Genomic DNA, 56,622 nt, shown 5'->3' on the forward strand with positions numbered 1-56,622 from the left:
TCATCGTCGGCCTGTTCGGGATGGCGATGGCCTATCTCTTCCTCTAGCCCAGCCACATGTTGGTAACCGTTTTTTGCCTTATTTCGGGGCATGAAAACCTTACGACTCCTCCTTGTACTGGTGGGCCTTGCGGCCGCACCTGCCTCCTTCGCGCAACTCAAGGGCTTCGGCATCGGGCCCTACGCAGAGGTAGCCTTCCCGACCAATGAGTTCGGAAAAGTATTTAACATGGGCTACGGTGGTGGCCTCGCCCTCGACGTCAAGCTGCCCCTGAGCCTCGGCGTTACCGGCTCCGTGGGCGTGCTCCACTTCCCCGGCGTGGTCGACGGCGTGGCGATAACGGCCTTCCCCGTGCGTGCCGGCATCAAGTACCGCGTTTCCATGATCTATGCCGGCCTCGAAACCGGCGTGGCCCCGATGACGAAGGACATGGGCTCGCCCGTGCTGCTGGCGCCCGCGATCGGCGTCCGCGTGTCGATGCTCGACGTCAAAGTGAAGTATGAGACCTGGTTCCGCAAGAAGGACGACGATAACAACACCATGAACAAGAGCAACTGGAGCTTCTTCGGTGTGATGGCCGCGCTCAAGTTCTAGCATTCGTTTCCGATGGATCGCTCCGTGTCGTGAAGCGTGAGGCGTGAGGGAAAGTGTCCGACAGCAGGACGTTTCCTCCCGCATCCAACATCACACGCTTTTCCCGGCGGCCCTTGGTTTAATGTCTGCTTCGATAAGAAAGTAATGGACCTCCGATGCCCGGTACGCAACCCGTACCGGGCATCGTGTTTTCCATCCGGTCAGCGCATCCCTTGCAACCGCATCGAGGTGCAGGCCGCGTGCGCCAGCCTAAATCTGAAATCACACATCACAGATCCAAGATCACCGATCTGAGATCCACCCCGCTATCTTTGCGCAAACCCTTCGTATGAACGAACGCTTTGTGCAACGCCTGCAGACCGAGATCGAGGAGATCAAGGCATCGGGCCTTTATAAAAACGAGCGCATCATCACCTCGCCGCAAGGACCGGAGATCACGGTCAACGGGAAGCAGGTGCTGAACTTCTGCGCCAACAATTACCTCGGACTTTCCTCGCATCCCAAGACCCTCGAGGCGGCCCACCGCTACCTCGACACCCACGGCTACGGCATGTCGTCGGTGCGCTTCATCTGCGGCACGCAGGACGTACACAAGGAGCTGGAGCAAAAGCTCGCGCAGTTCCTCGGCACCGAGGACACGATCCTCTATGCGGCCGCTTTCGACGCCAACGGCGGCGTGTTCGAGCCGCTCTTCAACGAGCAGGACGCCATCATCTCCGACTCGCTCAACCATGCCTCCATCATCGACGGGGTGCGCCTCTGCAAGGCCCAGCGCTACCGCTACGAGAACAACAACATGGACGACCTAGAGGCGAAGCTGAAAGAGGCGGCCGGCGCCCGCAGCCGCATCATCGTTACCGACGGCGTGTTCTCCATGGACGGCACCGTAGCCCAGCTCGACAGGATCTGTGACCTCGCCGACCGTTACGATGCCATCGTGATGGTAGACGAATGCCATGCTTCCGGGTTCATGGGTAAAACGGGCCGCGGCACCCACGAGCTCAAGGGCGTGATGGGCCGGATCGATATCATCACCGGTACCCTCGGAAAAGCCTTGGGTGGCGCCCTGGGCGGCTTTACGTCGGGCCGTAAGGAGATCATCGAGCTGCTTCGCCAGCGCAGCCGTCCCTATCTCTTCTCCAACACGCTGTCGCCTGCCATTGTCGGCGCCTCCATTGCCGTACTCGACCTGCTGAGCGAAACGACGGCCCTGCGCGATAAGCTCGAGGCCAACACAACCTATTTCCGCTCGAAAATGACCGAGGCGGGCTTCGACATAAAACCCGGGGAGCACCCGATCGTGCCAATAATGTTGTACGATTCGGTTCTGGCCGCTAAATTTGCAGATGCGCTGCTGGCCGAAGGGGTGTATGTCATCGGCTTCTTCTTCCCGGTAGTGCCCAAGGGCCTCGCCCGCATCCGCGTGCAGCTCTCGGCCGCCCACGACCCCGAGCACCTCGACCGGGCCATTGCCGCCTTCACCAAGGTGGGCCGCGACCTCGGCGTGCTGAAATAAAGGACGTATCGCTTGCTTGCTATCTGACAAGGCCCCGTATTTCTACGGGGCCTCTTTTTTGTTCGCTGCGCTCACGGCCGGTCGAACCACAGTGGCACGGAGCATTTTTTTCCCGGCGCGAGCGCCTGGCTTTTACTATAGCAACACGAGGGTTTCACGCGGAGATGTGGGGTGATTGCTTCGGGTGTAGCAGTCCTTTCGTTTTTCCCGGCGCAGGCGCCTGGCTCTTCCTAAAGCATAACGCGGGTTTCGCGCGGAGACGCAAAGCCGCGGAGCACGCAGAGACTCTAGTCCTGCCTACGGCAGGACGTTACTTTCACACGGCGGCACGGCGACACAGCGGCACGGCGTAGGAGACGTGGGGATCAGCGTACAAGGAAAGGACGCACCGGGTGCATCTCTCGCTGTGGCTCCGTGCCGTCGTGTGAACCCACTGGTAAGCCCCGCCCTGGCGGGATAAACTCTGCAAACACATAATAGCGCCTCCGCGTCTCCGCGCCTTTGCGTCTCTGCGAGAAACCCGCTTTCCTCTTTGACGCCTGCGAGGCGCTTGCGCCGGCAAAAAGTGTAGGAAAACAAGTGCAAAAAAAGGACGCCAACGGCGTCCTTTAAAAAATCTTCGTGTCACTCTGTATCTCTGTGTCTTTGTAGTTCAAAAACCCAGCGAGCAACGCGAGCCCTATTTCTTCTTGCGGGCCATGGCGCGCTCGGCGGCAGCGATGATGTCGGCTACGTCGAGGCCGTACTTCTTCATCAGCTGGTCGGGGGTGCCGCTTTCGCCGAAGGTATCCTGGGTGCCTACGTATTCGATGGGCACCGGGAAGTTGCGGGCGGCCACCTGGCCTACCGCGTCGCCGAGGCCGCCGATCACGTTGTGCTCCTCCGCCGTCACGGCGCAGCCGGTCTTGCGGATCGATGCCAGGATCGCTTCCTCGTCGAGGGGCTTGATGGTGTGGATGTTGATCACCTCTACGGAGATGCCTTTTTCTTCGAGCGCCACGCCAGCCTGGATGGCGTTCCAGACGAGGTGACCGCAGGCGAAGATGGAGACGTCGGTGCCTTCGGAGAATTGCTGGGCCTTGCCGATCACGAAGTCTTCTTCCTTGGTGAAGATGGGCCAGGCCGGGCGGCCGAAGCGGAGGTACACAGGACCTTCGTAGTCGGCGATGGCGATGGTGGCGGCCTTCGTCTGCGCGTAGTCGCAGGGCACGATCACGGTCATGCCGGGCAGCATCTTCATCATGCCGATGTCTTCGAGGATCTGGTGGGTGGCGCCGTCCTCACCGAGCGTGACGCCGGCGTGCGAGGCGCAGATCTTCACGTTCTTGCCGCTGTAGGCCACGCTCTGGCGGATCTGGTCGTACACGCGGCCGGTGGAGAAGTTGGCGAAGGTGGTGGTGTAGGGAATCTTGCCGCCGATGGTGAGGCCGGCCGCGATGCCGATCATGTTGGCTTCGGCGATGCCTACCTGCACGAAGCGCTCGGGGAACTCCTTCATGAACTGCTGGAGCTTCAGGGAGCCGGCGAGGTCAGCGGTAAGCGCTACCACGTTGGGGTTGGTGCGGGCCACTTCGGCAATACCGTCGCCGAAGCCGCTGCGCGTGTCTTTCTTTCCGGTGGCTTGTATGTCTTTAAGCATGGATGCGGGGGATTGTGATTTCGGGGCCGAAGGTAAGGAATCGTGAATCGTCAATCGTGAATCGGTAACCGGGAATCGGCAATCGCGTGGCGCGGCAACAGGGAGGACGCCTGCAACCGGGAAGCAGGGACCGGAAAGATTGACGTAGCGAGGCAAGTAACAGGAAAGGATGCCAACGGCATCCTTTCCTGGTTATCGGCGTCAGCATTGCCGATTGCCGATTCACGACCTCAATTCAGCTCCGCCGGTGCCGAACCGAACAGCTGCTTGTCGTCGCGGAGACGCACTTCCCAGGCCCAGGCGGTGCGCATCATGTCGTCGATGCCGTGCTGCGGGTCCCAGCCGAGTTGCGTGCGCGCTTTGTCGTTGTTGGCGTAGATGGCCACGACGTCGCCGGGGCGGCGCGGCCCGATGTCGTAATTCAGTTTCTGGCCCGATACGCGTTCAAAGGCATTGATGGCCTCGAAAACGGTGACGCCGTTGCCGGTGCCGAGGTTGAAGATCTCGGTGCCGGCCTCCTGGCGGCCTTCCTGAAGGAACTTGATCGCAAGGGTATGCGCGTGCGCGATGTCGGATACGTGGATGAAGTCGCGGATGCAGGAGCCGTCGCGCGTGGGGTAGTCGCCGCCGTGCACCGTCATCTTCGGGAGCTTGCCGATGGCGGTCTGGGTGATGGCCGGCACCAGGTTCTGCGGCTTGCCGATGGGCAGCTCGCCGATCTGGTTGGAGGGGTGCGCGCCTACGGGGTTGAAGTAGCGGAGCAGGATGCAGTGCGACTTGCTGCCCAGCTGGAAGTCGGTGAGGATGCGCTCCCCCATCTGCTTGGTGGCCCCGTAGGGCGACTCGGCCGGCTTCTGCGGGGTCAGCTCCGTCACCATCTGCTCGTCGGGGTTGCCATACACCGTGCAGGAAGAGGAGAATACGAACCAGGGAATGGAGAACTCCTGCACGCACTTCAGCAGGTTGGTGAGCGAGGTGAGGTTATTCTCGTAATACATCAGCGGCTTCTCCACCGATTCGCCGACCGCCTTATAGGCCGCGAAATGGATGATGCCCTGGATGTCGGTATTTTCCTGGAAGATGGCGAAGGTGTCATCGAAAGAGCAAAGGTCGACCTTGTAGTGCTTTACTTTCTTGCCGGTGATGCGCTCCACGCCTTCGAGGATGCCGCCGTTGGAGCGCACGTTGTTGTCGACGCACAGCACGTCGTAGCCATTCTCGATGAGGTCTACTACCGTGTGGGAGCCGATATAGCCGCAGCCGCCCGTAACAAGGATTTTTGCCATAGGGGGCAAAAATACGTGAATCGGGAATCGGCAATCGGCAATTCGCGATGCACTGCAAAAAGAACGGATGCCCGAGGCATCCGTTCTTTATTCCGGCGTAAGCATTGCCGATTGCCGGACTTACAAGAACAGCTTCACCACAAAGTACACCAGCGCGGCCAGCAGGGCGCTCACCGGGATCGTGAGGAGCCAGGCCCAGAGCAGGTTGATGGTTACCCCCCAGCGCACGGCGGAGAGGCGCTTGGTGGCCCCTACACCCATGATGGAGCCGGTAATGGTATGGGTGGTGCTCACGGGGATTTTCAGGTATTCGGTAACGAAGAGCGTGACGGCGCCGGCAGTTTCCGCGGCTACCCCCTCGAAGGGCGTCACCTTGGTGATGCGTGTGCCCATCGTCTTGATGATCTTCCAGCCACCGCTCATCGTGCCGAGGCCGATCGCCGTATAGCAGGCCAGGGGTACCCAATGGGGCATCTGGTCGAAGGTCTGGATGGTGCCGTTGGCGATGAGCGCAGCCGTGATGATGCCCATGACCTTCTGTGCGTCGTTGCCGCCATGGCCAATGGAGAAGGCCGCCGACGAAACAAGCTGCAGGCGCTTGAACCAGACGTTCGACTTGTGCGTGTTGAGGCGGTTGAGCCAGAGCGTGAACACGGCCAGGGTCATCAGGATAAGGCCGAGCAGGAACCACTTGAAGTTCTCGCCGAAGAACAGGACCTGGCTGAAGCGCGACTGATAATGCGTGATATAGGGAGTGGTCTGCGTCAGGGTTTCACCTTTCCGCAGCACTGTGTAGGTGAACGTGCCGGAGCCCGTCGCCTTCATTACATCGTCCAGCTCCTTTTTGCCGGTGATCGGGGTTCCGTTGGCCGCCAGCACGATGTCGCCCTTCTTGAAGCCCATCAGCTGGGCGGAGGATTTGTTGGAGACGTCTTTCAGGAAGGCCTGCCCCGATTCGTTGGTCTCCATCTTGATGCCCGCGATGTCTACGCGGTTGGTCTTGATCACCGCCATCAGCGTGACCACGATGCCTACGATGACGCCAATGGAAATGAGGCGTGGGATCAGGGCCTTGCGGAAGGAGGCCATGAACCAGACCGAAATGATGAAGGCGAACAGCATACCCACCAGGGGCGCCAGGAAAATGAAGGACGCCGTGCGGATCACCACCTCGGAGTTTACGACCCCGAAGCCACCGGCCGCAATACCTGCGCCGGCAAAGCCGCCGATAAGCGTGTGGGAAGAGGACGAAGGAATGCCGAACCACCAGGTCAGCAGGTTCCAGGTGATGGCGGCGATCAGGCCGGAGAAAACAACAGCCAGCATGGCCTTTTGCCCGAGCTCGCTGGAGTGCACGGTCTTCGATACCGTGTCGGCCACCCCATGATCCTTGAAGATGAAGTAGGCGGCAAAGTTGAAGACGGCGGCCCAGACCACCGCCTGGAACGGCGTCAGCACCTTGGTGGATACCACCGTGGCAATGGAGTTGGCGGCATCGTGAAAGCCGTTGATGTAATCGAAAATGAGCGCAAGCGCTATGATAACGACGATGAAGGTCATAGACGGATGGGGTAATGGGGTAATGTGCTAATGGGGTAATTGGTTTACTGGAAATGAAGCAGTGGATCGGTTGTTCTGCCCAAATGGAGCTTTTGCATTATCCCATCCTCCCATTATCCCATTACCCCATTCGGATTTACGCGTATTTGACGATGATGGACTCAATGACGTTCGCAGCGTCTTCGCACTTGTCGGTCACGTCTTCCATCACCTGGTATACTTCCCGCTTCTTGATGATCTCTTTCGCGTCGGCCTCCATGGAGAAGAGGCGCTCGATGAACATGTCGGCGATGTCGTCGGCCTGGTTCTCGAGGGAGTTGATGCGCACGAGGGCGTCGGTGATCTTGCGGATGTTCTTCATGTCGCGGAGCTCCATCACGGCCGTCTTCACCTCAGCGGTGGCCTGCACGATGATCTCGGAGAGGCGCTGAATGCCGTCGTCGGTGGGGTTGACGTGGTACAGCTTGATCTTCTTGGCAGAGGCGTAGATATAATCGGCGATATCATCGAGCGCGGAAGCGAGGAAGTGGATGTCTTCGCGGTCGAAGGGCGTGATGAAGTTGCGGCCGAGCTCCGTAAAAATGCGGTGCGTCAGCTCGTCGGAAGCATGCTCGAGGTCCTCGATCGGCTTCACCATGTTCTGGCGCTTGGAGATATCGGTCTCCGCTACGATGGCAGCCAGCTTCTGTGCCATGATGTGCCCGTTGTTCGCTACTTCTTCAAAAAGACCATAGAATACTTTGTCCTTCGGGCTGAACAGTTTCATGAATGATGTAAATGCCATACGTAGTTTTAATCGTGGGGGCAAAAATACTACCACATCCGCCACGCCCTTTTGGTAACGGAGAATTAACGTTAAGATAATATGCGGCCGGACCGGCTCCCCTTTACTTTCCGGGTACCCTTTCATTTTCTGGCGGTTCTGCCGTATGTTGACGGGCCAATGCACACCCCCACATGAGAACCCTGACCTTCTTTTTCCTGCTGCTGCTGAGCACCCGGGCAGCCTTCGCCCAATCGCTCCCGGCTCCCAAAGACCACTTCGGCTTCGCCATCGGCGACGATTACCACCTCGCCAACTATACCCAGACGGAGGCGTATTTTAAAAAGCTGGCCGCCGCCTCCGACCGTATCCGCCTCACCGACATCGGGCGTACGGAAGAGGGGCGCACCCAGTGGATGCTGATTATGTCGGCACCGGAGAACCTCGCGCGCCTCGAGCATTACCGCGGCATCTCGCAGCGCCTTGCCCGTGCCGAGGGCCTCGACGAGGCTGCTGCCCGCACCCTCTCCGCCGAAGGCAAGGCCATCGTATGGATCGACGGCGGCCTGCATGCCAACGAAACGGTCGGAGCACATCAACTGATCGAAACGGTATGGCAGCTCGCGTCGCGTAACGACGCCGAAACACAGCGCATCCTCCGCGACGCCATCATCCTGTTCGTGCACGCCAACCCCGACGGCCAGGAGCTGCAGTCCGACTGGTACATGCGCCGCGCCGATCCGAAGCAGCGCTCGCTCCGCTACCTGCCGCGGCAGTACCAGAAATACATCGGCCACGACAACAACCGCGACTTCTACATGATGAACATGAAGGAGACGCAGAACATGAGCCGCCAGCAGTACGTGGAGTGGATCCCGCAGATCCTCTACAACCACCACCAGAGCGGCCCCGCCGGCTCCGTGCTGGCCGGCCCGCCCTACCGCGACCCGTTCAACTATGTATACGACCCGCTCCTCGTGACGAGCCTCGACGCCGTGGGCGCCGCCATGAACAGCCGCCTCAACGCCGAAGGCAAGCCGGGCTACACACAGCGCTCGGGCTCCGTATTCTCGACCTGGTGGAACGGCGGCCTGCGCACCACGGCGTATTACCACAACATCATCGGCATCCTCACAGAGATCATCGGCGATCCCACGCCCTCCAAAGTGCCGCTCGTGCCTTCGCGACTCGTGCCCAACGGCGCCACGCCCAACCCCGTCACGCCCGGGCCCTGGCGCTTCCGCAACTCGATCGATTACTCCGTGTCGCTCAACTATGCCGTGCTCGATCATGCCGTGCGCAACCGGGAGCACCTGCTGTATAACATCTACCGCATGGGCCGCAATGCCATCGAGGCCGGCTCCCGCGACCACTGGACGCTGACGCCCCGACTGGTGGATTCCATCACGAATGCCTACCGCAAAGACCAGAAGCTGCGCCGCGACGAGGCGGTCCGTGCCGATACCCTTCCGGCCAGGTATTTCGACCTCGTATTCAAGGACCCGGCACTGCGCGATCCGCGCGGCTTCATCATCCCGGCCGACGGCCCCGACATGCCCACGGCGGTGAAGTTCATCAACGCGCTTCTCTACAGCGGCGTGCGCGTGCAGCGCGCCACCCGTAGTTTTACGGTAGAAGGCGTCACCTATCCCGAAGGCTCCTTCGTGGTCAAGACCGACCAGGCCTTCCGCCCCCATGTGCTCGACCTGTTCGGTCCGCAGGATCATCCCAACGACGTACAGTACCCGGGCGGTCCGCCCGTAGCACCCTACGACGCCGCCGGCTGGACGCCCGCCTATACGATGGGCCTTCGCTTTACCAGGGTGATGAATGCTTTCGAGGGACCTTTCGAAACGATCCCCTACGGCGCCATTCAGGAGCCGAAGGGCAGCATGGCATCGGGACGCAACGGCTTCGTGCTTTCGCCCGCGGTCAACCACTCGTTCACGGCGGTCAACGACCTGCTGGCGGCCGGCATAGAGGTGTACCGCCTCACGGCAGCCGATGGCGCGCACCCGGCCGGCACCTTTTATGTGCCCGCCGCTGGCAAAGCGCTGCTGGCGAAGGCAGTTACGCAATACGGTATCACCGTGGCGGCAGCCCCGCGGCGCCCATCCGCGCTGGCGCGCCTGCGCCCGCTGCGGGTCGGCATCTTCGAGCCCTATGGCGGCTCCGAGCCTTCGGGCTGGGCACGCTGGATCCTGGAGCAATACCATTTCCCGGCCGAGCGCGTGTACGTAAAGAGCGTCGACAGCGGCAACCTGCGCAGCCGATATGATGTGCTGCTGTTTATAAGCGGCACCGTACCGCCCGCGGGCGCGCGGCCGGAGACCATGCGCCCGCAGCCCCGGATCGACGACCTGCCCGCCGAGTACCGCAACACGGTGGGTCGCTTCAGCGCCGATACCACGGTGCCCGCGCTGCAGCGCTTCCTCGAAGCGGGCGGCTCCATCGTCAGCATCGGGAGCAGCACCGCGCTGGCCTACCACCTGAAGCTGCCGGTGCGCAACGCGCTTACCGAGACCGTGAACGGCGAGGAGCGCGCGTTGCCTAATGAGAAGTTCTACATCCCGGGCTCGGTGCTGCGCGTGCAGGTGGATCCAACCTTACCCGCTGCCTGGGGCATGCCCGACTCGGCCGATGTTGTATTTGCACGGAGCCCGGTGTTCCGCCTGCCGGCTTCGTCGGTGGCCACAGGCAGCGTTCGTCCCATTGCCTGGTTTGGCTCCGATGCCCCGCTGCGCAGCGGCTGGGCCCATGGCCAAGCCTACCTGAAAGACGGGGTAGCTGCTTTCTCGGCGCGCTCGGGGAAGGGCACCTTCTATGGCTTCGGGCCCGAGATCATCTTCCGCGGGCAGGCGCAGGGATCCTACAAACTGCTGTTCAATAACCTTTACCTCCTTCAGTAACCAAACTCCAAACTAACTGCTATGCGCCTCTTTTTTATTACGCTTTCGCTGCTGCTGACGACCGTTTCCCTCCATGCCCAGGACGAAGGAGTAGTAGCTGTCATGCGGTCGCTTGCCGACTCCGGCCAGTACGATAAGATCATCGCAGACTACGTTCCGAAAGAGCAGGATCTTCCCGCGGGCGGCCTCTTCTTCATCGGCCACGCCTATTTCATGAAGGAGGACAACGAGCGGGCACTCCGCTACTTCGAAGCGGCGATCGCCAAGGATGCCAAAGAGGCCCGGGCGTATTTCTACAAGGGCCTCACCTACCTGTATATGGACCGATATGCCGACGCGCTGCCGCCGCTACGCGAGGCGATCGCGCAGAAGCCGGAGAAAAGCGGCTACCACAGCGCGCTCGGCGATGCACACTACGGGCTGAAGCAGCACGACGAGGCCCTGGCCGCCTACCGGGCAGCGGCCGCGCTGAGCGATGCCGGGGAGCGTCCGTTCGCGATGATCGCGCAGATCCACTCCGACCGCAACGAGCCCGACAAGGCCTTGCAGGCACACTATGTGGTTCGGGAGAAAGGGCAGCGCGGCTCACCGTCCTACCACAACGCACTGTTCAACGTCGGGCTCCTGGAGCTGCTGAAGGGGGCTGCCGACAGGGCCGAGCCCGCCTTCCTGGAGCTGGCGGCGTCTGACAGCACCGACTACCGGACCTTTGCGAAGCTGGTGCAGGTCTACTACCAACGTAAGGAGTACGACAAGGCCCGGCCCTGGAAGGAAAAGCTGTATACTGCCCACCGCGCGGGCCTGCTGAAGAGCCCCATGAAGGATATGTTCTGCTTCGACCAGTTTGAGTGGAACGGCCAGCGCGTCATGGCCTTCGAGCGCTATGAAAATGGTACCGGCAAGCTGTATTACAAGCACATTTTCTACCTGCTCGACGCGCAGGGCGAGGTGACGCTGCAGGTGCAAACGGAGTATTCGCCCGTTTCGGTGGAGATGGGCGGTCCTACCTACCTGCTCGGGATGAACCGGGGCAACACGCATGCTACGTTTCCGGTCGGCTTTCAGTCAGACCCCGCCTACGACAAGCTCAAGACGGCCGTCATCGAGGTGTTCGAGAAGAAGATCAAGCCTACGTCGGCCTCCCGCCCGGGGAATTAGAAGCTTTCTCTGAATAATAGTAGCCCGGCGGTATCGTGAGGCATCAGGCGTGAGTAGGGACTGCCCGACGGTAGTGGATGACCTTCTGACCCCTGACGCTTTATGCTTCCCGATGGAATGCCGAAGAATCAATCGAGAAACGACTACCCGTCCGTTTCATTCGAATTTTTTTGCCGTGGCCCGCGCCACTTCCAGCACCCGCTTTACAGCCGGCTCGTGATCGTCTCTGCGCCAGGTGACGTAGAGGCTCGTGCGCTGCGGTAGTGGAATGAAGCGGACGTCGGGCGGTGCGCCGAAGGCATAGGAGCCAGGCAGCACCGACACGCCGAGCCCGCGCGCAATGAGCCCCATGATGACGCCGCCGAAGTCGGATTCGATGTGCACGTCAGGGACAAAGCCCTCGTCCTGGAAAAGCTGCCGGAGGCCCGACACGTAGTGTGTGCCGTGGTGAAGCCCCGATAAAATGAACTTCTCGTTGCGCAGGTCATGCAGCCCGGTGAACTGTTCCTTGGTGAGGCGGTGGCCTGCGGGCACGATGAGGGCGAAGGGCTCTTCGTACAGTAATTCCGACGACAGCGCGGGGTTGTGCGCCGGGTCGCGGCGGAAGGCGATGTCCATCTGGTAATTCAGCAGCAGCTGCTCGAAGCTCGTATCGGTGGGCTCCACGAGCTCGATCTTGAGCTCCGGCAGCTCGCCCGCAATGCCCGACACGAGCTCGGGCAAATAGCCATAGGACAGGGAGCCGGGGTAGCCGATGCGGATAAAGCCGAAGCTGCCCTCGTGCAGGCTGCGTGCCTGGCGGTGGATGCGGTCGATGTCTTCGGTAAGGCGGCGCCACTGCTCGTAGAGGAAGCTGCCCGCCCGGGTGAGCTTCACGCTGCGCTTGCTGCGCTCGAAGAGCTGCACGCCGAGCTCGTCCTCGAGTGCCTTGATCTGGCGGCTGAGGGCCGACTGTGTGATGAAGAGCTTCTCGGCGGTGCGCCAGAAGTGCAACTCCTCGGCGAGGGCGATGAAATACCTGATCTGCTGCAGCTCCATTTGATTGATCCGTTTTATGCATTAGTCAATGAAGGATCGGCATTGCTGCGGCCCCCGCATTGCGCGTGCTTTGCACTAAATTAAAGCGGATGCCACTAGCCAGGAAAATAGCGATCGAGGCGGCGGGATGGACCGGCGCCGTCTTCTCCCTTTCGGCCTACAGCCTCAACAGCCTCGACCTCATCGAAAGCCAATCCATCGCGTACCTCGTGATGAACATCATCGGCTGCGCCTTTCTCATCATCTACGCCGTGTGCAAGAAGGCCTATGCGAGCTGGGTGCTCAACGGCATCTGGCTGCTCATGACGGCCGTGGCGCTGGTGAAGATCTACGGCATGCCGTAGCGCCGCATCTTTGCGCGAGCATGTCTTCCCGCAACGAACGAATCAACGAACTCGCCCGCCTGTTCGGGCGGCTGGGCATCATTGCCTTTGGCGGGCCCGCGGCCCATATCGCCCTCATGCGCGCCGAGGTGGTGCGCCGCCGCGGCTGGATCGACGACACCCGCTTTCTTGACCTTGTAGGCGCCACCAACCTGATCCCCGGGCCCAACAGCACCGAGCTGGCCATGCACCTCGGGCAGGAGCGCGCGGGCTGGAGGGGACTCATCGTAGCCGGCTGCTGCTTCATCCTTCCTGCTGTAGTCCTTACTGCCGGCATTGCCTGGGCATATCGTCGTTATGGAGCGCTGCCCGCCGTGCAGCCCTTCCTGTACGGCATCAAGCCGGCCATCATCGCCATTATCCTGGCGGCCGTATTTCCACTGGCGAAGGCTTCGTTCAAAAGCGCGGGGCATGCGCTCCTCGGTGGGGTAGCGTTGCTGGCTGCGCTACTCGGTACACCGGAACTGGCCGTGCTTTTTGGCGCAGGCTTGCTGGGGCTCGCCGCCGCACTGGCGAGGCGGGCGGGGACGGTGCACCAGGGTATTGGCTTCTTTCTCCTGCAGGCCCTGCCTCCTTCCGCAGCCACGGTCGGCAGCACCAGCCTTTTTTTCACGTTTCTCAAGATCGGCGCCCTGCTCTATGGAAGCGGCTATGTACTGTTCGCCTTTCTCGACGAGGCGCTGGTAACTACCGGTATGCTCACGCGGACGCAGCTCGCCGACGCCATCGCCGTGGGCCAGTTCACACCGGGACCGGTGTTCTCCGCGGTCACCTTCGTGGGCTACCAGGTGGGTGGGTGGAGCGGCGCGGCAGCGGCCACGGCGGGCGTGTTCCTGCCGGCCTTTCTCTTTGTGGCGCTGCTCAACCCGCTGGTGAAAAGGCTGCGGACATCAAAGCCCTTCGCTGCTTTCCTGGATGCCGTCAACGTAGCGTCGGTGGCCCTTATCGCTGCCGTCTGCATCGATATGGGGCGTGCAGCGCTTACCGACTGGCGCACCTTTCTGATCGCCATTGCGGCTGCGATCGTGACGTTCGGGTTCCGGAAAATCAACAGCGCCTGGGTAGTGCTTGGCGGGACGCTTGCAGGCTGGCTGCTGGCGCAGGTGTGAGGGCGGTTGCTAAGTTTCTCTTAAAGCGATGATGCCCAACGGCGGCCTCCGTATCTTTTCGACGGGCGGAAGCACCAAAGCCGCACGCACACCTGAAGCCGATCTTCCCGCTGTTCTTTCTCTTGCAGCGACGGACGCAGCAATGGGTGTTGCCGGTGCCCCTTATGCGCCCCCAACTTTATCACCAGCAATCGCTACTTATGAACAGGATATTTTTATTTCCCCTCATGCTTCTGCTACTCGGCGCCTGCGGCGGTTCGGCGCGGCGGCAGGAAGGCCCGGTTGTGGGCGCATCCAAGGCCGACGACGCCTACTTCAGCAAGCGCGCTTCCACTGATCTGCTCTCCGAGTTGTGGGCCGATACACTGTCGCGGTCGGCACCGCTAAAAGCCCTCGACGGGCAGGTGCGGGCGATGGCAGCGCAAAAGGCGGATTCGCTTGCGGCCTACGATGCGTACACCCGGTACAGTACCCGGTACTATGCAGATGCGGAACGGTATGCCGCATCGATCGGCGACACGGTACTCCGCGGCCGGGTACTTGCCCTGGTGCGGAGCAGCCGCGACGCGCAGGCCCGCCGTACGGCCGGCCATACCGCACTCGACAGCAGCCTTCAAAAGCGCGAGGCCGCCATCGGCGATGTGCACGGCATGCTGAAGTTGCTGCTGACCCTGCCGCTGATGGAGCGGTACCAGCAGCAAAAACTGCCTTCGCGGACGCCGCTCGAACAGCTTAACCGGAGCTGGCAGCACCTGGAGCAGCGGCTGGATTCGCTGCGCCGCACCAGCGGCGGCTGAGCCCGCTTCCCGTAGTTATGCGGCAGCCCGGCGACCCGTTGTTCCTGCGAAGCCACGGATGTGCCCCTCGTAGCTTAACTTGCCGCTCACGAACCCATCCCGCATGAACCCTGAAGTCAGCCGCTATATCAGCGAAGCCAGCGAGGCCCAGCGTCCGATCCTTGAGGCGGTGCGCCGCATCGTGCACAACAGCGTGCCCGGCGTACAGGAAGATTACAAGTGGAGCCGGCCGGTGTTCCGGGCTGCGCAGGACTTTGCCTACCTCAAGACCGCGAAGGCGTACGTGACGCTCGGCTTCTACGACGCCCTCCGGCTCCGGGATCCCCAGAGCCGGCTCGAGGGAACGGGAAAGGGGATGCGTCATATCAAGCTCCGAACCCTTGCCGATGTAGACGAGCTGTTGCTTTCGGAGTGGCTCCGTACCGCGGCTTCCTGAAGCCCGGCCGCCGCCGCATCAAGCCCGGCCGTTTGTTGGCAACATTCTTGAATATTCCCTAGTGGAAAGGCCCTGCCGGGCAAAGCGATCAACAGTATAGGAAATGGCCGAATCACAAACGAAGGGAAGTATATGGATACCTGGTACGTCATATCAGCGCTGCTGCTCATTGTGACGTCGGTGCTGGCCTTCGTGCCGCATCCGCACTGGATGTTCCGCATCTGGGAGTTTGGCCGCATCCAGGCCTTCGTGCTGCAGCTGATCGTGCTGGGGCTCGGCTTCTGGCTGGTGGAGCGCGGTACGTCCTTCTGGGTGCTGCAGGGGGCGCTGCTGCTGCTGGCCGCCAACAATTTCCGCATCCTTTTTCCGTATACGCAGCTTTATCGCGGAGCAAATGCCAACAAGGCGCAGAAGCGCAGCGAGAGCTGCTCCATCCTCTCCGTCAACGTCTACCAGTTCAACACGGAGTACGACCGCCTTGTCGAAACGGTCCGGAAGCACAATCCCGACGTCATCCTCACCATGGAATCCAATGCCGCCTGGGAGCAGGCGCTGTCGGTGCTCGACCGCGATTACCCGCGGTACCAGAAGGTGGCGCTCGAGAACACCTACGGCATGCACTTCTGGACGCGCCTTGCCGTGCATCGCCTGCAGGTGCACTACTTCGTGGCCGACGACCTCCCCAGCATCGAGGCAGAGCTCTCCTCGCCCGACGGCACCCGCTTTACCCTGTTCGGGGTGCACCCCGCGCCACCGAGCCCCACCGAGGAGCCGAACTCGAAGGAGCGCGACGGCGAGCTGCTGTCGGTAGCCAAGAAGGTGAAGGACCTCAAGGGACCCGTGCTGGTGGTGGGCGATTTCAACAACGTTGCCTGGGCCCGCTCCTCGGTGTTGTTCCGCAAGACCTCGGGCCTCATCGACCCGCGCATCGGCCGTGGCTTTATCTCCACGTACCACGCGCGCTACCGGCTGCTCCGCTTCCCGATCGACCTGTTCTTTCACTCCACCGAGGTGTTCGTGGAGGAGTTCTGCACCCTCGATCCGGTAGGCTCCGATCACCTGCCGCTATATTGCCGCTTTTACTTCAACAACGACAGCCCCGTGCAGGAGGCCGCCGTAGAAGACCTCGAGCCCGGGCAGATGTCCGAGGTGAACGAGATGATCGAGGAAGGCAAGGAAGAGGAAAGCGACCGGCCGGCCGTAGCGAAGGAATGAGGACATAGTTGATGAAGGCGGCCGGTACTGGTCATGAGACATGAGATTCCGGCCATAGTGACCTTCCTGCTCACGCCAGGCGCTCCCTACTGTTTCCCGTTCAGCGCTGCTTCGATCCGGTGCTGCATCTCCACATAGGCTTCCTCGCTCAGCAGCACCTCCCGCTTCAGGTAATAGACCGTTGGCTTGTTGCTGTACCTGGCCTCGTGGAGGCCGGGGCTGGCGCCCACGAACTTCCAGCCGTAGAGCGTCAGCACATTCACCAGGTCGGGCCCGTAAATCAAAACGCCGCGTTTGGGTCGCACGAACAGCGAGTGCAGGCTATCGGGAAGGTAGTGCTCCGCGCGGCCGTAGTTCACCTGCGCGTCCGCCACCTCGCATACGATTTCGAGCCGGCGCTGCGCATGTCCGGCGGTGCCCGCGCCGAGGAGGCAGAGAAAAAGTAGTGCTGTCTTCATCTGTCGGTGTTTGCCGGTAAGGTAGGGTTGCCGGGTTTAAGGAATCCTTAAAGTGCCCGGGCAAGCAGCGCGTGGCGGGCTTCAGCCGGACCCGGCCTCAGGCCCCCGAAGGGCACCCAGCCTCGTTTTCCGGCAAAAAGCGTACTTTTGCGGCCGGGCCACCCGCGAAGGGGCGGCTCCTAAATCGAGCGACCATGGAGGTGAAAAAAGCAATGTGGATGGTGATCCTGATCGTTGCCGTAGCGGCAACCCTCATCCTCGCGAACGTCTACCTGAACAGCGACTACAGCGACCCCGCAGACTTCGTGGACCAGAAATACCAGGAAGAGTAAGTCCTGCCTGCGCATGCCGCGTATTGGCCAACCGGTTTCCTGGAACCCGTGGCCGGCTACACCGGCGTCTGCGCTACCGGAGGCGAGCGCGCAACACGCCCACTTCAAGATAGCCTGCACCGATAATGCCGTTCGCTGACGCCGCAGCACTTACTGCCGGCCCCGGAACCCGGAAGGCGCTGCTGTTTACCCGCAGGCACCCGCATCCCGACTGCATCGGCACTGCTCCCGAACTTTTCCTACATTCAGCACCCGGCCGGCGCATCAACGGCCACTTTTTTTTCGATATGACAACACCCGGTCCCTCACAGCGCCCGCTGCCCGAAGCCTACGAAGGCACCATCAGCGCAGCCGAATACAACGACATCATGAACCTCGCGCTGCGCTACCACGAGGAGCACGGCATCGCCGTTACCGGCGAAGCGGAAGGCACGCTCATCACCGAGATGAACGACCAGCAGCAGCACCGTTTTCTCGACAACCTCGTGCGCCTGCTGGCCATTAGCGAAAAGTCGGAATGGAAAGAACTCATCTGGGCCCACTTCGATAAGCTCAAAGACCACAGCGCCGCCTACGCGTTCCTCTACAAGGACTTCGAATATGCGGAGCCGCTGCTCCGTGTGCTCGTGAAGCCAGGCGACTTCGAGCCGGGCCTCGACGCCGACCTCGATGGCTTCGTGCACCGCGAAGACCTGCCCGGCACCTGGTCCTTCCTCATCATCGAGTACGAAGGGCAGCTCGACTACGTCTCGCGCGACGATATCGGCGAGTGGGAGAAGCCCGAGGAGGAGCTCTTCGCCTCCGCCATCGCCAACACGCCCGCCGAAGAGATCGAGATCGAGGAATACCTCTTTGCCGAGCGCTTCACCGTATACGGGATCTTCAGTGGCGACTATGCCGCGGCCCTCGTGCTTGACCTCGAGCGCCGACTGCCCGACGCCATCGGCCCCTACGGCGCCCTCGTGGCCGTGCCGTCGAAAGGCGCCGCCTTCGCGCATCCCATCGCCACGAGCGACGTCATGGAGCTGGTAGGCGCGCTCTATGCCAACGTGGACCAGATCTGGAGCGAAGGGCAGGGTCCCATCAGCCGCGACTTCTACTGGCTTTATGAAGGACAGTTCGAGTTGTTTCATGTAGCGGAAGACGAGGAGGAGGGTGATTACATCGAAATGCCCGCGCGCCTGCGCGAATTGCTGTCGGAGGCCGAGGAGGAGGACGAGGAATAAGCCGGGGCGGGGACGCTGCTCCTGTAAAGCAGCACGTAGCTTTAAGCATATCTGACCATACATGCCGCGCACCACGCACCGTCGTCATTCCACCTCCGCCCGCAAATCGCCCGGCGATGCTTTTTCCGATTTCGTCAAGCGGGATTTTTACCGCCGCCTCGGCTGGATCGCAGCGGGAACCGTGCCGCTCGTACTCCTCGCCAGCGAGCGCGGGCCGCTCCGCTTCGTCTGCCTGCTGGCCTTCCTCCTGGTGGCCTTCCAGGTGATCATGCTGATCGCTTCGGCACAAGAGACGCTGGATGCCTTTTTCCCGCCGAAGGGAGCGCACCGGCGGGGGGAGCGCGCTTCCCACCGCTATCTTACCTATTTCGCCAGCGGGTATTTCATCCTGTCGATCGTGCTGCTGATGACGCAGCTGCGTCGTATCGACGATACCCTCGGCGGAATGCGGCTCTTCTGGATCGCCGGTGCGGCAGGGCTCCCGCTGGCGCTGCTACTCACCTTCCTGGTACGCCGTCTTGCCCCCTCGGTATACGACGAAGGGGGCGAGCATCGCTTTACCATGCACTTTGGCTTGATCGTCGGCAGCTTCCTGCTAGGCCCGTCGGTGGCCAGCCACATCAATTACTCCGGGCCGGGAGCACCCCTGCACTGCATAGAGACCCGCTTCATAGAAAAGACCACGTCCTCGCGGAACAAGGTTTGCTACATACACATCGAAGCCGGTGAAGGATCCACGGAGCGGCTGGAGGTGTCGGGTGATCTGTTCGACGCCCTGCCTGGTGCCGGCGCAGTAATCCTGTGCACCCGCACCGGCGTCCTGGGCTTTCCGGTAGTGGAGACCGTACAGCCGGCAGGAGCCCGGTAGCCCGTTCCCGCTCATAACGTGTTTCCCGGCCCGCCCTATCTTTAGCCGATGACCGACGTATACGACTTCGGGCTGGCCCCCGACCCCGCTACGGAGAAGCACGCAACCTTAAGCCGCCTCAACAAAAAGACCGAGCCTTACCGGGCCCTGCTGTCGGAGCTGATCGACACGGCCTTCCGGGTAAAGACGCGCCGCGCCGTCGACGAGGCCGACCTGGCCGTATGGGAACGGGGTCTCAGCGCGCCGCACGTGGATGTATTCAGTCACTATACCGGCCGCTTCGTATCGGCACTGTCGCATGAATTACCGTCGGTACAGGAATGGCTGATCGGGTTCGTGGCGCATCCGTCGGCAAAGGTCCGCCTGAACCTGGTCACCATCATGCTGCACCATCCGAACGACCGCGTGCTCGACACCGTACTCGCTGCCGGCCTGGCCGACAAGAGCGCCACCGTGCGCGCGAAGGCCGCCGACGTGATCGAGCGGGTGGAGCGGACGCACTTTGCCGAACGGCTTCCGGCGCTCATTGCGGCCGAGACCAGCGATAAGGCGAAAGAAACCATGGAGCATTGCCTTTACTGGCTCACGCACGACTACCAGGTATACGACCGCACTGAGCGCGGCTACAGCATCTGGGTAAAGGTGGCCACGGGCATGACCGGCCGTACCATCAGCGAGGCGGAATACCAGGACCTGGAAAAAACGGTGGCCAGGATCCGGGCGGAACACGATGAATTGTATGGTTGAGGCGCATCAACCGCGTAGGGCCGGCAGCGCACCGATCTATAAAGCGAGGCAGGCCGTCGACGCGGAAGTGTGTCCTTGTAGATCTACGGGCGGGCGCGCTGATCTATTTGTCGAAGGGCTCCAGCCTCGGCTTCTTTCGGGGCGGCAACACCAGCTGCGGGCTCAGGTCCGGTAGCACCTCCTGCAGCCTGCGCGGGCCGTACACGCCGGTATCGAGGAACATCCAGTCTTTTCCTTCGTTGCGCGAAATGGCCACCAGCGTGCTTTCCACGGTCATAAGGCCGAGCGGGGTGCGTACCGTGGTGCTTTGCGGTACCAGCGTCTGCAGCTCCTTTCCATGCGTTACGATGGGCGCCGGGCTGCCGATGGAGTACCGTGTGAACCCCGCGCCCATCCGCTTCATCTTCTGGTGGGCCGAATCCATCTTGGTCCGCACCCGCTCCGCGCCGCCGCCGAAGGCGATCACGTTGGGATGCGCGCGGCGCGCGAAGGCGGCAAAGTCGTTTTGCATCACCGCCGTGGCGAGCTCCATCGCCTGCACCTTGATGCGGGTGGGTAGCGGCTGCGCACCGCCCCGGAGCGGCAGCAGCAGGAGTGCAAACGAGAGGATGGTAATAATACGGATCACAGGTCGCGCTTTTTGTTGATGCGGTAGCAGATCGCCCAGATGAGCGCGGTCAGCAGCACCGTGTACAGGATGTGGATGTTGGCCTGGCTGACGAGCGCGTCCCACTCGTCCTGCTTGCGCACGAACCAGCGCGGGTAGGGGATGAGGCGGTCGGAGATCTCCAGCGGCAGGTATTCGCCGATGCCGCCTGCGTGCTTCTTGGCCATCGCCACCAGGTAGGGCTCGAGCGGGAAATAATAGAACAGGAAGGCGCCCAGCGCCAGGAAGGCCTTGCGTACAATGAAAGCGATAAGGTGGGCGAAAGAAAGCTGCGAGAACGTCTGCAGGAAGAAGAGGCCGATGTAGCGGCTGCCCTCGTAGAAATACTTGCCCGAGCCATCGGTGTTGAGTGTGCCGATCATCAGCGCGGTGCCGGTGTACAGGAGGGTGACGACGAGGCTTACGATGGCCACGTCGATGACCTTGCTCGTCATGAACTGCGAGCGGCTCCAACCATCTATGATGTTCTGCCGGTGCGTTTTATACGTATACTCGTTGGTGATGAACATGATGACGAGCACCGACGGCAGAAACACGAACACCGACGAGATGAAGGCTACGGTCTGCCAGGCATCGGGGAACGCGAAGGGGTTGTTGAGCATCTTCAGCAGCGGTCCCATCTGCGGGTCTTCGAGCTGGTCTTTATAGCCGCTGGTGTACAGCACGTAATTCATGCCCGGGTAGGCGAGTGCCACGATGACCAGCATCCACCAGAAGGCGGGATACTTTTTTATTTTCAGCCACTCGGTTCTTATGAGGTTGCCCATGGTCGCTTGTTTGGAGCTTTTTTGATCGGATTAGGTATTGCGGTCGTTTCAGGAGGCGCTGCCTTCGGCATCGCCGGTGAGCTCGAAGAAGCGGGCCTCGAGGCGCTTCTTCTTCAGCAGCAGGTGCGAGAGTACGATGCCCTGGCTGAAGCAGTGGCTGTTGATGGCGTCGAGCTGCGCCGAGCGCTTGGGAAGCGTGAACTGCACGGTGCCCGCCGCGCGGTCGATGTGGTGGCCGCTGCCGAAGGAGCGCACGGCCGCTGCAAGCGCGTTGAGATCCGCGGCGCCGAGCTCCACCACGTCCTCATCCTGCATCACCTCGTTGACCTCGCCGGTGACCACGAGCGAGCCTTTCTTGAGGATGGCTACATGGGTACACACCTTTTCCACCTCGTCGAGCAGGTGGCTCGCCATGATGATGGTATGCCCCGCATTCTTCAGTTCGGTGATGAGTGCCCGTATTTCTGCGATACCCACCGGGTCGAGGCCGTTGGTGGGCTCGTCGAGCACCAGCACCCGGGGGCTGCCCAGCAGGGCGGCGGCGATGGCGAGGCGCTGCTTCATGCCGAGGCTGTAGGTCTTGAAAGCGCTCTTGCGGCGCTCATGGAGCTTTACCTGGTGGAGCACCGCTTCGATGTCGGTCCCGGTACCGCGCCCGCTGATGCTTTGGGTGATGCGCAGGTTGTCGACGGCGGAAAGGTAGTGGTAGAAGTTCGGCGTCTCTAGCAGCGAACCGATGCGGCGGCGGCCTTCGGGAGAGCCGGGCTGTCCGAACCAGAGGAAGGAGCCACCGTCGGCCTTCAGCACGTCGAGGATGATGCTCAGCAGGGTGGTCTTGCCCGAGCCGTTGGGCCCGAGGATGCCGAAGACGCTGCCTTCGGGCACGCTGAAGGAAACATCCTTCAGGGCCTGCACCGGGCCGTAGCTTTTCCGGACCTGCGATAGGGAGAGAACCGCACTCATAGGGGTCTGTTTGATGATGGGATAGAAGTATTAAAAAGCACTTTGCACTACAAAGTAAGTGCAATATTTCCGAACCGGCGGGACATTCGTCATAATTATTTTTTTCGGGGTTGCCGTCCTGCCTTGCCCACGTGGCGCGGCCTCTGGCCGATGGCTTACCTTTGGTGCGCCCCGGCACGCCCGCTCCCTGCCCGGCGCCCTGCCCGAAAACAACGACCCATGCAGCCCCACAACCGTCAGCAACAGGCCCGCCTTCTACGCATCTCCCGTAAGGTGCACCGCACCACGGGCGCGCTGCTCTTCGCCTTCTTTTTCGTTGTTTCGGTTACCGGCCTGCTGCTCGGGTGGAAGAAGAACAGCGGTGGCTACATCATGGCGAAGTCGCATTCCGGTACTTCTACGAACCTGGCCGACTGGCTGCCCATCGACAGCCTGCACCGCAATGCGCTTCGGATCTACCGCGACTCGATCAGGGCTGGCGGCTCGCCTGCGCTCGACCGGATCGACATCCGGCAAGACAAGGGCATGGTCAAATTCGTGTTCGTCGACGGCTTCTGGGGCATCCAGCTCGATGGGGCCACGGGCCGCCTCCTGCACATCGAGAAGCGGCGCTCCGACTTTATCGAGAAGGTCCACGACGGCTCCATCCTCGATCACTACTTCGGAACCGGCAGCGTCATCAAGCTGATCTATACCACCGTGATGGGGATCGCCCTGCTGGTTTTTACCGTTACCGGCTTCTGGCTGTGGTATGGCCCGGGACGCATGCGCCGGCAGGCCGCGCGCAGCCGGTCCGGCGCCGGCGCGTCCTAATACCGAATGCCGTATTTTAGTCCTGGCTGCCGTTCCTGGACGACCCGCCAGCCCGGCCCGAGGCCGGACGCCGGACGCACCCGGATGGTGTGGGCTTATCCCAATCAACGACACGTTTGCATATGGCCACTACAACAAAGAAATCGAAAGCGGCAACCGCTCCGGCGCACGAAGGGCTGCTCGGCATCCTGAAAGCCCGTTTTGAAAAGCATCTGCACCGCCACCCCGGCATTGACTGGAACAGCGTTGTTGCAAGGCTCAACGCTGCACCCGTAAAACTACAGGTGCTGGAGGAGATGGAGCGCACGGGTGGTGAGCCCGACGTGGTGGGCGCCGACCCGGCTACGGGCGCCCTTATCTTCTTCGACTGCGCTCCCGAAACACCGGCCGGCCGCCGCAGCGTTTGCTACGACGGCGACGCACTGGCCGCCCGCAGGGAGCACAAGCCGGCGCACAGCGCGGTGGGCATGGCCGAAGATATGGGCATCGCCCTGTTGAACGAGGAGCAGTACCGTTTTCTGCAGGCCCTCGGCCCGGTAGATCAGAAGACCTCGAGCTGGATCGCCACACCGCCTGCCATGCGCAAGCTCGGGGGTGCGCTCTTCGGCGATTACCGCTACGGGCAGGTGTTCTTTTACCATAATGGCGTACAGTCGTACTACGCGGGCCGCGGCTTCCGGGGCGTTCTGTACGTGTAAGCAAAAAGCACTGCCGTATGCAATCCTTCTTTGTGCTGCATCTCCGAGAGTATGCAACCGAACCTGTTTCCGAGCCGCCTGCTCCTTGTGCTGACGCCAGGTGTCGTACTGATCGTACTTTTCTTTCTGATCCGGTATCTGCACCCGGCAGCGGTGGCCGATCCATCGCCATGGGTGCAGCATAGCCATAAGCCGGCCGCTCCGAACAACCATTCAAGGCCAGGGCAGCCCGCAGCGCCGAACACACAGCCCCGACTGACTATGAATAATTTCCTTCTTCGTTGCTTCACTCCCGCAATATTACTGGCAGGCTGCGCCCAGATGCATTCCACTGCTCCCGCGGTGCCACCGCCCTTTCCGCACGGGCCGCTGGATTCGGCATACGTATCGCTGCGGCCCGCCGTACAAACCTTTTCCATCGACAACCGCAAGCCGGTGCGCATCCGCGCGGCCCGCGGAACCGAGGTGCTGGTGCCCGCGGAAGTGTTTACGAATGCTGCCGGTGAAGCGGTGGCCGGGGTGCAGGTGGAGGTGGTGGAGACACTGTCGCTGCCGGAGTTCGTGGCCGGTGGCCTGGCTACACATTCCGATGGCCGCCTGCTCTGCTCCAATGGGATGGTGTACCTCAACGCCCGCGCCGCCGGAGAGCCTTTGCAGCTGAAGCCGGGCAGCACGCTAACCGTATCGATGCCGACAATGGGCGCAGCGGGGCGCTTCGAAATGTTCCGCGGCGACGGCAAGAACTGGACTGTCGACAGCAGCATGACCCGGCTTGATTATGCGGTGCCGCTTCCGCTGCATCTCCTGTACCCGGAAGGCAACGAGACCTTCCTGAAATGCATCTCCAGCGTTGGTGGCGCCAACGAGCAAAATTTTTACCTGGATACCAACATCGTGAGCGTAACGCAACCGCAGTACGAAGGGACAGTCATCGCCACCGACGAGTTCCGGCAACGCATCGGGCATTTATGGGGGATGATGGAGCAAATGAGTTATTTCACCAACCGGTCGTATCACTACAGTCTGGAGACGGGCTGCGGGCATCAGTATAACTACGATATCTGGCGGGTCTATTACGATCACCCCGAGCGGTCCTTCCGTGCCTCCGACTCGATCGCGAAAGCGATGTACCTGGCCTACTTCCGCGCCAACAAGGAGCGGATCGCGGCTTTTTGCGAAGAGGTGAACCGGCACAAGCGCAAGCAGTTCTCCAACTGGACCGACACCAATTACTACTTTGATTTCCGGAAGCATTCGCTCGAGGAGCAGTTCATGCGGCCGCTGCGCGATTTTCCCGTGTCCGATAAGGAACTCCCACGCCTCGATCCGCGCGGGGTGGACCTCGCTGCCGCCGACGCCTTCGACCGGTTGCGCGCGAAAGGCGTTCCGGTAGCGGAGTGCAACGAACTCCTCAGCTATCACTTCCGGCGGGAGGCCATCCTCCGCGCCCTGCAGCAGGAGCGCGACGCCGCGGGCAACCGCGAACGGATGGAGCAGGTGTACGGGTCTACGGTTTTTGCCACCTCGCAGATGGGCTGGATCAACTGCGACCGGTTCTACGACGATCCTGCCGCCGGCAAGGCATCGATCTACGTCACCAGCAGTCCGGGCACAGCGCTCGACTACATTGACTATTCGCTCGTGATCCCGGCGCTGAACGTGCGGCTGTCTGCATTTATCGATAGCGCCGGGCGCTGGTCCTTTACCCGGAAGGAAGGGGCTTATACAAAGCTGCCGATCGGGCAGGAGGCCGTCATTACCGGTGTGGCGGTGCAGCGCGATTCGGTGTACTTTGCCAGCCGGAAGATCCGGATACAGGATGGCCTGACGGTGGCGCTACCGATGAAACAGCTGCACCGGAACGATCTGAACCGCGCGCTCACCGAGGCCCTTAAGCCCTGATGGAACGCGCAACCCACAACGCTCCCGAAGCATCTTGCCCGATAACCCGACACACCATGAACCGAAACCTGCTGATCCTGTTCTGCCTGCTCCTGACGCTCCGCTCGACCGGCCAGGACGACGATATCCAACGGCCGGATGACATCCGTGCGAACCGCGTGCGGACGCGCACGACCCTGCTGGGCGGGGGAAGTAGATCGACCATCGTATCGAGCTTTGACCGTGCCGGGCGGCTCACCCGGTGGGTGCTTACGGATAATGAGACGGGCAAGAATCCGCAGGTGACGATCGTATACCGGTATGACAGCAGCGGCAAAGCGGTGGCCGCCACCTCGATCAGTACTACCGATACGCTCCATTCCGCGTATGAATACGGGAGTGACCAACAGCTGCGCCGGAAGATCACCCGCTTTCCGAACGGCACCTTGCAGGAGCTGAGCGAGTTCACCTACAACCCGAAATTCGAACTCGTGTCGCGCTATTGGGACAATGGAGAGGTCTACCGCCAGGATAGCAGCTTCTACGATGCCCAGGGGCGTGTTGCACGCTACAGCGGTGTCGACGAGAGCGATACGTTAGTGCGTAACTGGAACTATTTGCTCGAGCACGAAACGGATGCGTCAGGCCGCCTGCTCCGCCAGGTCACCCGGTCGGAAGGAAAGATCATCCTGGTGGAAGATTTCGGCTACGACGCGCGCGGGCTGTTGCTGTTTAAGGAATCGACGCACAGCATGATGGGTGGTTTCAAGTCGAGGGAGCAATACACCTACACGTTTTATTGACCGGCTGCCCGGGCAAGGCTGATGCAGTATTCCCCACATTCCTGCCCCCTTGCACAGGATAGCCCGCTACCGGCAACTCCCTATCTTTCGCCTTCCAAACACATCGCTATGCGTTACCGGTTTTTCGTGCTAGCCCTTACCGTCTTTTTTGCGCAGTTCGCCGTTGCCCAGCCGCGCACCGTTACCGAGCTATCGGAGGGCTGGAAGTTCAGCCGCGGGGCCCACGAGGGCGCCGCCGCGCCGGGCTTCAACGACGGTGGCTGGGAAACGGTGTCGGTGCCGCACGACTGGGCCATCCGCGGGCCCTTCGACAAGGAGATCGACAAGCAGGTGGTGGCCATCACGCAGAACAACGAGAAGGTGGCCACCGAGAAGACGGGCCGCACCGGGGCGCTGCCTTATATCGGCGAAGGCTGGTATCGCCGCAGCCTGAGCGTTCCCGCGCTGCAGCCCGGCCAGCGGGCGCTGCTCTTCTTCGAGGGCGCCATGAGCGAGCCGCGCGTGTACCTCAACGGCAAGCTGGTGGGGCAGTGGAACTACGGGTACAACTACTTTCACATCGACATTACGGAGCACGTTGCCGCGGGCGGCAGCCATTTGCTTGCCGTGCACCTGCGCAACGTAGGCGAGTCGTCGCGCTGGTATCCCGGAGCAGGGCTCTACCGGAAGGTGCACCTCATTATCAAAAATGCGGAGAGCATCGCCGAGTGGGGCCAATACATCACGACGCCGGTCGTGAACGCAGATGGGGCTAAGATCAATATCCGGACGAAGGCGTCGGGCAAAAATCTCCGGCTTGAAACCGAGATCCTAGACCCGGCCGGCACGACCCTGGCCGAATACAAAAGCGATAATTTTTTCCAGGGTGAGGTCAGCCAGGATATCCATGTATACCGGCCGATGCGCTGGAGCCCTGAAACGCCCCACCTCTATACCGCCATTTCACGTCTCTACGCCGATGGCCAGCTGCGCGACTCGACCCGGACCCGCTTCGGCATCCGGTCGATCAGCTACACACCCGCCACCGGCTTCCAGCTTAACGGAGTCACACGCAAGTTCAAGGGCGTGTGCCTCCACCACGACCTCGGCCCGCTCGGCGCCGCTATCAACACGGCCGCCCTCCGCCGGCAGCTGCGCATCCTCAAGGACCTGGGCTGCGATGCCATCCGCTCCTCACACAACATGCCTTCGCGCGAGCAGCTCGAGCTTGCCGACGAGATGGGCTTTATGTTCCTCGCAGAAAGCTTCGACGAGTGGGCGATGCCGAAGGTGAAGAATGGCTATGCCCGCTTCTTCCATACCGATGCGGAAAAGGACATCGTGAACCTGGTGCGCGCCACGCGCAACCACCCTAGCATCGTGATGTGGAGCTCCGGCAACGAGGTGCCCGACCAATGGGGGGCCGAGGGCGCCAAGCGCGCCAAGTGGCTGCAGGACCTCTTCCACCGCGAAGACCCGACGCGCCCGGTAACCGTAGGCATGGACCAGGTAAAGGCCACCATGCAATCGGGCTTCGGCGCACTGCTCGACATCCCCGGTATGAACTATCGCGTGCATCTTTATGAGGAAGCCTACAAGGCCTTCCCGCAAGGGCTGCTCCTCGGGTCTGAAACGGCGTCCACGGTGAGCTCGCGCGGCATCTACAAGTTTCCCGTGGTGAAAGCGATCGAGAAGCAGTACCCCGACTACCAATGCTCGTCTTATGACCTTGAGTATTGCAGCTGGTCGAACCTCCCGGAGGACGATTTCATTTTGCAGGACGACAAGCCCTGGGTGATCGGTGAGTTTGTGTGGACCGGCTTCGACTACCTCGGCGAGCCAACGCCTTACGATGATAAATGGCCGTCGCGCAGCTCCTACTTCGGGCTTGCCGACCTGGCCGGGATCCCGAAAGACCGCTTCTACCTGTACCGCAGCCGCTGGAATACGACGAGCCCGACGCTGCACCTGCTGCCGCACTGGAACTGGGCCGGCCGCGAGGGGCAAACGACGCCGGTATTCGTGTATACGTCTTATGACTCCGCCGAGCTCTTTGTGAACGGCAGGAGCATGGGCGTGCAACGCAAGCGCACCGATTCGTCGGCGCAGCACCGCTACCGCCTTATGTGGATGGACGTAAAGTACGCCCCCGGCACCGTGAAGGTGGTGGCCTTTGGCACCGACGGGAAGCCCGCCGCCGAGAAGACGATGGTGACCGCCGGCAAGCCGTACCGGATCGTGCTGGAGCCCGACCGCGACACCCTGCAGGCCGACGGCAGCGACCTGTCGTATGTGACCGTATCGGTAGTGGACCGCCAGGGCAACTTCTGCCCGACGGCAACAGAACAACTACGGTTCGACGTCAGCGGCGCCGGCACCTACCGCGCGGCCTGCAACGGCGACGCCACTTCGCTGGAGCTCTTTCACCTGCCCACGATGAAGACCTTCAGCGGCAAGCTGGTGGTGCTGGTGCAGTCGAAGAAGGAAGCGGGGAGCATCGAGCTGCGCGTAACAGGCAAAGGCCTGAAAGAGGGTCGCGTAGCGCTTCGGTCGGTGAGGTAAGCCAGATGTTTACCGTAAGTATACAAGGAGAGCCGGTGCGTAAGCACCGGCCTTTCCTTTTATCCGCTGGTTCAAGTGGCAGCCGGATCTTTGCTCGTTCCGGTAAAGTAGAAAGTGATGGCTATCTTTCAGGTTAGATAAAAATGACCTTTATGCTGCTCGTACTTCATGAGATCGAATTGGGTTCCGGCAATCCCGATGCCAGCAAGGAGTTTTACCATAAATCGTTGGGGCTTCCCTTGGCCGTGGATCAAGACCAGCTTAAGGTGGTGCGGCCCAACGTCGATGGGTTGGATTTTAATCTATCTACCCATCTTTCCGCTCCCCGTGTCATCATCAGTTTTCTGACCCGGGACCTGGAAGGGGTGATGGACGAGCTGAAGCGGCAAGGACGGCCTTTTTCGGGCCCCCGGCCTTCCCATTTGGGGATGACCTCGGTGCAACTCGAGGATCCTGATGGATATACCGTGAAGATCAATATGCCCACAGAGGGCTCTCCGCAATGGCTGAAGGACAAGGCAGCCAGGATCGGCACAGCCGCACTGGTAGCGTCAGGCCATTAATAGGATACACCGCAAAGGCTGCACGCGCAACTTCAAACTACAGACTTTCTCTGCACCCCATCCACAGCCGCTGCATGTATTCCAGTCCCTTTTCGCGGGCAAAGGCAATGTTGCGCTCGGGGATCTTTTCGGTACCGGGATAGGCATCGACCGCGCGCGTCACGCTTTCTTCGCGCAGCACCTGCAGCATGGGATAGGGCGCGCGGTTCGTGTAGTTTGCGGGATCGTCGGGGCGACTGCCGGCGAAGACATAGCCGGGATGAAACGACGCGAGCTGGTAGGTGCCTTCATAGCCTCCTTTCTGCAGGCGAAGGTTCGCGGCGTCGAGCAGCTTCAGGTATTCGGGAAAGCGGGTGAATCCGTCGGGCACGAGGAGAAACAGCGTTTCAATTTCCGCATCTCCATCCAGGCGCGTGAAGGCGGCTGTGAGGGCGTCGAGCACGGCCGCGCGGGTGCCGCCGGCTATTTCAAAGCGGATGCTGTCGCGCTTCACCTCGCGGAGCGCAAAGGGACAGAAGTTGCAGCCGACCACCACGTCAGTGATCCACTTTTTGGTATGGGCAATGAGTTGGGCATGACGCGGGTGCTGCATGGGCCTAAAGGTAGGGCAGGAGTGCCGACCCGGTCGTTACTTGCGCTAGTAAAGCGACCATCGGGTTGATGCCGCAACCGCTCCGGCCCGGCCTGAGAATACCCGGCAGCACTTATCTTAGGCCCCCAAGCCGGATCAATATGAACACCACCGATAGTCACAACGAGCGCATCGCCAGCATGACCTTCGCCTCCGTATACCCGCACTATGTTACGAAGGTGGAGAAGAAGGGCCGCACGAAGGCCGAGCTCCACCAGGTGATCGAATGGCTCACGGGGTTCGACGAAGCGCGCGTGCAGCGCCTCATCGACGAGAAAGCCACCTTCGCGGCCTTCTTCGGGCAGGCTTCCCTGAACCCGGCTGCGCGCCTCATCACCGGGACCATCTGCGGCTACCGCATCGAGGAGATTGACCATCCGCTCACCCGGCAGGTACGCTACCTCGACAAGCTGGTAGACGAGCTGGCAAAGGGAAGGAAGATGGAGAAGATATTGCGAATGGGGTAATGGGGTAATGTGCTGATGGGGCAATATGCTGGTGAGGTGGGTTATGAGCAGGTAGGCGGGATTATGGGATATGGAAACAAGAAGCATGATCGACACGTTGAAGACGCTGTTTGCAAGGGACCTCGGCCGGCTGCGCAGCGAGATCGCCGCCTATACACAGGAGGCGAACCTCTGGAAGGTGGAGGGGGTGGTCACGAATTCGGCCGGCAACCTGTGCCTGCACCTGCTGGGAAATCTGAACACCTATATCGGCAGGGAGCTCGGTGGCACGGGCTATGTCCGCGACCGGGCGCTTGAGTTTGCGGCAAGGGAGGTGCCGCGCGCGGATCTGCTGAACCGGATCGATGCCACGCGGCAGGTCGTAACCAATACGCTCGATGGCCTGGACGAGGCGGCCCTCGAAAGGGAGTACCCGGAGCTCGTGTTCGACAAAAAGACCTCTGCCGGCTTCCTGCTGGTACACCTGGCCACCCACCTCGCCTATCACCTGGGCCAGGTCAATTACCACCGGAGGCTCATCGACCGCTAGGGGGCGGCCGGTGGGCGCCTGCTGGCAGGGAGCAAACCACCCGCGCCCGGCCGGCCCGCGTAGTTCTACGGATGATGCCCTGCCTGCCGCTTATGGAAAAGCCGGCGCCACGCGGTTTGGATTATTGAGGATTTTTATATATTTGAACCCTCAACTCAATCAACTAACTGCATCATGAAAATCACAAAGCTCCTCCCGCTCCTGGGTCTTGCCTTGCTCGTACTCGCCAGCTGTAAGAAAAAATCCGACGACACCGATAACAACACCCCCACGGTAGACGCCAATGGCAACCTCCGGGTGGCCAGCGACGCCGACGGCGCCGTGTATGCCATCAAGATGCACCTGCACGAGGGCCACAACGGCACGAGCGTCGACGAAATGTATACCGCCTATGCCTGGTTCGGCTCGCAAACGGCGTTCAAGCCTGCCGGTGAAGTGAAAGTGAACGGTTACGACCTCATGAACTTCGGCGGCATCAACTACTACGGCTACGCCGGGTTCGATCAGCTGTTCCCCAACAACACCGCCACCTGGACCGTGCAGGGCGATGCGGCCGCCGGCGTACCGGGCTTCACGCACACCGACAATACGGCCTTCGCCTCCGGCGGCCAGTTCACGCTGCCGGCCAGCATCAACATCAACAACAGCTTCACCCTGAACTTTACGCCGATCAACAACGTGGCCGGCGTCGTGTTCTCTATCATCGGCAATAACGGCGAGAAGCACAAGGCCGTGGCCAACGGCGCCAGCTCCGTTACCTTCACCTCGGCCGAGATGAAGGAGGTAGCCTATACGCAGGATCAGATCGGGTTCCAGATCACCTCGGTGGCCTACACGCAGCAGACCATCAACGGCAAGAAGATCTACTTCGTAAAGCAGAACCAGCACGCCCGCGAGACGGTTACGCAATAATCGATTTGTTACTTAAAAGAAATCCGCAGTTCGCTGCGGATTTTTTTTGCGCGTTCCGGCAGGGGCCCAGATCTGTAGTGAAGCATTGTACATTTACGGGGGCCGCGGGCACAAGGTGTTGCTACGCCCTACCGCTGTCCTTCAAAAATGGAACCCTTGGCAAGCCCGAACCCGGTTTTCAGTGCGCGGAACGACCGACTGCAGTACAGTCTGCCCGTAGTGATCAGCGCTATTCCTATCGTGGGACTCACATACGCCTTTCTGAAAGACCCGGCCGGCGAATCGGCTGGCTTCAGGGAAAACCCGGGACTGATTGTCTTCATCGGGTTCCTGCTCCTGGTTCTGGGTTATTTCTGTTACCAGATGCTCGATAAACGGGAGAAGCTGGTGGTTGAACCGACCGGGATCTGGACATCGAAGTACAAGCGGATCGACTGGGAGCAGGTGAGCTCCCTTGCCTTCCAAAGCGCAACGGGAAGATATGGAGGCACCCGGCTGATCATCGGGCTGCGCGCATCGGGCAGGGAGCTCCGGTTCGATGTCTCCGGGCTCGACAGGACGCCCGAAGAAATACGGTGCGCGCTGAAGGCGCATTCGGCCGGGTTCGATATCGCATTCCCCGATGAAGCAACAGAAGTGGCATCATGAGCCAGGGACGCCGAGCGGTGCCTGCCCGGTACACACGGACGGTTGGCTTATCTTTAAACGGTACGCAGTACGGCGTAGATAAAACCAAAACATGACGATAAGGGTAATTTTTCAGATCATCCTAAAGGTGCTCGGGGTTTTCTTCATCAAGGATATCCTGGCGACGCTTCCGCACCTGCTCTCGGTGGGCCTTTTTCTTTTCGGTGCGAATAGCGGGGCCGAAGGCTTATGGACCCTGGCAACCACCTTGCTGGTACTCTTTGTTTATTGCCTCGTTGCTTATTGCCTGATCTTCCGGACCGACCGCGTTATCGACAAGCTCAGACTGGACGAGGGGTTCACGGAACAAAGTATCACCTGGTCGATACACCGGTCGACGGTACTGAGCATTTGTGTGATCGTGATCGGCGGCCTCATCGTGGTGGACGGGATCCCGGAACTCTGCCGGCAGCTGTTTTCCTACTTCCAGGAACGGCGGATGACGTTTGGGCAAACGGATCCAAGTATCTCGTATTCGGTGCTGTCTGCAGCCAAAATCCTTATCGGGCTCCTGCTGATCGGGAGCCAGCGGCAGATCGTAAATTATATCGAGCACCGGCGGCGGAAATGACCGCGGCCGGCGAACGCCGCAAATTGATGCGCTAACCTGCGCCGGCGCAGGGCCGCTGCTTTCGGCTGGTCGTGGGAAAGTCAATACCGGCAAGCGTTTACATTCTTTTACAACCTTTTTACGGCGCATTTACCGGCATTGTGTTTCCGGGCGCGTACGTTTGGTGGAGCGAGGTTGCCGTGATCACGGCGCCCCAACCCGCCACCGGATAACCGTCACTAAGAAGTTGAACCATGAAACAATATAGCGCAGCAAGGCACCTGCTTACCATTCTCGCGATCCTGCTTTTGGGTACTGCCTGCCAGGAGCCCGCTAAGAACGGCTTGCCGGACAAACACCCGAAACTGATAAAAACCATCGGTAACCCGGGGTATGGCAATGTTCAATGCAGCCTGGAAGATAAAGCCGGCAATCTCTGGTTCGGCACCACCGGGAATGGCCTGTACCGGTACGACGGGAAATCGTTCCGGCAGTTTTTAATGGCCGACGGGCTGAACAGCAATAGCGTTTATGCACTGATGGAAGACAACGAGGGCAGGATCTGGGTCGGTACCGAAGCGGGGCTCTGTCTGTACAAGCCGGCAGCTTCCACCACGCCGGGCGGGAACGCATTCGACCCGGTCCGGATTCCCTTACCTAAAGACCTGCCGCCCAACACGAATCCCAACAAGCAGAATGCGCACTTGATCCACAGTATGCTGCAGGCAAAAAGCGGGAAGCTCTGGTTCGCTACGATTGACGGGGTTTTTGTATCCGACGGCCAATCCTTCACCCACTTCCCGATCCGGGAGGCCCCAAACGGCTATCTGGGTACTAACGATAAAGCCGAGCGACTGCTGGAAGACAAAGCGGGCAACATCTGGTTTGGCGGACGCACCAACGAAGGGGCGTACCGGTACGATGGAAAAACGGTAACCCAACTCCGGTTGGATACCTTGTTCCAGGACGGGCCAACGCCCAAACCGCACAATTGGGGCTGGCCCCAGGTGCAGGACAGGGCCGGGAATATCTGGTTCAGCAGTTGGGGCGGGGCCTACCGGTACGACGGTAAATCGGTGACCGGCTTTACGAGGGAGGCGGGCCTGCCGAACGAGGTGACCTGTATCCTCGAAGACAAAAAGGGAAACCTTTGGTTTGGCGGCGCCCAGGGACTTGCCCGCTACGATGGGAAAACGTTCACCCGTTTCGGCACAAAAGACGGGCTGGCCAATCCCTGGATCTGGTCACTTTTGGAAGATACCCGCGGACATATCTGGGTGGGCACGAGGGCAACCGGGCTCTACCTGTTTGATGGAACGAGATTCATCGCCTATTCGGAGTACCAGCAGCCCGTAGCGAAGTGACCATCGGGACCGCGGTTACGGTCGGACGCAGTTGCGCTTTCCTGCCGGCAGCGGCGCGGTCATTGTTTCCGGTAACAGGGATCACCAGGCAGCTTGCGGGTTTGGACAAGGGTACCCATCATCCGCTCCCGTGCTTCCGGCTTTGGTACAGGGAGTTGCTGCCGAAACGGACCGGGTTGCCGATTTTTTACACTGTTTACACGCTTATTTACGATCCATTTACGGCAGGCGGGCACAAAGCAGCCTACTTTTAGTGCAGCGACGCCGAATCGCGCACGCAGCTGCGCTTTCAAGGATCCCATCTTACGGCAGCCATCGAACGACGATCATCAAACCCCCAATAATATGAACAAAGCTATTTATGCGCTGATCGTGCCGCTGGTGGTGGCAGGAGGCCTCGTGTATGCCAATCGCGACGTCAGAAGGGAAGCCACCGAACAGCCGGCCCCCAAGCCGCCCACTGCTGCTGAAAGAGCCGCCGCGTTGAAGCAATGGGAGGCTACTCCCGATGGAATGAAGTTCACGGCATGGGAATCCTCGCCCGCAGGCAGGAAGGTGTATGCCGCCGAAGCCAGGATACGAAAGCAGCTGAGTGGCTATTCCGACATGGAGGCCGTGATCACGGACCTTGCGCTGCCGCTGGGCGCCCGATTAGGGTTTGGCGTGATGGTCCGTATCGACGGTGCCGATTATATACTGACGTTCCCGGCAGCGCCGGAGCAAATGAAGCAGTTACAAAGCCTGAGGGTGAACGACAGGATCATCGTCCGAAGCCGTAACGTATCACACGCGCCCAAGTATGCCTACCCGATCGTATCGGCCGACTATGTGGAACGGGAGGGAAAAATGTTGTTCAAACGCATTCCCCGGCCGGGCGGTTGCTGAGCGGCTGCGTGCGTGCTGAGGCCTCTTGCTACACCGGACCTGCAGCACAGGATGCAGGGGCGCCCCTGAAACGTAATGGCTGGTTGCGTTATTTGATCACCGCTCATCGGGCCGTGCAAGCACGGCAGGCGAGGCGACGGCACGACTGCATCCTGCTTTTAAAGGCGCACACGATCAGTTCCCGTTGAGCGCTGCCACTTCCCGGTACTTGTACGGGCAGCTTATGACCCGCCGGGCGGCAGCATTGCCGGGATCCACCTTCTTTTTGGCGCAATCTCACCTGCGTTGTTGTGTACGGTTGCCGTAGGTTTGGGGCACAAACATCAACGCATCCACTATGGCACTGATCAATCCGCACATCAATTTCAACGGGAACGCAGAAGAAGCATTCACTTTTTACCAGTCGGTATTCGGCGGCGCGTTCACAAAAGTGATCCGGTTCAAGGACCTGGCAAGCTCCGGGTTCCCGGTGGCCGAACACGAGGAGCACAAGATCATGCATATCGCTTTGCCGACCGGTACCGGCAGCATGCTGATGGGCAATGATGTTCCGGAAATTTTAGGAACGACCAACGAAAATGAGCACCGGAGCAAGATCGTGATCACCGCGGAAAGTAAAGACGAGGCCGACCGGTTGTTCAGCGCGCTCTCCGCGGGCGGACAGGTGGAGATGCCGATCGGTGACAGCCCCTGGGGAACGTACTTCGGTATGTTCCGCGACAAGTATGGCATTGAGTGGATGGTGGACTTCGACCCGAACGGTACCGGAAAGGCGTAAGCCCGGTACCGCGGGTGATGGGCGCTATCGCCTTCAAACGCACGGCAGTTTCTTACATTCAGCCCAACCATGGCGCAAAAGTTTTGGTCGCTGAGTGCGATCAGATGAGGGCGTGCAAATAGTTCGCAGTATCGGTCAGTTCGACCTTTCTTAATTGGTCCAGGATCGCCAATTCATCCATTTGCGGATTTCTTTTGTTGACGACCATTTCTCTGAAGGCCTTTATTGCCTGGTCTTCATTTAAGTCAATAATATCCGTCAGGAAATCGTCGGCTGTTTTGACGTTCAGGCCGAAGGAATGGAGATACGCTTCCGGGAAGTCTTTGATGTTATTGGTAACGATAAGATTTGCATTCGTCTTAATTGCTGCTGCAAGTACATGACGATCCTTTGCATCGGGCAAATCCAGATGCTTGATCAGGCCTTCATAGTTTTCAACCAGGGCATCCGGAAACGCTGCGTTCGCTACTGAAACTCTTTTAAGAGCTTCGTCTTCCGGAATCCCTTTTCGCACCATGACTTCTTTCCACTCGCCAAAAATGTGCTTACTCCACTTCGGAGTATACAAATCGTAGTGTGCAAACCAGAAAAGGAGGTCTCGACAAATGACCGGGTAGATTACGTTTGTATCTAATACTGCAGTAAACCGGACACTATGAATCATACAAGCCGTTTTCCTCGTCGAAGTTCATGATGTCGATAATATGTTGCTTTTGCGTTTCTTTCAATTTGCGCTTGTAGCTAATGACATCTTCGAACCTGATCCTCCTATGTTTACCGACTTTGGTAAACGCTATTTTTCCTTCCTCTAATAATTTCACTAAGTGAGGCCTCGAGCAGCCAAGTATTTCCGCTGCTTTCTGGGTAGTGACTTCGGTGGCAACGGGAACGATCGATATAGGCTTGCCCTGGCTCATTGCTTTCAATACGTCTCCTAATAGCCTGAGCGCGCTTAAGGGAATTTTTATTTTATCCTTGGTTTCTTCGATTTCTATCTCTGCCTCGTCGGTATTGATCTGTCCGATCACAGATACCAGAGCAGGATAGGACTCCATTGCGGTCTTCTGATCGGATTTTGATGGCCGCCGTAACTGCTCTAATGCTTCCATATTCATGAGTTTCTCCTGCAAATTTATTCGAAATAAACGAAATAAGTGAAATATTCGAATTCCGTGCCATGTTTTGCATCCAGGTACGTCAGGCGCTCGTCCATAACGTCACCTATCCAAAACCTTTTAGGTTTCTTAGAGTCATATCATTCTGGCGGCTGAAGCGCATGAGCAACAGGCCTGTTCCGGCTTTTGCAGAATTCGCGTGCTGCGGCCTGTTGCTGTAGTCCCGTTTGCCTGAAGCCTAACGGGTCTTACATTCGGGCACCCCGAACCTTGCTCTAAACGTGTCCTGAACACCGTGCGGGCGATGGTTGCCACTTAAAATCTGCCAAAGGTTACCCCTACCCAAATGCGCGCTCATTTTCAGTTTGTTGATGTTCGCTGCGAACGGTGCCCTTGCCCAGCCGCCTGTTGATACGGTGGATGTTCAGCCCTCTGCGTACCTCGACATCAGGCACAACGTATCGCTGGTACAGCTGATCGCCAACCCGGAGAAATACGATGGAAAGAAGATACAGGTGATCGGGTTCCTGCAGGTGCAATTTGAAGGCAACGCAGTCTACCTGCACGAGGAGGATTACCGGCACGGCATCTCTTCGAACGGGTTTTGGGTGAGCTTCTCCGATAAGTTGCGGCGACACAGGAAGGTGGGTCAGTACAGTAACCGGTATGTGATCCTGATCGGCACGTTCCGGGCCGACCGGAGAGGACATATGGGCCTGTTCAGCGGAACGCTCGAAAACATCGTACGCCTGGATGGCTGGGATTTGAAACTGGAGTGAGGGATCGCAATCCATGGGCGCGATCGGCGGAAGGGGAGGTTCGGGAAACACGCCGGGTAGCGGGTACGGGTGCCTGGGGTGCAGCACCGGGGACTCTGCGCTCCGAGGGAGTATCCTCTCGTGTAGTTTTTCGGGCCGCAAATGGCTGCTTACACACCGCTCATAACGGTTCGGCGCTTTATTTATGTCAATTAATCTTGGTTAATATTCGGAGTGAATAGCTTCATGGCTCATCACAAAAATTCTTGTTTATGAAAAAGGTATTCTTCCTGACCATGATCGCCGCCACCTTCGCCACCGCAGCACAGGCGCAAACGGCCCAGGCCGCGGCAGCTGAGCCCGCCAAGGAGTCCGCGAAGGCGACTTCGGCCAGCACTGCTAACCCGGGTATGGACCGCGCATCCCTGCTGGAGAAAATGAAAGAAACGTTCAAGGCAGGCATGATCGAGAAAACCGGCCTCACCGCCGCACAGGTCGACCGTGTGCTGGAGCTCAACCTGGATATGCGCCTCACCGCTTCCCGCGAGCTGCAGGGCCTCAGTGAAGCCGACCGCGGCGCACGCCTCGCCGAGCTGAAAGCCGCCAAGATGAAAAAGTTCTCCGAATTCCTGACGGCCGACCAGATCAAATCGGTTGATGCTTTCTACGCGGAGTTTGCGAAGAACAACCCCCGCAAGCCGGGCCGCTAATTAGCCTCCGGTTGTTGAAAAAGCTGCCCGAGGGCAGCTTTTTCGTTTTTGGTGGCCCGCCAGTTGCCCGGCAAGTCGTTCCTGTGATCAGGAGGGTGCTGGCCTTGGGCCCACGATTACGGCAAGGGTTCATAAAAAAACCGCCTTGTCATTCCGCAGCGAAGCGGAAGAAAAAGGTGGGTTTGTATAACTACGGGGCATGTGCTACGGAGTAGGTGTGGCGGCGGCAGCCTTAGCGGATTCGGCGCGGCCTTCGCGGATGTCTTCGCGCTCGGTGAACTCCTCGTTGATGCGGTTGAGGCGCCTGGCGAGCGTGATCCAGGGCTCGCCGCCGAGGGCGAGCTTGGCAGCACCATTGATCATGTCCATGATATCTTTGTAGAGGCTGCGGACGATTTTGCGTTTCTCGATAATCTTGAAGGCGGGCTTATTGTCAGTGGCGTGGCGGAGGCGCTCCTGCCTAGCGGCGCGGAACGCCCCCTGGTCGGCCCCTATTTCGGTGAGCCATTGGGCGGCGTCGGTGGCTTCAACGGCTGCGCGAAGGTGGGGCTTGCTGCGCAGGTTGGAGAGGAAGTTGTCGATCCGGGTGGATTGCTCGTCGAAGTTGACGCGGCTAAGGTTGGTGCTGCCGCCGAAAATCTCGAAGAAGGCGAGCAGAGTTTTGCCGCCGGAGGCGACCTCGGGGCTGCAGCGGCGCGCACAGGCGCTGCAGTCTTCGTAGAAGCCGATGATGCGTTCGTCGCGCGTATTGTCGGCAGCCTGTACGTTCTCAACGAGTTTAGGCCAATTTGCCCGTTTGCTGGTTATTCGAAATAGTGGTTTATTCCCGATTGTGTTGCTCAGTTTAAGTCTAGGGCGCAGTTTGCACGAGTGAGTTGCGTATATTAGCGAATTGACGGGCTTCTGTCTTCTATACCAAAACTTAAACTCTACGAGAAAATAGGTTATGAATGACCTTTTGACCAACGGTACCGAAATCAAACAGAGGATACTATCTGAAATCAGAAATGCAAAGCAGTGTATCTACCTTGCAATGGCCTACTTCACCGATAGGGATATCGCAATGGCCATTGTTGAAGCAAAAAACAGAAGTGTAATCATCGACATTATTCTTTCTTCAAACGCTCAAAATGAGACTGTAAAGCTAATACTGAAAGGGGCAGGGGTTAGTATTCATGCTTTCGATACAGGCGATGCGCGAGGTATAATGCACCATAAGTTTTGTCTTATCGACAATAGGATTTCAATCAATGGCTCGTACAACTATTCCCTAAATGCAAGTAACAATAACGTTGAGAATATCCAAGTTTCAGACGATTTGAAAACGTATTCTCAATTTTTATCAGAGTTCGAACGTTTAAAATATAATATTGATAACCGAATAGCTGTAAATGAAGACACACAAAAGCCTGTTTCGGAAAGTCAACAAGCGCAAAAAGTGAACATCATTGATGTATTCTCCAAACAGTTACATAGTCTCGTTTACTCAGCCGCACAAATCGATACTGCAAAGTATAAAGAGAATGGATATAACACTTCCAAGGCTAGTGGGGGAAATGTTGACATTTTCCGAACGGAGTATGATAGCATCAAAGAGAAAATCAGAACATATGCAACGGATGAAGGTTTAGGAAGTATGAAAAATGTGTTGATTTCGAATGTGACTGCTGCCTTCGAAGGCACGAGAACAAATCTGGAATTGGAGAAGCAGGAGAAGCTAAGCGTTGAAAAGAGAAGCAGTGAGCTCGAGAAGAGGCAGATTCTCGAAAAAGCGACGGAATTGAAACAAGAGAAATCAGTTTTGGAATCCGGTAATCAGAATACTGGCGAAAAAGGGCTATTGCAAATCAACAAGGAAATTGAGAAGAATAAACTAGAAAGAAGAAATTTAGAACAGTCTTTCATTGTAAAGGAGTTCTGGACGGTTGGCACTATTTTGATTACGATAGGGCTATGTATTTTTGTTTTTTACCTTTCAATCTTCTTCGCTTCAGCAGTTTATAAAGTCTTTTTCGAAGGCAATGTCATTCGTGCGTCTCTTGAGGCCGGCATTAATCCTGGGTTACCGCAACTCGTTGATGCAAACGCGATCATCAAAATATTTAAGCAAGAAGGGACTTTGTTTGGGTTCATTGCAGCACTCTTTTTCCTAATCCCAATCCTTTTATCTAATTTAAAAATCCTTGGTAGTGAGAATAAGGTGGTGAACAATTTAATGTTTTGGGTGGGATTATTGATTTTCGACATCCTAGTCTCAACAATGGTAGCTATCAATACTAACGAGATAAAGAGCTTGTTGGCAGGTAAAGAATCCACACTTGATATTTGGGATGTTGTAAAGCATGGCGAGTTTTGGTTAATATTCGTATTTGGCATGTTCCCACTGATTCTTACGCACTATCTAATCGACTACATTTTTAAAAGGTACAAGAACTCTCGAAGAGAGATTGTAGATGCCGAAAAAAACAATCAAATTAACTTTTTAGACGGAGAGATTATCGAATTATTGGCAGAAAAGGAATTGTTGACCAGCAAGATAAAAGAGAAGGAGGATGCTATAAATGAGAAAAACAAGTACATCCTAGTTTTGGAAGCTGAAAGCCATAGTCGTCAAACACTAGTTGAAAACAGTTATGCTGAGTTCCAAAAACAAATCAGGTCAATATTCGATGATTTCAGCACCAGAATAATTAGCGGACGGATTTTCAACGATATTATCCTGAATAGTGTCATATCGGCATATAAGTCTGGTTATATTGAATTTCTTCCAGAGTATTATTCAGCGGACCAAGTAGCAAATCGAGTAAGAGAGATCGAACTATCAACTGCAACGATCTAATGAGTATCCAAATGAAGATATCTTTCATGGGCTGTGTCACTATTCTTTTTTTACTTTCATGTGGATCAGAGCCAGAAAAGAAGTACTTGACCTACCAGAATATTGTCATTCTTTCGGACATGTCAAGCCGCTTGGAGAATAGGCCGCCAAAGGACTTGGAGCAAATTTCTAAGATTGTTCATTTTTTCAAGAACGAATGTGTTAAGCCCGGGGAGAAGATTGGCGATAAGTCTTCCATTTCTTTTTCATCATTTTCAGATAGGACAATTGCATCTATTGATATTGATGGAATAAAAAATTTGGGAGAGAAACAGCGTTTTATTAATTCCACAGGAGAATATCTGAATAGTGGTTTGCGGCAGGAGACAGAAAAATTTGAGCAGAAAGTAAAAGCTGCTTATGAAAAAACTAGAAACAAGGGATTGGATTTAATAAGCATTTTGATTGAAAAGATCGAGAACGAGCCCATTGTAAAGAAGGACACTTTGTTGACAAATGGAGTTGATACTACATTCATTTCTTATGATAATCATCTGTATATTTTTACTGATGGATATTTAGAATATTTAGACAAAGCTGTAAATAGCCAATATTACTTCGGTGCTGCTGAAATTGAAAAAATTAGGCGATACTGCATCGCCAATACAGTTGACGTCGAAAGGGCGCTTGAAATAGACAGTTCATTAGGCTTGCCAGCTACCAAAAGCTACAAGAATCAGTTCATTAACCTTCATATTCTTGAAACTCACGAGCGGGATAAGAACGATAAGCTCCAGACTTATAAACATCGTTCTGGACAAAGGGACAATGAGATACTTGAGGTGGTATGGCGTAAGTGGGCAAAAGTAAGCGGATTTAAAAGCATTGAATGGAAGAAGTATTGAGCATTTTTTGAACATTCGAAAGATTCTGATTCTGTTTCGACAATTATCGTGATTTGTTCAAGGGAGAAGCAACTATTTTGTTTATCATAGCAAGAGTGTGCCCTATTAAATCAACCATACCTTTCATGTTTTCCTGTAATGGGTTTATTGGACACCGCACGAATGCCTAACAGAAGCTGGTAGCCTGCCTGAATTCTAATTTGGTCGTGCTGAAGGGCCAATCCTACGCGCTAGATCATTATACCGGTAGTATTAAAGGGCAAATGGATATTTCAACATTGCGTTCGAGTTCTTATAGGCCCGATCTCGACTACACCTAAATAAGGCTTGCATTTTTGTTGATAAGTTCTGGCTTATACATATCATAAAGAATATTTTGCTCACTCAGTCAGATCGGGCTCTTATAGAAGTTCATGAGTTGGATGACGACTTATAATTCAGGAATATTTTCATATCATGGTTGTTTGTTAGAAGAATTACTATCTTACCCAAATACCAAAATTGATCAAATGAAAATCAAATCAATCCTACTGCTTTTCGCCACATTCTTCTTTGCAGCAAGTCAATCCAAAGCGCAGAGCCTTCAGCAGATTTTGGACGCTATTCTAGTTGAGGCCAATAAAGCAATAAATGCAAAACCATCTTTAGTAAACTTGGCCGTAAAGACAATCGAAGTCAACTCGTCTTCAAAAGCTTATTTTGGGAATGGGAAGACGAGGGAAGTATTTAAGCTGGAGTTGCCTAAAGGAACAAAGTCTTGGTACTATCGGGTTACTGTGCTAGATATTAATTCAAGTTACCAATATCAAGAAAACGAGACTTTTTTCCATCTGCTTTCTAATAGAAAGAATATGGATATCTATGCGCCCACCAATAAAGGAGTCGACTTTTTTATTCTAGGTCATTCTGGTGATGTTTCCTCCTTTTTGCAAACAGGGAATAGTAACTTCAGGTTTTATCAAAACTGTTCCATGGTTGGCATGAATTCTTTCACAGGAACTTGTGAATTAAACCAGGAAAATTTATGGATCGGCATCAGGAATCCAAATACAACATCAGGGCTAAAGGTCATCGTTGAAGTAGTTTCATTAGGCCTATACGAATAGCCTCACGCCTGAATTTTAGAGTTGTAGCGAGGCTACAACTTTTTTTGTTCCGCTTCCGACAAGTTCTTTCGAAGCGGGTCAGACAATTTTCTGTTGAGGTATTTTTTCTATGCACCGTGTACTGGGCGAACACTCTGTGTAACGCTGGATATTGCTTCGCTGCGCTTGGTATTAAGGGCGATTCGCGTAACGAAGGATACTACGGCAGGCTTAGGATGACAATGTTGTTCGCTTAACATAATGAAGTAGACGCCGCGCAACGCAATATGCTTTGCGTGCTCCGCGTCTTGGTAGCTTGTCGGCCTCCGCGCCATAGGCTTCGGCTGACGGCATCCGGCGGGTCGATCTTAAGATGGTACAGCCCCGCTGCATAACATTCCGGTAACATTCCCTTCACCTACCCGTAACCTTCGCGTCACAGCCCCATAACATCCGGTTGCCACTTTTGCGGAAACATTCTAGCAACCCATGTATTCAAGGTTACTGGTACTCTGTAGTCTGCTCCTCCTCCAAACCGTTGCCCTCGCCCAGAACATCCGCGTAGGCGGCACCGTCCGCAACGACAAGAACGAGCCGCTCGCCGGCGTGTCGATCAAGGCCACGACCACCGGCACTACCTCCGCTACCGACGGCTCCTTCATCCTCACCCTCAGCAAAGGCACGAAGCACACGATCACCTTCACGGCGGTGGGCTACAGCGCCGGCACCATCACCGACTACGATCCCGCCTCCGGCACCGACCTCAACATGGTGCTGCAAACGTCGTCGCAGGCGCTCGCCGGCGTTACCGTGAGCGGCTCCCGCGCCCCGCGCCGCGAAACCGTCAACGCCCTCATCGCCTACCAGAAGAACACCAGTACCGTGGCCCAGGTGATCTCCGCCGAAACCATCCGCCGCTCGCCCGACAAGAACACCGGCGAGGTGCTGCGCCGCGTGCCCGGCACCTCCATCCTCGAGGGCAAGTACCTCGTGGTGCGGGGCCTCGCCGACCGCTACAACCAGACGATGCTCAACGGCGTGCTGCTGTCGTCGACAGAGCCTGACCGCAAGACCTTCTCCTACGACATCTTCCCGGCCACGATGCTCGACAACATGATCATCAACAAGGCTTTCGTACCGGAGCTCCCTGGTGAGTGGGCCGGCGGCCTCGTGCAGATCAACACCCGCGATATCCCGGCCAACGGCTTCCTCAACGTGCAGGTAGGTACCGGTTTCAACACCGGCACCATCGGGCGCGACTTCTACTCTTATAAAGGCGGCCGCCTCGACTTCCTCGGTATCGACGACGGCTTCCGCGCGATCCCCGCCGCGCTGCCCACCAAGGGCGCCCTCGCCGGCTCCTCGCCCGAGCAGCTCGCCTCCTTCGGCCGCCAGTTCGCCAACATCTGGACCGCTGAGCAGGTCGCCCTGCTGCCCAACCACTCCGCACAGGTGGCCGGCGGCTTCAACACCCGCCTCTTCGGCAAGCGCCTCGGCGGTACCATCGCCCTCACCTACAACCGCTCCTTCCGCCGCGTGCCCTTCTCCAACCGCTTCATCGCCAACGAAGCGGGCGACGTCAACTTCACCTATGAAAGCGAGCGCTATAGCCAGGACGTGCTCGCCGGTGCCATGGCCAACTTCACCCTTCAACTCTCCAGCCGCCACAAGATCTCGGTGCGTAACCTGCTCAACGTGAACTCGAGCAAGTACGTCACCGAGCGCACGGGCCAGGACTTCCTCCTCGGCTCCGGCGAAGGCCAGAACCTGCGTGCCACCGAGCTCGCGCTGCGCCAGAACGTGTTCTTCAACACGCAGCTGCAGGGCGACCACGCCTTCGGCTCCGCCAACGGCCTCAAGCTGCGCTGGTACGGCGGCTTCAACATCCTCGACCAGTACATCCCCGACCAGCGTCGCCTCCAGTACATCGAGGAAACGCCCGGCGGCGCCTGGGTGGCCCTCATCGGCGGTGGCAACTCGCAGAAGTCGGGCTCGCGCTTCTTCTCGATGCTGAGCGACTACAACTACACCGCCGGCGGCGACATCTCCAAGACCTTCGATCTCTTCGGGCAGAAGCAGACGGTGAAGGCCGGCTATATGCTCCAGATCAAGGACCGCCTCTTCGACTCGCGTCCCTTCTACTACGGCGTGGACCGCGACCCGTCGGGACAGGCGATCCGCCGCACGGCCGACCAGATCTTCGCGCCCCAATACATCACCAATCAGGACGGTGGCATCGTATTCGGTGAGCTGCAAAGCCCCAACTACCGCTACATGGCGAACACGATCCTGAACGCGGGCTTTATCCAGTTCGATAATGCCTTCTCCGACAAGCTGCGCGCCGTATGGGGTGTGCGCTACGAAAACTTCGACCAGCTGGTGGGCTCGCCCCGCCGCAGCGACCCGCGCCATGTGCACTCGGTGGTGGGCGACTGGCTCCCCGGCGTCAACCTGACCTACAAGCTGGATGGCCGCACCAACATCCGCCTCTCCGGCTCGCAAACGGTGATCCGTCCCGAGTTCCGCGAGCTGAGCAACTTCGCCTTCTACGACTTCGAGCTGGGCGCCACCGTGCTGGGCAACCCGAAGCTGCAGCGCACCAAAGTCACCAACGCCGACCTGCGCTACGAGCTCTACCCGCGCGCCGGCGAGCTGTTCACCGTGGGTGTGTTCTACAAGTATTTCTCCAACCCGATCGAGACCTACTTCAACAACCTCGGCGCCGGCTCCTCCGCCACGTTCAACTTCGCCAACATGTCGAAGGCGAACTCCTACGGCGCCGAGATCGAGCTGCGCAAGAAGCTGGACTTCGCCCGTGGCCTGAGCAATTTCACCCTGACCTCGAACCTCTCGTATATCTACAACCGCGTGGAAGGCGTGAACGTCGACCGCCCGATGCAGGGCCAGAGCCCTTATCTCGTGAACGTGGGGCTGCAGTACGATCATGAGCGCACCGGCTTCAGCAGCACGCTGCTCTTCAACCGGATCGGCCGCCGCATCCTCTATGTCGGCAACCTGAACCAGAGCGTGGGCGCCTCGGGCATCCCCGACATCTGGGAGAACCCCCGCTCGCTGCTCGACCTCCAGGTGTCCAAGAAGGTGCTGAAGGGTAAAGGCGAGATCCGGCTTAATCTCTCCGACGTGCTGAACCAGCCGGCGATCTTCTACCACGACCTGGATAAGAACAAGAAATTCAATACGGGTGCCGACGTGCAGGCCATCCGCCGCTCGTATGGCACAAATGTGAGCGTGACGTTCAATTACGCCATTCGATGACCCAGCCCCGGCCCCTCCCAAGAGGGAGGGGACACTGAAAAACGGGCTCGCAACCAGAACTGACTGCAACCAACCCTAAGAACCGGAAGAACACCCAAAACCTTCCAAAACCCAACAAACCTCTCAAAACCTATCAATAGGCTTTATATGAAACGGACATTCCTCATCTTCTCTGTTGCTCTTGTAACCTTTTCCGCCTGCCGTAAGATCCAGGTAGACGATAACGGCTCCAACAACGGGGGTGGCACGGTGATCACTCCTGAGTCGACGATCCTTTCCGGCACCATCGGTACGGACCTCACCCTGCGCACGGGCAAGACCTATACCCTCCGCGGCATCGTGTACGTAGCCAACGGCGCGCAGCTCACCATCGAGCCCGGCGTCACCATCCTCGGCGACAAGGCCTCGCGCGGTACGCTCGTGATCACCCGCGGCTCCCGCATCAATGCGGCCGGCACCGCCGACAAGCCCATCGTGTTCACCTCCTCCGAAAGCGGCGGCGCCGCCCGCGCCGGCGACTGGGGCGGCCTCGTGATCCTGGGCCGCGCCAAGACGAACGCCGTGTTCAACGGCCAGGCCGGTCTCGGTGAGGCAGAAGGCGGTATCAACAACGGCGACGGCTACGGCCTCTTCGGCGGTACCGACGACAACGACAACAGCGGTACGCTGAAGTACGTGCGCATCGAATACGCCGGCTACGCCTTCCTCCCCGACAAGGAGCTCAACGGCCTCGCTTTCTACGCTGTAGGCAAAGGCACCACCGTTTCGCACGTGCAGGTTGCCTGGGCGGCCGACGACTCCTTCGAGTGGTTCGGCGGCACGGTAAATGCCGATCACATCATCGCCTACAAAGGCCTTGACGACGACTTCGACACGGATAACGGCTTCTCCGGCAAGGTGCAGTTCGCCATTGCCGTGCGCGATTCTTCCGTAGCTGACATCTCCGGCTCCAACGGCTTCGAAAGCGACAACGACGCCGCCGGCTCCACCCTCGCGCCGCAAACGAGCGCCGTGTTTGCCAACGTAACGTCTATCGGTCCGAAGCAGAACGTGACCAGCATCGGCAACACGTTCTACCGCAACGCCGCGCAGATCCGCCGCAACTCCTCGCTGTCGGTGATCAACTCGGTGTTCCTGGGCTGGAACAACGGCCTGCTCATCGACGCCTCTACGGGCCGTCCCACCGACCTCAACATCTCCGGCGCCACACCCACGCTGTGGTGGCGTGGTAACGTGATCTCCGGCGTGCCTTCCGCATCCAACCAGGTGAAGTACTCCGCGAGCACGTCGCAAGCCACCGGTTGGACTGCCGCCGACGCACTCGCCTGGCACAACACGGCTGCCTTCAACAACACGCTGCTGGCCACGAACGACGCCGTGGGTTATGCCGCTGCCTTCAATTATAGCAACCCTGACCTGACGCCGGCCGCCAACTCGCCGTTGCTTTCCAATGCCTATTCCTACACCGACGCCCGCCTCAGCGGCCTGCAGCCCGTGACCTACCGCGGCGCCGTTGGTCCGAACGACACCTGGTACAAGGGTTGGACGCGCTACGGCAACTAGCCCCTGTCTCCGGCCCCAGCGCTACGCGCGCAACCTTCGGTTGACCCCGTAGGGGAACTTAGGCCGGAGTTACTTTCCGGTAGCAGTCTATCTTAAAGCACTAAAGCCCCGACGTTTGCGTCGGGGCTTTTCTTGTTTATCCGTCGGACGAAGGATCTGTAGAAGTACGGTGATCGCGGTGCAATATCAGGAGCTTGCATATCTAACCATACAGGCAATAAGTAGCAACTATCCATCGGCCATTCTTGCACCTGACACCCGACGATGTCGGGTCCTTCCGGCAACGCTAACCCATTCACGATTGCCGATTGCCGATCTTACGCCACCTTCAGCGGCTGTGCGGCGGGCTGCGTGCATTGCCAGCAAAAAGCGAAGAGGAGTGCAGCGAGGAAGTCGGCGCTTGCGGGCAGGAGGCCGTCGGGCAGGGCGCGCCATTCGGCGCCGTCGCGGCGCCGGAGCAGGAGCCCTTCGGCGCCTACGGTGAACCGGTACTTGCCTTCGTCGAGCTGCAGGGTGCCAGATCGCTGCCGGCTGTCGTCGAAAGTGCAGGTGCCCATGCGTAGGCCGTACTCGTTGTGCAGGATAATTTTCGGGAAGACGGGCGCGGCCGCCTCGAGGAAGAAGAGGCGCTGTAGTCCCGGCGCCTGGAGGCGGAGGGAGCCCGTTACTGGGTTGAAGCGTACCCGCGTGGTGGGGGTATCGTCGGTGCCGATGGAGCAACTGCCTGCCTCCACGGTGTCCATCCATATCCGGTTTGCCATGCCTTTAAGTTCGTACGCGGAGCAGGCCCCGGCAAGCACAGCAGTAAACGTTAATAGTAAATTAATAAAAACTTAATACAGCGCCCGGCGCAGCTCAGGGGGCAACGCGGCTGGGGATCTGCGACGAGGAAGGGCGCGCAACCAGCAGGCGGCCGACCTGTTTGCGTACGGAAGGGTCCTCGGTGCCTTCGAGCAGCCAGCCATCGCCGGCGCGGCGGGCAAGGAGTTCGGGCATATTGCGGGTCGGCCCGGCGCGGTGCGGGGCCGGGCGGAAGCGGACCTGATCGCCATTATCGGAGACCTCATAGCCACAGGGGGCTTCATCAAAAAAAAGCACGACGGCGTAGTTCATAACCCCCTTAAGGCAAGGCCTGTGCCGGAATTTAACGGCAGGGATGGATCATGCGCTGCAGTGCTTCTAACTGATTGGTAATGTACGCATTACGAGGGTGCAAAGAATTGTCGCAGGCACCTTCGGCGAGTGAATGATTACCGGTCGAGCGCCTGCACGAGGCAGGAGAGCAGGAAGGTGGCGTTGAGTACGAGCAGCACGAGCACGGCACGGCGGAAGCGGGCGTCGCGGCCCGAAAAGGCAGGGTGCGTGCGAACGATGCGGACGGCCCCGTAGCGGGTAAGGCGCTGGATCTTCATATCGTAAAGATGACGCCTGCAGGTAACCGGAATGTAACCGATGCGTTACCGATTTCTTACATCGGGATTTAACCATGCGATAGTATTCCGGTAACCTGGAATTCACATGACGAAGGCAATTTTGGGACGCTCCTCAAGCAGACTATTCCCGCTCCTGTATCTACAGGGGCGTTTTTCTTTAGCCGACCCGGCGCGTGCTAGCGGCCTTCCTCCATTCGGATCCTGGGTTCGGTCTTAGAACGGAGATCACCTTTACCCCGCATCTTCCAGGTATAGGACCAGGATGCGTCATTCCGGTTCCAGGCTTCGCCTTCCATGGTATTTCCCCGGATGGTACTGAGGTACGTCGAGTACTTCCTGAGTACCACAACCACCGTGTTGCCGTTCTGCGACCAGACGTCTGCCTTCGAGTCGTAGGATGCTGCAGTGGCGCTGCCCGGGTTGGTACTATACCGCACATGGCCGTCGGGGTGAAAGTAGAACTCATACGCATCGCCGTCGGAATCGGTGCCGCCCCAGGTGCTGTTGGCTACTGACGACGCGGGCGGCGGTGGGGCGAAGGAAAGGAAGGACAAGGAGACGACGAGCAGGGTGCAGGCGGTGCGAAAGCGGCTCATGGGTGGGTTTTACACCAAGTTACGGCGCTTTCGGGGCGGGGGCGGATCCGGCCGCAAAAAAGAAAGCCTCCTGGAAAAGAGGCCCGTCGGGAATGTATCGAGGAAATTGCTTCTGCGGCACGAAGGTGCGGCACCCTTGTTACCTGTCTGTTACGCCAGGATGAACAAAACGCTACGGCTTCCCGTAACAATACGGTAACGGATTGGTGATTCATGGGTAACGCCGTTGCCGCCCGGGCGCCCGAACTTTACGGAAACAAAATGCTATGGACGCCCTTACCCTGGAGCAATGCCTCAACGATGTGGTCGAGGTCCGCTTTGAGCCCTCCTTCGACCGCAGCCACGCGCCGCATGCGATCGGCCTCGTGTTCGGACGGATGACGCCCACGCTGCGCGCCCGCGTCGGGCGCCTGCGCCCGCTGTTCACCAGCCGGAGGGTGCTGCTCTATTTCCGGCCGCTGGGCCCCGACGGGATGGGGCTCTCCTTCATCGTGCGCGAATTGCTGCTGATCGCCAACAGCCCTTCGCTCGACTACGACCGGAAAAGCTTCGGAGCGCTCGGTGCGGTGCTGCACCGCGAAGAGCCCCTCATCCTCGCCTTTTACCAGCGCGACCGCCGCGGGCGCCTGCGCCTCCTCACCGACGCACAGTACGATCCGTACTTCCTGCCGGCTTACTACTTCAAGACAGCCTCGGTGCTTGAAGAAGCGTAGTAGCACGCAGAATGCGCGGATAACGCAGAAATGATTTTTCGTGTGGTGCGTGATGTCCTTTTCTATGAAGCAGGCTTCAACTGCAACGGCTTTAGGTGCAGCTGTTCCCATAAAGGTGGCGACAGCTTCGAGGTGCAAGATTTTTTGATAAACCGCGGAACGTGAGTCGTGCTAAAGCACTTTTGAAGAAGTAGTTCTTTGAATTGGCATGTCTCTTTTTCGCGTTTTATCCCAAGAATCTACCTCGGAAAGCAATGACAGCCTTTCAGCGGAAATGTGGCCATGAAGCAAGTGCACAAAGTGAATTGTCCCAACCGGTAGACGACCGTCCAAAAGGAAAAAAGTCTTTCCGCGTGTTCCGCGCATTCCGCGTGCCCCTTACCGCTTACCGTCGAGGGTAAAGCCGATGGAGGTGCCGACGCCCTCCGTGCTGCGGATATGGATGCTGTGGCCGTGGGCTTCGACGATGTGCTTGCAGATGGAGAGGCCGAGGCCGGAGCCGGTGACGTCGCGGGCGCGGCCGCCGGGAGCGCGGTAGAAGCGCTCGAACACCCGCCCGACGGCCGACTCCGGGATGCCCATGCCGTCGTCGGAGATCTCCACGAGGATGTTGCGGCCGTCGGTGTGGTACATCGAGGCCGTGACGGAACCACGGTCGCGGCCGTACTTGACGGCGTTCTCCACGAGGTTGATCAGCACCTGGCGGATCTTCTCTTTGTCGGCGTGCACGAACAGCGGTGCCTCGCAGCCTTTTTTGATGTACAGGGCGATGTGGCGCGGCTCGGCGAGCAGCGAGAGGCTTTCGTATACCTCGCGCACGAGGTCTTGGATGACGAAGTTGCCGCGGTGCAGCTTGAGCTCGCCGCGCTCGAGGCGCGAGATCTCGTCGAGGTCCTGGATGAGGTGGGAGAGGCGCTCCACGTTGCGGGACGCCTTCTGCAGGAAGCGCTCGGTGAGGGTGCGGTCGTCCATGGCGCCCTGGAGCAGCGTTTCGAGGTAGCCCTGGATGGCGAACACGGGCGTCTTGAACTCGTGGGAGAGGTTTTGCAGGAACTCCTTGCGGTAGGTTTCGTTGCGCTTCAGCAGCTCGATCTCGCGGCGCTTGCGCTCGCCCCAGGCCTCCACGTCGGCCCGTACCTCGTCGATGCTCTTTTGCGGCAGGATGTGCTTGTAATACATCTCCTGCTTCTTGGACGCCTTGGTTTCGTAAATGAACTTGTAAATGAGCTTCAGCTTGCGGTAGATGAAGTTCTGGATGATGTAGGAGATGAGCGCGTAGGATCCGGCGAAGATGAGGACGAAGGCGATGAGCGCTTCCTTCCAGCTATGGCCGCCGAAGGCGAAGAAGCCGAGGCCGATGGGCACCGACAGCACCAGGGCGGTGAAGAGGGCAAGGAGGCGGGGACTTAAGTTCTTTTCTTTAAACATGAGCAGAAGGGAGGAGGAAATTAGGAAAGAATGACGAGTGGAGTACTTGAATAACAGAATACATGATCCACTGAGTACTCGAGGTGTGGTACGAGGAAGGAATTGCGGAACGATGCTCCTCACCCGGTCGACCCTCCGACCTCCCCTCGGCTGCTCAATTATTCATGTACTCAAGTAATCAAGTACTCCACCTCTTCCCTCACAACTCGAACTTATACCCTACGCCTTTGACCGTAGTAATACAATCGATGCCGAGCTTCTGGCGGATCTTGCGGATGTGTACGTCGATGGTGCGGTCGCCGACGATGACGTCGTTGCCCCACACCTGGCTGAGGATCTCGTTGCGGAGGAAGACCTTGCCGGGGCGGGAGGCGAGCAGGTAGAGCAGCTCGAACTCCTTTTTGGCGAGGGAGATGGCATTGCCTTCCCGCTCCACTACGAAGCGCTCGGGGTCGATGAGGAGGCCGCTGACGTCGAGGGCCTTGCTCTCGGTGCGGCGGGCGCGGCGCAGGAGGGCCTGCACCTTGCTCACGAATACCTTGGGCGAGATGGGCTTCGAGATGTAGTCGTCGGCGCCGGTGCCGAGGCCCTTGATCTGGGTGGCCTCGTCGGAAAGCGCGGTCAGGAAGATGATGAGGGTGTCTTTGAGCGCGGGCTGGGCGCGCAGGATGGAGCAGACCTCTACGCCCGTTTTGCCGGGCATCATGATGTCGAGCACCACCAGGTCGGGGCGGGCCTGCTGGGCCTTGGCCACCGCCTCGTTGCCGTCGGCGGCCGTGATCACCTGGTAGCCCTCGCGGAGCAGGTTGAACTGGAGGATCTCCAGGATATCGGGCTCGTCATCAGCGATCAGTACTTTCCAGGAGCGGTTATCCATGCGTTGCTTGCTTGCCGCAAACCTAAGCCAAAGAAGGGGAGGGGGGCAGGAGTTAATAATTTGATAACAGCCCATCCCCCAACCCCTTCCCGAGGGGAAGGGGAGTTCGGCGTCCGCAGGAATGACAGGTCTGGGTAAACCGTAGGGGCGCCCAAAGTCTCCGTCTTGCTTGCGGCGCCCGCTGCCCGCTTTGTTCAACATTGATTAAGCTATAACGCCGCAGGAAAAGAGCAAGACACCGACACCAGAAGGGCGTCCGGGATCACTTTCTTTTTCACACAGGCTTCGCTATGAAACCGAATCAGACTCCCCTTCCCTTTGGGAAGGGGCCGGGGGATGGGCCTTTAACACCTCTAAAACGGTCGGTTCTAAAGCCGGGTACTAAATTTGTACTATGCGGCCTATGTACCCCGTTCTCCGTGTCTTGATCCTTACCCTCCTGCTGGGGGCGCCGGGAGCGGCCCTCCATGCCCAGAAACCCGCGGCGGGCTGCCAGCCGCCCCGCCAGCGCCAGCTGTTCCACGACTACGTAGACCGGCAGCAGGGCAACGCCCTCCGGGCCGACGGCAAGGCCGACAACGAGTTCCGCGCCGGTACCAACGAGGACGTTAACTTCCAGCTGACGCACGTGCTCACGAAGCGGATCGACGCCCTGCAGTGCAGTATCGAGCAGGATACGCTTGCCCGCGACCAGAAAAAGGTGGCCTTTATCCGCGGCATCGAGCGCATGCTCATCAACTTCACGAGTAACTTGCGGGCCCGCCGTGTGCAGCCCGCGCACCTGCCTGCCCTCTTCGACGCCTACGAGGCCGCCATGGCCCTCGACCGCACCGGCGCCTCCATCGTGCCGCTCGTGCAGCGCTCCTCCTACGAAGTCGGCAATTACCTCCTGCTGTCGCAGGCCTTCGACAACAACCCGGGCCGCGCCGAGTCCAGGAACATCGTGCTGAGCAAGTACCTGCAGCTGCGCCCCGAGCGCATCTTCGCCACGCTGAAGGACAATCCCAACCTTCCCAACCGCGACTCGCTCATCCTGCTCGCCGCCTACAAGTTTCCACGCCAGCTCTATGATTACGCGGCGGCCTCTAACTCCCTCGCCTTCGCCATCCGTAAGCTCGACGACCCGCTCGTATCGGCCGTGTCGAAAATGGCCACGTCCGGCGGCTCCGGCCAGCTCTATTTCCCCTTCCTCGACAACATCCTGAAGGGGAAGATGACCTTCGAGCAGATCGATGCGGTGAAGAACGACCCGGTGAAATACTACAAGCTGCTCGTGAAAACGCGCATCGACTATGTGAACCGCTCCATCCCCAGCGAGCCGGGCGCCGCGCGCGACACCGTGTTCGAGATGGAGGGCCTCACCCGCATGCTGCAGCGAAAGGCCATCGACCCCTTCGTCAACACCATCAACGCCCTTCACGAAAAGCCCGACCCCGAGCGCTTCAAGATCCTGCAGGGCCTCTCGGCCACCGAGCTCTATTATCTGGCCGTATTCGGCGAGCAGGAAGTGTATACCTCCAGCTTCGTGCGCGGCATCTACCCGCTCATGATGCAGAAGGCCGGAGGGCGCGGCGACTCGCTCATGATGCTCGTTTCGTTCGACCGCTTCAAGAAGTTCATCAAGATGGCGGCTGGCTACAATACGCTCGACGAATTCCTCAAAGCCTTTCCCGGCAAGGGCCAGGCCGAGAAGCTTATGACTGCCTTCGTGAACGGCCTCGAGCGCACCACCACCCTCGAGGACGGCGTGGATGTGGCCGACTCCTATGCATCGATCGTGGAAAGCAACAAGCCCCTCGCGGCCCGGATGCTTGAGAACGTGCAGGCCAACCTGGAGCGCAACCGCACGCAGAACAACCAGCGCGGCATCGTGCTGTACAACCTGCTGAGCAAGATCTTCCAGTCGGCCGACTCCACGAAGGGCATCGACCTGTCGAAGGAGTTCGGCGTGCCGCCGGTGTACAGCGTTTCCTACGAGTCGCTCACGCCCGATACGAACCGCGTGTTCATCCACCAGTTCTTCTACGGCGACAAGGACGGCGTCATGAACTACCAGCGCCAGCTGGCGGCGCTCGGTAAGGGTTGGAAAAAGATCGAGGATACGAAGCAGTGGATGGCCTTCGCCAGCACCACGGGCAAGCCCCTTACCCTCTATTTCAACAAGCCCCTCGACGAGGAGAGCGGCGAGCTCGAGAAGGCGCAGGCGGCCCTGAGCGACTACCTCATCGAGCGCGGCATCCAGCCCACCGTGGTGGTGCACCGCGGCCACAGCTACTATGCCGACTATACCATCGAGCAGATCCAGCCGGCGGCCAAGATCGTGTTCCTCGGCTCCTGCGGCGGCTATCACCTCATCCACGACGTGCTGAGCCATGCCCCCGACGCGCACATCATCGCCTCCAAGCAAACCGGTTACAACGTCATCAACCAGGCCTTCCTCGACCTGCTCTTCCAGCAGCTGCGCAGCGGCAAGCCGGTGGAGTGGATCCCCTTCTGGAAGGACTTCGCGCGCACCTCGGGCAAGGCTCAGGGCTTCGAAGACTATATCCCGCCGCACCGCAACCTCGGCGCCCTCTTCATCAAGGCGTACAACAGCCAGATGGGCGTGGCGAACGACGACGAGCGCGTGTCGAGCAAGTGATTGAATATCGAATAACGAATAACGAAGTGGACGCCCCGGGAAATCCCGGGGCTTTTCCGTAGGAACAACGAACAAGGAACAGGGAACAAGGAACAGGGAATCAGGAAGCTGGAGCCCGGGCTTCCCTCGGCAGGCCCGGGGGAGACAATAAGCACTCGTACTCCCATACCT

56 protein-coding genes (1 of these 56 cut by a window edge) are annotated in these 56,622 nt (G+C 58.7%); 37 read left to right on the forward strand and 19 right to left on the reverse strand.

Features of this window, described 5'->3' with window-relative positions:
• From ABD937_RS00520 to kbl, 3 genes are all read left to right on the forward strand, one after another.
• A protein-coding gene (locus tag ABD937_RS00520; RefSeq protein WP_345252622.1) for a hypothetical protein crosses the window boundary here: on the forward strand, positions 1-47 show its 3' end. The gene continues 109 nt to the left of window position 1, outside the view; the window shows 47 of its 156 coding nt (coding positions 110-156); the start codon falls outside the window, past its left edge; its stop codon occupies positions 45-47.
• 43 nt (positions 48-90) lie between these two features.
• Entirely contained in the window at positions 91-594 is a 504-nt protein-coding gene (locus ABD937_RS00525) for a hypothetical protein (RefSeq protein WP_345252623.1), read from the forward strand.
• 328 nt (positions 595-922) lie between these two features.
• Positions 923-2,110: a glycine C-acetyltransferase gene (gene kbl, locus ABD937_RS00530; protein ID WP_345252624.1), complete on the forward strand. Its 1,188-nt coding sequence runs from the start codon at positions 923-925 to the stop codon at positions 2,108-2,110.
• 679 nt (positions 2,111-2,789) lie between these two features.
• Here kbl and ABD937_RS00535 read toward each other — a convergent pair.
• From ABD937_RS00535 to ABD937_RS00550, 4 genes are all read right to left on the reverse strand, one after another.
• Entirely contained in the window at positions 2,790-3,749 is a 960-nt protein-coding gene (locus ABD937_RS00535; RefSeq protein WP_345252625.1) for a transketolase family protein, read from the reverse strand.
• Between the two features lie 230 nt (positions 3,750-3,979).
• Positions 3,980-5,035 (reverse strand): UDP-glucose 4-epimerase GalE, encoded by a 1,056-nt coding sequence (galE, locus tag ABD937_RS00540; RefSeq protein WP_345252626.1) that lies wholly within the window; start codon positions 5,033-5,035, stop codon positions 3,980-3,982.
• A 120-nt stretch (positions 5,036-5,155) separates the two neighbouring features.
• Positions 5,156-6,595 (reverse strand): inorganic phosphate transporter, encoded by a 1,440-nt coding sequence (locus ABD937_RS00545; protein ID WP_345252627.1) that lies wholly within the window; start codon positions 6,593-6,595, stop codon positions 5,156-5,158.
• Positions 6,596-6,731: 136 nt separating this feature from the next.
• Positions 6,732-7,379 carry a DUF47 domain-containing protein gene (locus tag ABD937_RS00550; protein WP_345252628.1) on the reverse strand — a complete coding sequence of 216 codons (648 nt, stop codon included), beginning with the start codon at positions 7,377-7,379 and terminating at the stop codon, positions 6,732-6,734.
• A 173-nt stretch (positions 7,380-7,552) separates the two neighbouring features.
• On the opposite strand from ABD937_RS00550, the gene ABD937_RS00555 reads away from it, so the two are divergent.
• Both ABD937_RS00555 and ABD937_RS00560 read left to right on the forward strand, forming a co-directional pair.
• Entirely contained in the window at positions 7,553-10,267 is a 2,715-nt protein-coding gene (locus ABD937_RS00555; RefSeq protein WP_345252629.1) for a M14 family metallopeptidase, read from the forward strand.
• Positions 10,268-10,288: 21 nt separating this feature from the next.
• Entirely contained in the window at positions 10,289-11,425 is a 1,137-nt protein-coding gene (locus tag ABD937_RS00560; protein WP_345252630.1) for a tetratricopeptide repeat protein, read from the forward strand.
• A 156-nt stretch (positions 11,426-11,581) separates the two neighbouring features.
• On the opposite strand, the gene ABD937_RS00565 is transcribed toward ABD937_RS00560, so the two are convergent.
• Complete coding sequence (locus ABD937_RS00565; protein ID WP_345252631.1) at positions 11,582-12,463, reverse strand: LysR family transcriptional regulator; 882 nt, start codon at positions 12,461-12,463, stop codon at positions 11,582-11,584.
• 89 nt (positions 12,464-12,552) lie between these two features.
• Here ABD937_RS00565 and ABD937_RS00570 point away from each other — a divergent pair, with 89 nt between their 5' ends.
• From ABD937_RS00570 to ABD937_RS00590, 5 genes are all read left to right on the forward strand, one after another.
• On the forward strand, positions 12,553-12,807 hold the full coding sequence (locus tag ABD937_RS00570) for a CBU_0592 family membrane protein (protein ID WP_345252632.1): 255 nt from the start codon (positions 12,553-12,555) through the stop codon (positions 12,805-12,807).
• A gap of 20 nt (positions 12,808-12,827) precedes the next feature.
• The gene (gene chrA, locus ABD937_RS00575) at positions 12,828-13,955 is read left to right on the forward strand and encodes a chromate efflux transporter (protein WP_345252633.1); all 1,128 of its coding nucleotides are present in this window, start codon (positions 12,828-12,830) and stop codon (positions 13,953-13,955) included.
• Between the two features lie 227 nt (positions 13,956-14,182).
• Entirely contained in the window at positions 14,183-14,752 is a 570-nt protein-coding gene (locus ABD937_RS00580; protein WP_345252634.1) for a hypothetical protein, read from the forward strand.
• 103 nt (positions 14,753-14,855) lie between these two features.
• A complete protein-coding gene (locus ABD937_RS00585; RefSeq protein WP_345252635.1) occupies positions 14,856-15,188 on the forward strand; it encodes a DUF1801 domain-containing protein in 333 nt (110 codons plus the stop codon).
• Between the two features lie 132 nt (positions 15,189-15,320).
• Positions 15,321-16,403 (forward strand): endonuclease/exonuclease/phosphatase family protein, encoded by a 1,083-nt coding sequence (locus tag ABD937_RS00590; RefSeq protein ID WP_345252636.1) that lies wholly within the window; start codon positions 15,321-15,323, stop codon positions 16,401-16,403.
• 86 nt (positions 16,404-16,489) lie between these two features.
• Here ABD937_RS00590 and ABD937_RS00595 read toward each other — a convergent pair whose 3' ends face one another.
• On the reverse strand, positions 16,490-16,861 hold the full coding sequence (locus ABD937_RS00595; RefSeq protein WP_345252637.1) for a hypothetical protein: 372 nt from the start codon (positions 16,859-16,861) through the stop codon (positions 16,490-16,492).
• A 194-nt stretch (positions 16,862-17,055) separates the two neighbouring features.
• Between ABD937_RS00595 and ABD937_RS00600 the strand changes: the two genes are divergently transcribed.
• From ABD937_RS00600 to ABD937_RS00615, 4 genes are all read left to right on the forward strand, one after another.
• Positions 17,056-17,193, forward strand: coding sequence for a hypothetical protein (locus ABD937_RS00600; RefSeq protein ID WP_345252638.1), 138 nt, complete (start codon positions 17,056-17,058; stop codon positions 17,191-17,193).
• Between the two features lie 125 nt (positions 17,194-17,318).
• Complete coding sequence (locus tag ABD937_RS00605) at positions 17,319-18,419, forward strand: hypothetical protein (RefSeq protein ID WP_345252639.1); 1,101 nt, start codon at positions 17,319-17,321, stop codon at positions 18,417-18,419.
• Positions 18,420-18,480: 61 nt separating this feature from the next.
• Complete coding sequence (locus ABD937_RS00610) at positions 18,481-19,287, forward strand: hypothetical protein (protein WP_345252640.1); 807 nt, start codon at positions 18,481-18,483, stop codon at positions 19,285-19,287.
• Between the two features lie 48 nt (positions 19,288-19,335).
• On the forward strand, positions 19,336-20,034 hold the full coding sequence (locus ABD937_RS00615) for a hypothetical protein (RefSeq protein ID WP_345252641.1): 699 nt from the start codon (positions 19,336-19,338) through the stop codon (positions 20,032-20,034).
• A 103-nt stretch (positions 20,035-20,137) separates the two neighbouring features.
• On the opposite strand, the gene ABD937_RS00620 is transcribed toward ABD937_RS00615, so the two are convergent.
• Genes ABD937_RS00620 through ABD937_RS00630 form a run of 3 tightly spaced genes read right to left on the reverse strand, consistent with a single transcriptional unit; the run spans position 20,138 to position 22,431 of the window.
• Positions 20,138-20,662, reverse strand: a complete 525-nt coding sequence (locus ABD937_RS00620) for a hypothetical protein (protein WP_345252642.1) — start codon at positions 20,660-20,662, stop codon at positions 20,138-20,140.
• Positions 20,659-21,468 (reverse strand): ABC transporter permease, encoded by an 810-nt coding sequence (locus tag ABD937_RS00625; RefSeq protein WP_345252643.1) that lies wholly within the window; start codon positions 21,466-21,468, stop codon positions 20,659-20,661. The genes ABD937_RS00620 and ABD937_RS00625 overlap by 4 nt, the downstream gene beginning before the upstream one ends.
• Positions 21,469-21,516: 48 nt before the next feature.
• Positions 21,517-22,431, reverse strand: coding sequence for an ABC transporter ATP-binding protein (locus tag ABD937_RS00630; protein WP_345252644.1), 915 nt, complete (start codon positions 22,429-22,431; stop codon positions 21,517-21,519).
• 219 nt (positions 22,432-22,650) lie between these two features.
• Between ABD937_RS00630 and ABD937_RS00635 the strand changes: the two genes are divergently transcribed.
• From ABD937_RS00635 to ABD937_RS00660, 6 genes are all read left to right on the forward strand, one after another.
• Positions 22,651-23,244 (forward strand): PepSY domain-containing protein, encoded by a 594-nt coding sequence (locus ABD937_RS00635; protein WP_345252645.1) that lies wholly within the window; start codon positions 22,651-22,653, stop codon positions 23,242-23,244.
• Positions 23,245-23,366: 122 nt separating this feature from the next.
• The gene (locus ABD937_RS00640; RefSeq protein WP_345252646.1) at positions 23,367-23,942 is read left to right on the forward strand and encodes a DUF4256 domain-containing protein; all 576 of its coding nucleotides are present in this window, start codon (positions 23,367-23,369) and stop codon (positions 23,940-23,942) included.
• 261 nt (positions 23,943-24,203) lie between these two features.
• The gene (locus ABD937_RS00645) at positions 24,204-25,844 is read left to right on the forward strand and encodes a hypothetical protein (protein ID WP_345252647.1); all 1,641 of its coding nucleotides are present in this window, start codon (positions 24,204-24,206) and stop codon (positions 25,842-25,844) included.
• A 56-nt stretch (positions 25,845-25,900) separates the two neighbouring features.
• Positions 25,901-26,626, forward strand: coding sequence for a hypothetical protein (locus tag ABD937_RS00650; protein WP_345252648.1), 726 nt, complete (start codon positions 25,901-25,903; stop codon positions 26,624-26,626).
• A 108-nt stretch (positions 26,627-26,734) separates the two neighbouring features.
• A complete protein-coding gene (locus tag ABD937_RS00655) occupies positions 26,735-29,167 on the forward strand; it encodes a DUF4982 domain-containing protein (protein ID WP_345252649.1) in 2,433 nt (810 codons plus the stop codon).
• Between the two features lie 152 nt (positions 29,168-29,319).
• Complete coding sequence (locus ABD937_RS00660) at positions 29,320-29,730, forward strand: VOC family protein (protein ID WP_345252650.1); 411 nt, start codon at positions 29,320-29,322, stop codon at positions 29,728-29,730.
• A gap of 37 nt (positions 29,731-29,767) precedes the next feature.
• On the opposite strand, the gene ABD937_RS00665 is transcribed toward ABD937_RS00660, so the two are convergent.
• The gene (locus ABD937_RS00665; protein ID WP_345252651.1) at positions 29,768-30,322 is read right to left on the reverse strand and encodes a DUF1415 domain-containing protein; all 555 of its coding nucleotides are present in this window, start codon (positions 30,320-30,322) and stop codon (positions 29,768-29,770) included.
• A gap of 140 nt (positions 30,323-30,462) precedes the next feature.
• Here ABD937_RS00665 and ABD937_RS00670 point away from each other — a divergent pair, with 140 nt between their 5' ends.
• From ABD937_RS00670 to ABD937_RS00705, 8 genes are all read left to right on the forward strand, one after another.
• Complete coding sequence (locus tag ABD937_RS00670) at positions 30,463-30,828, forward strand: DUF2200 domain-containing protein (protein WP_345252652.1); 366 nt, start codon at positions 30,463-30,465, stop codon at positions 30,826-30,828.
• A gap of 85 nt (positions 30,829-30,913) precedes the next feature.
• The gene (locus ABD937_RS00675; protein WP_345252653.1) at positions 30,914-31,357 is read left to right on the forward strand and encodes a DinB family protein; all 444 of its coding nucleotides are present in this window, start codon (positions 30,914-30,916) and stop codon (positions 31,355-31,357) included.
• 174 nt (positions 31,358-31,531) lie between these two features.
• On the forward strand, positions 31,532-32,269 hold the full coding sequence (locus ABD937_RS00680) for a hypothetical protein (protein ID WP_345252654.1): 738 nt from the start codon (positions 31,532-31,534) through the stop codon (positions 32,267-32,269).
• Positions 32,270-32,425: 156 nt separating this feature from the next.
• On the forward strand, positions 32,426-32,917 hold the full coding sequence (locus ABD937_RS00685; RefSeq protein ID WP_345252655.1) for a hypothetical protein: 492 nt from the start codon (positions 32,426-32,428) through the stop codon (positions 32,915-32,917).
• A 91-nt stretch (positions 32,918-33,008) separates the two neighbouring features.
• Positions 33,009-33,527, forward strand: coding sequence for a hypothetical protein (locus tag ABD937_RS00690; protein WP_345252656.1), 519 nt, complete (start codon positions 33,009-33,011; stop codon positions 33,525-33,527).
• Positions 33,528-33,760: 233 nt separating this feature from the next.
• The gene (locus ABD937_RS00695) at positions 33,761-34,870 is read left to right on the forward strand and encodes a ligand-binding sensor domain-containing protein (RefSeq protein WP_345252657.1); all 1,110 of its coding nucleotides are present in this window, start codon (positions 33,761-33,763) and stop codon (positions 34,868-34,870) included.
• A 345-nt stretch (positions 34,871-35,215) separates the two neighbouring features.
• Complete coding sequence (locus ABD937_RS00700; RefSeq protein WP_345252658.1) at positions 35,216-35,755, forward strand: hypothetical protein; 540 nt, start codon at positions 35,216-35,218, stop codon at positions 35,753-35,755.
• A gap of 337 nt (positions 35,756-36,092) precedes the next feature.
• Positions 36,093-36,533 carry a VOC family protein gene (locus ABD937_RS00705; RefSeq protein ID WP_345252659.1) on the forward strand — a complete coding sequence of 147 codons (441 nt, stop codon included), beginning with the start codon at positions 36,093-36,095 and terminating at the stop codon, positions 36,531-36,533.
• A gap of 100 nt (positions 36,534-36,633) precedes the next feature.
• Here ABD937_RS00705 and ABD937_RS00710 read toward each other — a convergent pair whose 3' ends face one another.
• Together ABD937_RS00710 and ABD937_RS00715 are read right to left on the reverse strand one after the other, a co-directional pair.
• Positions 36,634-37,197 (reverse strand): VapC50 family PIN domain-containing toxin, encoded by a 564-nt coding sequence (locus ABD937_RS00710; RefSeq protein WP_345252660.1) that lies wholly within the window; start codon positions 37,195-37,197, stop codon positions 36,634-36,636.
• Positions 37,187-37,642 carry a helix-turn-helix domain-containing protein gene (locus tag ABD937_RS00715; protein WP_345252661.1) on the reverse strand — a complete coding sequence of 152 codons (456 nt, stop codon included), beginning with the start codon at positions 37,640-37,642 and terminating at the stop codon, positions 37,187-37,189. Before ABD937_RS00715 ends, ABD937_RS00710 begins: the two co-directional genes overlap by 11 nt.
• 377 nt (positions 37,643-38,019) lie before the next feature.
• Here ABD937_RS00715 and ABD937_RS00720 point away from each other — a divergent pair, with 377 nt between their 5' ends.
• Both ABD937_RS00720 and ABD937_RS00725 read left to right on the forward strand, forming a co-directional pair.
• Entirely contained in the window at positions 38,020-38,427 is a 408-nt protein-coding gene (locus tag ABD937_RS00720; RefSeq protein WP_345252662.1) for a hypothetical protein, read from the forward strand.
• 251 nt (positions 38,428-38,678) lie between these two features.
• On the forward strand, positions 38,679-39,116 hold the full coding sequence (locus ABD937_RS00725) for a hypothetical protein (RefSeq protein ID WP_345252663.1): 438 nt from the start codon (positions 38,679-38,681) through the stop codon (positions 39,114-39,116).
• A 204-nt stretch (positions 39,117-39,320) separates the two neighbouring features.
• Here the strand turns inward: ABD937_RS00725 and ABD937_RS00730 are convergent, their stop codons facing one another.
• Positions 39,321-40,097 carry a DUF6261 family protein gene (locus tag ABD937_RS00730; protein ID WP_345252664.1) on the reverse strand — a complete coding sequence of 259 codons (777 nt, stop codon included), beginning with the start codon at positions 40,095-40,097 and terminating at the stop codon, positions 39,321-39,323.
• Between ABD937_RS00730 and ABD937_RS00735 the strand changes: the two genes are divergently transcribed.
• From ABD937_RS00735 to ABD937_RS00755, 5 genes are all read left to right on the forward strand, one after another.
• Positions 40,063-41,955 carry a phospholipase D-like domain-containing protein gene (locus ABD937_RS00735; RefSeq protein ID WP_345252665.1) on the forward strand — a complete coding sequence of 631 codons (1,893 nt, stop codon included), beginning with the start codon at positions 40,063-40,065 and terminating at the stop codon, positions 41,953-41,955. The genes ABD937_RS00730 and ABD937_RS00735 overlap by 35 nt on opposite strands.
• Before the next feature lie 11 nt (positions 41,956-41,966).
• Positions 41,967-42,839: a hypothetical protein gene (locus ABD937_RS00740; RefSeq protein ID WP_345252666.1), complete on the forward strand. Its 873-nt coding sequence runs from the start codon at positions 41,967-41,969 to the stop codon at positions 42,837-42,839.
• A gap of 509 nt (positions 42,840-43,348) precedes the next feature.
• On the forward strand, positions 43,349-43,945 hold the full coding sequence (locus tag ABD937_RS00745; protein ID WP_345252667.1) for a hypothetical protein: 597 nt from the start codon (positions 43,349-43,351) through the stop codon (positions 43,943-43,945).
• 468 nt (positions 43,946-44,413) lie between these two features.
• The gene (locus ABD937_RS00750; protein ID WP_345252668.1) at positions 44,414-47,200 is read left to right on the forward strand and encodes an outer membrane beta-barrel protein; all 2,787 of its coding nucleotides are present in this window, start codon (positions 44,414-44,416) and stop codon (positions 47,198-47,200) included.
• A 147-nt stretch (positions 47,201-47,347) separates the two neighbouring features.
• Entirely contained in the window at positions 47,348-48,763 is a 1,416-nt protein-coding gene (locus ABD937_RS00755) for a hypothetical protein (protein ID WP_345252669.1), read from the forward strand.
• A 317-nt stretch (positions 48,764-49,080) separates the two neighbouring features.
• On the opposite strand, the gene ABD937_RS00760 is transcribed toward ABD937_RS00755, so the two are convergent.
• From ABD937_RS00760 to ABD937_RS00775, 4 genes are all read right to left on the reverse strand, one after another.
• Positions 49,081-49,524, reverse strand: a complete 444-nt coding sequence (locus ABD937_RS00760; RefSeq protein WP_345252670.1) for a hypothetical protein — start codon at positions 49,522-49,524, stop codon at positions 49,081-49,083.
• Positions 49,525-49,618: 94 nt separating this feature from the next.
• Positions 49,619-49,759: a hypothetical protein gene (locus ABD937_RS00765; RefSeq protein ID WP_345252671.1), complete on the reverse strand. Its 141-nt coding sequence runs from the start codon at positions 49,757-49,759 to the stop codon at positions 49,619-49,621.
• 254 nt (positions 49,760-50,013) lie between these two features.
• Positions 50,014-50,175 (reverse strand): hypothetical protein, encoded by a 162-nt coding sequence (locus tag ABD937_RS00770; RefSeq protein ID WP_345252672.1) that lies wholly within the window; start codon positions 50,173-50,175, stop codon positions 50,014-50,016.
• 197 nt (positions 50,176-50,372) lie between these two features.
• Positions 50,373-50,792 carry a fibroblast growth factor gene (locus ABD937_RS00775; protein ID WP_345252673.1) on the reverse strand — a complete coding sequence of 140 codons (420 nt, stop codon included), beginning with the start codon at positions 50,790-50,792 and terminating at the stop codon, positions 50,373-50,375.
• Between the two features lie 266 nt (positions 50,793-51,058).
• Here ABD937_RS00775 and ABD937_RS00780 point away from each other — a divergent pair, with 266 nt between their 5' ends.
• Positions 51,059-51,505, forward strand: coding sequence for a hypothetical protein (locus ABD937_RS00780; RefSeq protein ID WP_345252674.1), 447 nt, complete (start codon positions 51,059-51,061; stop codon positions 51,503-51,505).
• A 378-nt stretch (positions 51,506-51,883) separates the two neighbouring features.
• On the opposite strand, the gene ABD937_RS00785 is transcribed toward ABD937_RS00780, so the two are convergent.
• Positions 51,884-52,933, reverse strand: a complete 1,050-nt coding sequence (locus tag ABD937_RS00785) for a sensor histidine kinase (RefSeq protein WP_345252675.1) — start codon at positions 52,931-52,933, stop codon at positions 51,884-51,886.
• A gap of 199 nt (positions 52,934-53,132) precedes the next feature.
• The gene (locus ABD937_RS00790) at positions 53,133-53,810 is read right to left on the reverse strand and encodes a response regulator transcription factor (protein WP_345252676.1); all 678 of its coding nucleotides are present in this window, start codon (positions 53,808-53,810) and stop codon (positions 53,133-53,135) included.
• A gap of 403 nt (positions 53,811-54,213) precedes the next feature.
• On the opposite strand from ABD937_RS00790, the gene ABD937_RS00795 reads away from it, so the two are divergent.
• On the forward strand, positions 54,214-56,451 hold the full coding sequence (locus ABD937_RS00795; RefSeq protein ID WP_345252677.1) for a hypothetical protein: 2,238 nt from the start codon (positions 54,214-54,216) through the stop codon (positions 56,449-56,451).
• Positions 56,452-56,622: the final 171 nt, after the last annotated feature.

Source organism: Flaviaestuariibacter amylovorans, from assembly GCF_039541815.1.
Classification (GTDB): domain Bacteria; phylum Bacteroidota; class Bacteroidia; order Chitinophagales; family Chitinophagaceae; genus Flavisolibacter; species Flavisolibacter amylovorans.

Coding starts and splice junctions, on each gene's coding strand:
- ABD937_RS00625 (WP_345252643.1), bottom strand. CDS start 21,468: ATGGGCAACCTCATAAGAACCGAGTGGCTGAAAATAAAAAAGTATCCC.
- ABD937_RS00610 (WP_345252640.1), top strand. CDS start 18,481: ATGCCGCGCACCACGCACCGTCGTCATTCCACCTCCGCCCGCAAATCG.
- ABD937_RS00705 (WP_345252659.1), top strand. CDS start 36,093: ATGGCACTGATCAATCCGCACATCAATTTCAACGGGAACGCAGAAGAA.
- ABD937_RS00765 (WP_345252671.1), bottom strand. CDS start 49,759: ATGCCCGAACTCCTTGCCCGCCGCGCCGGCGATGGCTGGCTGCTCGAA.
- ABD937_RS00710 (WP_345252660.1), bottom strand. CDS start 37,197: ATGATTCATAGTGTCCGGTTTACTGCAGTATTAGATACAAACGTAATC.
- ABD937_RS00740 (WP_345252666.1), top strand. CDS start 41,967: ATGAAGATATCTTTCATGGGCTGTGTCACTATTCTTTTTTTACTTTCA.
- ABD937_RS00690 (WP_345252656.1), top strand. CDS start 33,009: ATGACGATAAGGGTAATTTTTCAGATCATCCTAAAGGTGCTCGGGGTT.
- ABD937_RS00790 (WP_345252676.1), bottom strand. CDS start 53,810: ATGGATAACCGCTCCTGGAAAGTACTGATCGCTGATGACGAGCCCGAT.
- ABD937_RS00535 (WP_345252625.1), bottom strand. CDS start 3,749: ATGCTTAAAGACATACAAGCCACCGGAAAGAAAGACACGCGCAGCGGC.
- ABD937_RS00570 (WP_345252632.1), top strand. CDS start 12,553: ATGCCACTAGCCAGGAAAATAGCGATCGAGGCGGCGGGATGGACCGGC.
- chrA (WP_345252633.1), top strand. CDS start 12,828: ATGTCTTCCCGCAACGAACGAATCAACGAACTCGCCCGCCTGTTCGGG.
- ABD937_RS00755 (WP_345252669.1), top strand. CDS start 47,348: ATGAAACGGACATTCCTCATCTTCTCTGTTGCTCTTGTAACCTTTTCC.
- ABD937_RS00795 (WP_345252677.1), top strand. CDS start 54,214: ATGTACCCCGTTCTCCGTGTCTTGATCCTTACCCTCCTGCTGGGGGCG.
- ABD937_RS00555 (WP_345252629.1), top strand. CDS start 7,553: ATGAGAACCCTGACCTTCTTTTTCCTGCTGCTGCTGAGCACCCGGGCA.
- ABD937_RS00750 (WP_345252668.1), top strand. CDS start 44,414: ATGTATTCAAGGTTACTGGTACTCTGTAGTCTGCTCCTCCTCCAAACC.
- ABD937_RS00660 (WP_345252650.1), top strand. CDS start 29,320: ATGCTGCTCGTACTTCATGAGATCGAATTGGGTTCCGGCAATCCCGAT.
- ABD937_RS00525 (WP_345252623.1), top strand. CDS start 91: ATGAAAACCTTACGACTCCTCCTTGTACTGGTGGGCCTTGCGGCCGCA.
- ABD937_RS00775 (WP_345252673.1), bottom strand. CDS start 50,792: ATGAGCCGCTTTCGCACCGCCTGCACCCTGCTCGTCGTCTCCTTGTCC.
- ABD937_RS00645 (WP_345252647.1), top strand. CDS start 24,204: ATGAATAATTTCCTTCTTCGTTGCTTCACTCCCGCAATATTACTGGCA.
- ABD937_RS00725 (WP_345252663.1), top strand. CDS start 38,679: ATGAAAAAGGTATTCTTCCTGACCATGATCGCCGCCACCTTCGCCACC.
- ABD937_RS00780 (WP_345252674.1), top strand. CDS start 51,059: ATGGACGCCCTTACCCTGGAGCAATGCCTCAACGATGTGGTCGAGGTC.
- ABD937_RS00565 (WP_345252631.1), bottom strand. CDS start 12,463: ATGGAGCTGCAGCAGATCAGGTATTTCATCGCCCTCGCCGAGGAGTTG.
- ABD937_RS00695 (WP_345252657.1), top strand. CDS start 33,761: ATGAAACAATATAGCGCAGCAAGGCACCTGCTTACCATTCTCGCGATC.
- ABD937_RS00675 (WP_345252653.1), top strand. CDS start 30,914: ATGATCGACACGTTGAAGACGCTGTTTGCAAGGGACCTCGGCCGGCTG.
- ABD937_RS00720 (WP_345252662.1), top strand. CDS start 38,020: ATGTTCGCTGCGAACGGTGCCCTTGCCCAGCCGCCTGTTGATACGGTG.
- ABD937_RS00580 (WP_345252634.1), top strand. CDS start 14,183: ATGCTTCTGCTACTCGGCGCCTGCGGCGGTTCGGCGCGGCGGCAGGAA.
- ABD937_RS00590 (WP_345252636.1), top strand. CDS start 15,321: ATGGATACCTGGTACGTCATATCAGCGCTGCTGCTCATTGTGACGTCG.
- ABD937_RS00545 (WP_345252627.1), bottom strand. CDS start 6,595: ATGACCTTCATCGTCGTTATCATAGCGCTTGCGCTCATTTTCGATTAC.
- ABD937_RS00745 (WP_345252667.1), top strand. CDS start 43,349: ATGAAAATCAAATCAATCCTACTGCTTTTCGCCACATTCTTCTTTGCA.
- kbl (WP_345252624.1), top strand. CDS start 923: ATGAACGAACGCTTTGTGCAACGCCTGCAGACCGAGATCGAGGAGATC.
- ABD937_RS00635 (WP_345252645.1), top strand. CDS start 22,651: ATGCAGCCCCACAACCGTCAGCAACAGGCCCGCCTTCTACGCATCTCC.
- ABD937_RS00615 (WP_345252641.1), top strand. CDS start 19,336: ATGACCGACGTATACGACTTCGGGCTGGCCCCCGACCCCGCTACGGAG.
- ABD937_RS00670 (WP_345252652.1), top strand. CDS start 30,463: ATGAACACCACCGATAGTCACAACGAGCGCATCGCCAGCATGACCTTC.
- ABD937_RS00680 (WP_345252654.1), top strand. CDS start 31,532: ATGAAAATCACAAAGCTCCTCCCGCTCCTGGGTCTTGCCTTGCTCGTA.
- ABD937_RS00650 (WP_345252648.1), top strand. CDS start 25,901: ATGAACCGAAACCTGCTGATCCTGTTCTGCCTGCTCCTGACGCTCCGC.
- ABD937_RS00715 (WP_345252661.1), bottom strand. CDS start 37,642: ATGGAAGCATTAGAGCAGTTACGGCGGCCATCAAAATCCGATCAGAAG.
- ABD937_RS00595 (WP_345252637.1), bottom strand. CDS start 16,861: ATGAAGACAGCACTACTTTTTCTCTGCCTCCTCGGCGCGGGCACCGCC.
- ABD937_RS00785 (WP_345252675.1), bottom strand. CDS start 52,933: ATGTTTAAAGAAAAGAACTTAAGTCCCCGCCTCCTTGCCCTCTTCACC.
- ABD937_RS00550 (WP_345252628.1), bottom strand. CDS start 7,379: ATGGCATTTACATCATTCATGAAACTGTTCAGCCCGAAGGACAAAGTA.
- ABD937_RS00560 (WP_345252630.1), top strand. CDS start 10,289: ATGCGCCTCTTTTTTATTACGCTTTCGCTGCTGCTGACGACCGTTTCC.
- ABD937_RS00640 (WP_345252646.1), top strand. CDS start 23,367: ATGGCCACTACAACAAAGAAATCGAAAGCGGCAACCGCTCCGGCGCAC.
- ABD937_RS00605 (WP_345252639.1), top strand. CDS start 17,319: ATGCCGTTCGCTGACGCCGCAGCACTTACTGCCGGCCCCGGAACCCGG.
- ABD937_RS00600 (WP_345252638.1), top strand. CDS start 17,056: ATGGAGGTGAAAAAAGCAATGTGGATGGTGATCCTGATCGTTGCCGTA.
- ABD937_RS00630 (WP_345252644.1), bottom strand. CDS start 22,431: ATGAGTGCGGTTCTCTCCCTATCGCAGGTCCGGAAAAGCTACGGCCCG.
- galE (WP_345252626.1), bottom strand. CDS start 5,035: ATGGCAAAAATCCTTGTTACGGGCGGCTGCGGCTATATCGGCTCCCAC.
- ABD937_RS00770 (WP_345252672.1), bottom strand. CDS start 50,175: ATGAAGATCCAGCGCCTTACCCGCTACGGGGCCGTCCGCATCGTTCGC.
- ABD937_RS00700 (WP_345252658.1), top strand. CDS start 35,216: ATGAACAAAGCTATTTATGCGCTGATCGTGCCGCTGGTGGTGGCAGGA.
- ABD937_RS00585 (WP_345252635.1), top strand. CDS start 14,856: ATGAACCCTGAAGTCAGCCGCTATATCAGCGAAGCCAGCGAGGCCCAG.
- ABD937_RS00760 (WP_345252670.1), bottom strand. CDS start 49,524: ATGGCAAACCGGATATGGATGGACACCGTGGAGGCAGGCAGTTGCTCC.
- ABD937_RS00655 (WP_345252649.1), top strand. CDS start 26,735: ATGCGTTACCGGTTTTTCGTGCTAGCCCTTACCGTCTTTTTTGCGCAG.
- ABD937_RS00735 (WP_345252665.1), top strand. CDS start 40,063: ATGAATGACCTTTTGACCAACGGTACCGAAATCAAACAGAGGATACTA.
- ABD937_RS00665 (WP_345252651.1), bottom strand. CDS start 30,322: ATGCAGCACCCGCGTCATGCCCAACTCATTGCCCATACCAAAAAGTGG.